This window comes from Pseudomonas sp. MDT2-39-1 (assembly GCF_054898085.1).
Genome location: NZ_CM142716.1, coordinates 4,220,515 through 4,278,185, shown reverse-complemented (window position 1 = coordinate 4,278,185; position 57,671 = coordinate 4,220,515). Strand labels below are relative to the sequence as shown.

The 57,671-nt window shown below is 57.9% G+C and carries 44 protein-coding genes and 2 pseudogenes (2 of these 46 only partly in view); 24 read left to right on the top strand and 22 right to left on the bottom strand.

Going from position 1 to position 57,671, the window contains the following annotated elements:
* From gatA to ACYZTM_RS19930, 5 genes are all read left to right on the top strand, one after another.
* On the top strand, window positions 1–1,123 hold the 3' portion of the coding sequence (gene gatA / locus ACYZTM_RS19950) for an Asp-tRNA(Asn)/Glu-tRNA(Gln) amidotransferase subunit GatA (RefSeq protein WP_131061226.1). 329 nt of this gene lie to the left of the window's left edge; 1,123 of the gene's 1,452 nt are visible here — the last part of the coding sequence; its start codon lies beyond the left edge, outside the window; the stop codon is at window positions 1,121–1,123.
* A gap of 149 nt (window positions 1,124–1,272) precedes the next feature.
* Window positions 1,273–2,718, top strand: a complete 1,446-nt coding sequence (gene gatB, locus ACYZTM_RS19945) for an Asp-tRNA(Asn)/Glu-tRNA(Gln) amidotransferase subunit GatB (protein WP_131061227.1) — start codon at window positions 1,273–1,275, stop codon at window positions 2,716–2,718.
* 149 nt (window positions 2,719–2,867) lie between these two features.
* Complete coding sequence (locus ACYZTM_RS19940) at window positions 2,868–3,242, top strand: septal ring lytic transglycosylase RlpA family protein (protein ID WP_131061228.1); 375 nt, start codon at window positions 2,868–2,870, stop codon at window positions 3,240–3,242.
* A 50-nt stretch (window positions 3,243–3,292) separates the two neighbouring features.
* Window positions 3,293–4,351 carry a calcium/sodium antiporter gene (locus ACYZTM_RS19935; RefSeq protein WP_131061229.1) on the top strand — a complete coding sequence of 353 codons (1,059 nt, stop codon included), beginning with the start codon at window positions 3,293–3,295 and terminating at the stop codon, window positions 4,349–4,351.
* Window positions 4,348–4,728: a carboxymuconolactone decarboxylase family protein gene (locus ACYZTM_RS19930; protein WP_095129461.1), complete on the top strand. Its 381-nt coding sequence runs from the start codon at window positions 4,348–4,350 to the stop codon at window positions 4,726–4,728. Before ACYZTM_RS19935 ends, ACYZTM_RS19930 begins: the two co-directional genes overlap by 4 nt.
* A 134-nt stretch (window positions 4,729–4,862) precedes the next feature.
* On the opposite strand, the gene ACYZTM_RS19925 is transcribed toward ACYZTM_RS19930, so the two are convergent.
* Complete coding sequence (locus tag ACYZTM_RS19925) at window positions 4,863–5,804, bottom strand: AEC family transporter (RefSeq protein ID WP_461984229.1); 942 nt, start codon at window positions 5,802–5,804, stop codon at window positions 4,863–4,865.
* A 246-nt stretch (window positions 5,805–6,050) separates the two neighbouring features.
* Between ACYZTM_RS19925 and ACYZTM_RS19920 the strand changes: the two genes are divergently transcribed.
* A complete protein-coding gene (locus tag ACYZTM_RS19920) occupies window positions 6,051–6,569 on the top strand; it encodes a hypothetical protein (protein WP_461984226.1) in 519 nt (172 codons plus the stop codon).
* A 219-nt stretch (window positions 6,570–6,788) separates the two neighbouring features.
* Here the strand turns inward: ACYZTM_RS19920 and garD are convergent, their stop codons facing one another.
* From garD to kdgD, 4 genes are all read right to left on the bottom strand, one after another.
* Complete coding sequence (gene garD / locus ACYZTM_RS19915; RefSeq protein WP_461984224.1) at window positions 6,789–8,342, bottom strand: galactarate dehydratase; 1,554 nt, start codon at window positions 8,340–8,342, stop codon at window positions 6,789–6,791.
* Window positions 8,343–8,353: 11 nt separating this feature from the next.
* Window positions 8,354–9,826, bottom strand: coding sequence for an MFS transporter (locus ACYZTM_RS19910; protein ID WP_461984222.1), 1,473 nt, complete (start codon window positions 9,824–9,826; stop codon window positions 8,354–8,356).
* 52 nt (window positions 9,827–9,878) lie between these two features.
* Window positions 9,879–11,324: an aldehyde dehydrogenase family protein gene (locus tag ACYZTM_RS19905; RefSeq protein ID WP_461984220.1), complete on the bottom strand. Its 1,446-nt coding sequence runs from the start codon at window positions 11,322–11,324 to the stop codon at window positions 9,879–9,881.
* A 61-nt stretch (window positions 11,325–11,385) separates the two neighbouring features.
* Window positions 11,386–12,297 carry a 5-dehydro-4-deoxyglucarate dehydratase gene (gene kdgD, locus ACYZTM_RS19900; protein WP_461984218.1) on the bottom strand — a complete coding sequence of 304 codons (912 nt, stop codon included), beginning with the start codon at window positions 12,295–12,297 and terminating at the stop codon, window positions 11,386–11,388.
* Between the two features lie 235 nt (window positions 12,298–12,532).
* Between kdgD and ACYZTM_RS19895 the strand changes: the two genes are divergently transcribed.
* Both ACYZTM_RS19895 and ACYZTM_RS19890 read left to right on the top strand, forming a co-directional pair.
* Complete coding sequence (locus tag ACYZTM_RS19895) at window positions 12,533–13,828, top strand: phospholipase (protein ID WP_461984216.1); 1,296 nt, start codon at window positions 12,533–12,535, stop codon at window positions 13,826–13,828.
* A 14-nt stretch (window positions 13,829–13,842) separates the two neighbouring features.
* A complete protein-coding gene (locus tag ACYZTM_RS19890) occupies window positions 13,843–14,034 on the top strand; it encodes a hypothetical protein (RefSeq protein WP_131063125.1) in 192 nt (63 codons plus the stop codon).
* A gap of 26 nt (window positions 14,035–14,060) precedes the next feature.
* Here the strand turns inward: ACYZTM_RS19890 and ACYZTM_RS19885 are convergent, their stop codons facing one another.
* Window positions 14,061–14,330 (bottom strand): hypothetical protein, encoded by a 270-nt coding sequence (locus ACYZTM_RS19885; protein ID WP_461984214.1) that lies wholly within the window; start codon window positions 14,328–14,330, stop codon window positions 14,061–14,063.
* Here ACYZTM_RS19885 and ACYZTM_RS19880 point away from each other — a divergent pair.
* Window positions 14,329–14,676 (top strand): hypothetical protein, encoded by a 348-nt coding sequence (locus ACYZTM_RS19880; protein ID WP_461984212.1) that lies wholly within the window; start codon window positions 14,329–14,331, stop codon window positions 14,674–14,676. The genes ACYZTM_RS19885 and ACYZTM_RS19880 overlap by 2 nt on opposite strands.
* A 7-nt stretch (window positions 14,677–14,683) precedes the next feature.
* Here ACYZTM_RS19880 and ACYZTM_RS19875 read toward each other — a convergent pair whose 3' ends face one another.
* The 4 genes from ACYZTM_RS19875 to ACYZTM_RS19860 all read right to left on the bottom strand — a co-directional run bounded on the left by ACYZTM_RS19875 (window position 14,684) and on the right by ACYZTM_RS19860 (window position 19,251).
* Window positions 14,684–15,430: a FadR/GntR family transcriptional regulator gene (locus tag ACYZTM_RS19875; protein ID WP_461979473.1), complete on the bottom strand. Its 747-nt coding sequence runs from the start codon at window positions 15,428–15,430 to the stop codon at window positions 14,684–14,686.
* Window positions 15,431–15,611: 181 nt separating this feature from the next.
* On the bottom strand, window positions 15,612–17,339 hold the full coding sequence (locus tag ACYZTM_RS19870) for an ABC transporter ATP-binding protein/permease (RefSeq protein ID WP_131063122.1): 1,728 nt from the start codon (window positions 17,337–17,339) through the stop codon (window positions 15,612–15,614).
* A 96-nt stretch (window positions 17,340–17,435) separates the two neighbouring features.
* Window positions 17,436–17,996 carry a response regulator transcription factor gene (locus tag ACYZTM_RS19865; protein ID WP_109627955.1) on the bottom strand — a complete coding sequence of 187 codons (561 nt, stop codon included), beginning with the start codon at window positions 17,994–17,996 and terminating at the stop codon, window positions 17,436–17,438.
* Complete coding sequence (locus tag ACYZTM_RS19860; protein WP_131063121.1) at window positions 17,989–19,251, bottom strand: ATP-binding protein; 1,263 nt, start codon at window positions 19,249–19,251, stop codon at window positions 17,989–17,991. The genes ACYZTM_RS19865 and ACYZTM_RS19860 overlap by 8 nt, the downstream gene beginning before the upstream one ends.
* Window positions 19,252–19,594: 343 nt before the next feature.
* Between ACYZTM_RS19860 and ACYZTM_RS19855 the strand changes: the two genes are divergently transcribed.
* Window positions 19,595–20,311, top strand: coding sequence for an SIMPL domain-containing protein (locus tag ACYZTM_RS19855; protein WP_131063120.1), 717 nt, complete (start codon window positions 19,595–19,597; stop codon window positions 20,309–20,311).
* Window positions 20,312–21,468: 1,157 nt separating this feature from the next.
* Here the strand turns inward: ACYZTM_RS19855 and ACYZTM_RS19850 are convergent.
* A pseudogene (locus ACYZTM_RS19850) lies at window positions 21,469–21,836 on the bottom strand (DUF6124 family protein).
* A gap of 1,142 nt (window positions 21,837–22,978) precedes the next feature.
* Between ACYZTM_RS19850 and ACYZTM_RS19845 the strand changes: the two are divergent.
* The 7 genes and pseudogenes from ACYZTM_RS19845 to ACYZTM_RS19815 all read left to right on the top strand — a co-directional run bounded on the left by ACYZTM_RS19845 (window position 22,979) and on the right by ACYZTM_RS19815 (window position 31,829).
* Window positions 22,979–24,585: pseudogene (locus tag ACYZTM_RS19845) on the top strand (ABC transporter substrate-binding protein).
* Window positions 24,586–24,758: 173 nt separating this feature from the next.
* Complete coding sequence (locus tag ACYZTM_RS19840; RefSeq protein WP_461984209.1) at window positions 24,759–26,177, top strand: OprD family porin; 1,419 nt, start codon at window positions 24,759–24,761, stop codon at window positions 26,175–26,177.
* A 77-nt stretch (window positions 26,178–26,254) separates the two neighbouring features.
* Complete coding sequence (locus ACYZTM_RS19835) at window positions 26,255–27,850, top strand: ABC transporter substrate-binding protein (RefSeq protein ID WP_461984207.1); 1,596 nt, start codon at window positions 26,255–26,257, stop codon at window positions 27,848–27,850.
* Between the two features lie 72 nt (window positions 27,851–27,922).
* A complete protein-coding gene (locus ACYZTM_RS19830; protein ID WP_131063110.1) occupies window positions 27,923–28,933 on the top strand; it encodes an ABC transporter permease subunit in 1,011 nt (336 codons plus the stop codon).
* A gap of 7 nt (window positions 28,934–28,940) precedes the next feature.
* On the top strand, window positions 28,941–29,870 hold the full coding sequence (locus tag ACYZTM_RS19825) for an ABC transporter permease subunit (protein ID WP_371928440.1): 930 nt from the start codon (window positions 28,941–28,943) through the stop codon (window positions 29,868–29,870).
* Between the two features lie 10 nt (window positions 29,871–29,880).
* A complete protein-coding gene (locus tag ACYZTM_RS19820; protein ID WP_461984205.1) occupies window positions 29,881–30,849 on the top strand; it encodes an ABC transporter ATP-binding protein in 969 nt (322 codons plus the stop codon).
* Window positions 30,849–31,829, top strand: a complete 981-nt coding sequence (locus tag ACYZTM_RS19815; RefSeq protein WP_131063108.1) for a peptide ABC transporter ATP-binding protein — start codon at window positions 30,849–30,851, stop codon at window positions 31,827–31,829. The genes ACYZTM_RS19820 and ACYZTM_RS19815 overlap by 1 nt, the downstream gene beginning before the upstream one ends.
* A 191-nt stretch (window positions 31,830–32,020) precedes the next feature.
* Here ACYZTM_RS19815 and ACYZTM_RS19810 read toward each other — a convergent pair whose 3' ends face one another.
* From ACYZTM_RS19810 to ACYZTM_RS19785, 6 genes are all read right to left on the bottom strand, one after another.
* Window positions 32,021–32,272 (bottom strand): hypothetical protein, encoded by a 252-nt coding sequence (locus tag ACYZTM_RS19810; protein ID WP_131063107.1) that lies wholly within the window; start codon window positions 32,270–32,272, stop codon window positions 32,021–32,023.
* A gap of 156 nt (window positions 32,273–32,428) precedes the next feature.
* Window positions 32,429–33,664, bottom strand: coding sequence for an MFS transporter (locus tag ACYZTM_RS19805; RefSeq protein ID WP_131063106.1), 1,236 nt, complete (start codon window positions 33,662–33,664; stop codon window positions 32,429–32,431).
* A gap of 382 nt (window positions 33,665–34,046) precedes the next feature.
* Window positions 34,047–35,282 (bottom strand): MFS transporter, encoded by a 1,236-nt coding sequence (locus ACYZTM_RS19800; RefSeq protein ID WP_131063105.1) that lies wholly within the window; start codon window positions 35,280–35,282, stop codon window positions 34,047–34,049.
* Window positions 35,275–36,327, bottom strand: coding sequence for a hypothetical protein (locus ACYZTM_RS19795; RefSeq protein ID WP_461984201.1), 1,053 nt, complete (start codon window positions 36,325–36,327; stop codon window positions 35,275–35,277). The genes ACYZTM_RS19800 and ACYZTM_RS19795 overlap by 8 nt, the downstream gene beginning before the upstream one ends.
* Window positions 36,324–37,709, bottom strand: a complete 1,386-nt coding sequence (locus ACYZTM_RS19790; protein ID WP_131063104.1) for a DUF6002 family protein — start codon at window positions 37,707–37,709, stop codon at window positions 36,324–36,326. Before ACYZTM_RS19790 ends, ACYZTM_RS19795 begins: the two co-directional genes overlap by 4 nt.
* A gap of 914 nt (window positions 37,710–38,623) precedes the next feature.
* Window positions 38,624–40,207, bottom strand: a complete 1,584-nt coding sequence (locus ACYZTM_RS19785; RefSeq protein ID WP_131062973.1) for a peptide chain release factor 3 — start codon at window positions 40,205–40,207, stop codon at window positions 38,624–38,626.
* Between the two features lie 477 nt (window positions 40,208–40,684).
* Between ACYZTM_RS19785 and ACYZTM_RS19780 the strand changes: the two genes are divergently transcribed.
* The 5 genes from ACYZTM_RS19780 (at window position 40,685) to ACYZTM_RS19760 (ending at window position 45,767) form a co-directional block, all read left to right on the top strand.
* Window positions 40,685–41,401: an ABC transporter permease gene (locus tag ACYZTM_RS19780; protein WP_054049992.1), complete on the top strand. Its 717-nt coding sequence runs from the start codon at window positions 40,685–40,687 to the stop codon at window positions 41,399–41,401.
* Between the two features lie 20 nt (window positions 41,402–41,421).
* Window positions 41,422–42,324, top strand: coding sequence for a glycine betaine ABC transporter substrate-binding protein (locus tag ACYZTM_RS19775; protein ID WP_461984199.1), 903 nt, complete (start codon window positions 41,422–41,424; stop codon window positions 42,322–42,324).
* Between the two features lie 15 nt (window positions 42,325–42,339).
* Complete coding sequence (locus ACYZTM_RS19770; RefSeq protein WP_131062971.1) at window positions 42,340–42,993, top strand: ABC transporter permease; 654 nt, start codon at window positions 42,340–42,342, stop codon at window positions 42,991–42,993.
* Window positions 42,990–44,147 carry an osmoprotectant ABC transporter ATP-binding protein OsmV gene (locus ACYZTM_RS19765; RefSeq protein WP_121733608.1) on the top strand — a complete coding sequence of 386 codons (1,158 nt, stop codon included), beginning with the start codon at window positions 42,990–42,992 and terminating at the stop codon, window positions 44,145–44,147. Before ACYZTM_RS19770 ends, ACYZTM_RS19765 begins: the two co-directional genes overlap by 4 nt.
* Window positions 44,148–44,603: 456 nt before the next feature.
* Window positions 44,604–45,767, top strand: coding sequence for a type III PLP-dependent enzyme (locus tag ACYZTM_RS19760; protein ID WP_131062969.1), 1,164 nt, complete (start codon window positions 44,604–44,606; stop codon window positions 45,765–45,767).
* A gap of 48 nt (window positions 45,768–45,815) precedes the next feature.
* On the opposite strand, the gene ACYZTM_RS19755 is transcribed toward ACYZTM_RS19760, so the two are convergent.
* The 4 genes from ACYZTM_RS19755 to ACYZTM_RS19740 all read right to left on the bottom strand — a co-directional run bounded on the left by ACYZTM_RS19755 (window position 45,816) and on the right by ACYZTM_RS19740 (window position 50,721).
* Entirely contained in the window at window positions 45,816–46,712 is an 897-nt protein-coding gene (locus ACYZTM_RS19755) for a hypothetical protein (protein WP_461984196.1), read from the bottom strand.
* Between the two features lie 78 nt (window positions 46,713–46,790).
* Complete coding sequence (locus ACYZTM_RS19750; protein ID WP_461984194.1) at window positions 46,791–49,055, bottom strand: alpha-xenorhabdolysin family binary toxin subunit A; 2,265 nt, start codon at window positions 49,053–49,055, stop codon at window positions 46,791–46,793.
* Window positions 49,056–49,291: 236 nt separating this feature from the next.
* Window positions 49,292–50,044 carry a tetratricopeptide repeat protein gene (locus ACYZTM_RS19745; RefSeq protein ID WP_461984192.1) on the bottom strand — a complete coding sequence of 251 codons (753 nt, stop codon included), beginning with the start codon at window positions 50,042–50,044 and terminating at the stop codon, window positions 49,292–49,294.
* Entirely contained in the window at window positions 50,041–50,721 is a 681-nt protein-coding gene (locus ACYZTM_RS19740) for a Fe2+-dependent dioxygenase (RefSeq protein ID WP_461984190.1), read from the bottom strand. The genes ACYZTM_RS19745 and ACYZTM_RS19740 overlap by 4 nt, the downstream gene beginning before the upstream one ends.
* 206 nt (window positions 50,722–50,927) lie before the next feature.
* Here ACYZTM_RS19740 and ACYZTM_RS19735 point away from each other — a divergent pair, with 206 nt between their 5' ends.
* Entirely contained in the window at window positions 50,928–53,252 is a 2,325-nt protein-coding gene (locus ACYZTM_RS19735; protein WP_461984188.1) for a TonB-dependent receptor, read from the top strand.
* A 256-nt stretch (window positions 53,253–53,508) separates the two neighbouring features.
* Complete coding sequence (locus ACYZTM_RS19730) at window positions 53,509–56,037, top strand: PepSY domain-containing protein (RefSeq protein WP_461984186.1); 2,529 nt, start codon at window positions 53,509–53,511, stop codon at window positions 56,035–56,037.
* Window positions 56,038–56,169: 132 nt separating this feature from the next.
* On the opposite strand, the gene ACYZTM_RS19725 is transcribed toward ACYZTM_RS19730, so the two are convergent.
* A protein-coding gene (locus ACYZTM_RS19725; protein WP_461984184.1) for an alkaline phosphatase D family protein crosses the window boundary here: on the bottom strand, window positions 56,170–57,671 show its 3' portion. Its footprint extends 40 nt past the window's final position; only the last 1,502 of its 1,542 coding nucleotides appear in the window; its start codon lies off the right edge, out of view; its stop codon occupies window positions 56,170–56,172.

Sequence of the window (57,671 nt, the reverse complement as noted above, 5' to 3'; positions counted from 1 at the left end):
CGCCGGGGCCGTGACCCTGGGCAAGACCAACATGGACGAATTCGCCATGGGTTCGGCCAACGAATCGAGCTACTACGGCCCGGTGAAAAACCCGTGGAACCTGGAACACGTACCGGGCGGTTCGTCCGGCGGTTCGGCGGCTGCGGTTGCCGCACGCCTGCTGCCTGCGGCCACCGGCACCGACACGGGCGGCTCGATCCGACAGCCCGCCGCACTGACCAACCTCACCGGCCTGAAACCGACGTACGGTCGCGTTTCGCGCTGGGGCATGATCGCCTACGCCTCCAGCCTCGATCAGGGCGGCCCTCTGGCCCGCACCGCCGAAGACTGCGCGATCCTGCTGCAAGGCATGGCCGGTTTCGACCCGCAGGATTCCACCAGCATCGACGAGCCCGTGCCTGATTACAGCGCCGGCCTCAACGGTTCGCTGCAAGGTCTGCGCATCGGCGTGCCGAAGGAATACTTCAGCGCCGGCCTGGACCCGCGCATCGCCGACCTGGTCATGGCCAGTGTCGAAGAGCTGAAAAAGCTTGGCGCCGTAATCAAGGAAATCAGCCTGCCGAACATGCAGCATGCGATTCCTGCGTACTACGTGATCGCCCCGGCGGAAGCCTCGTCCAATCTGTCGCGTTTCGACGGCGTGCGCTTCGGCCATCGCTGCGAAGATCCGAAGAATCTGGAAGACCTGTACAAGCGTTCCCGTGGCGAAGGTTTCGGCCCGGAAGTGCAGCGCCGGATCATGGTCGGTGCCTACGCGCTGTCGGCCGGTTACTACGATGCTTATTACCTGAAGGCGCAGAAGATTCGTCGCTTGATCAAGAACGACTTCATGGCGGCCTTCAATGAGGTCGACATCATCCTCGGCCCAACCACGCCGAACCCGGCCTGGAAGCTCGGCGCCAAGAACAGCGACCCGGTTGCTGCGTACCTGGAAGACGTCTACACCATCACCGCCAACCTCGCGGGCCTGCCGGGCTTGTCCATGCCAGCCGGTTTTGTCGATGGTCTGCCGGTCGGCGTGCAACTGCTCGCCCCGTATTTCCAGGAAGGCCGCCTGTTGAACGTTGCCCATCAGTATCAGTTACACACTGACTGGCACACCCGCACCCCACAGGGGTTTTGAAACTGCTGCGCTCGGTAATGCAGCGTTGAAAACTGGCTCGTAATGCTCATTGACTAAAGTCAACTCCGCTTACTCGCCAGTTTTCGCCTTGCCTTACCTTCGCTCGCGACGTTTCAAAATCCCCTGTTTAGGCTTCTGAGGAGAAACACATGCAATGGGAAGTCGTGATCGGGCTGGAGATTCACACCCAGCTCACCACCCGGTCGAAAATCTTTTCCGGTAGCTCCACCACTTTCGGTTCCGAGCCGAACACCCAGGCCAGCCTGGTTGACCTCGGCATGCCCGGCGTATTGCCGGTGCTGAACCAGGAAGCGGTGCGCATGGCGGTGATGTTCGGCCTGGCCATCGATGCCGAAATCGGCCAGCACAACGTGTTCGCCCGTAAGAACTATTTTTACCCGGACCTGCCGAAGGGCTACCAGATCAGCCAGATGGAATTGCCGATCGTCGGCAAGGGCCACCTGGACATCGCCATGGAAGACGGCACGATCAAACGTGTCGGCGTCACCCGTGCGCACCTGGAAGAAGACGCCGGCAAAAGCCTGCACGAAGAGTTCAACGGTGCCACCGGCATCGACCTGAACCGTGCCGGTACGCCGCTGCTGGAAATCGTTTCCGAGCCGGACATGCGCAGCGCCAAGGAAGCCGTGGCCTACGTCAAGACCATCCACGCGCTGGTGCGTTACCTCGGCATCTGCGACGGCAACATGGCCGAAGGCTCGCTGCGTTGCGACTGCAACGTGTCGATCCGTCCGAAGGGCCAGGCTGAATATGGCACCCGCTGCGAGATCAAGAACGTCAACTCGTTCCGCTTCATCGAGAAGGCGATCAACAGCGAAGTGCGCCGTCAGATCGAGCTGATCGAAGACGGCGGCAAGGTGATCCAGCAGACTCGCCTGTACGATCCGAACAAGGACGAAACCCGTCCGATGCGCAGCAAAGAGGAAGCCAACGACTACCGTTACTTCCCCGATCCGGACCTGCTGCCAGTGGTCATCGAGGACTCGTTCCTCGACGACGTGCGCGCCACCCTGCCGGAATTGCCACCGCAGAAACGCGAGCGCTTCCAGGCGCAATTCGGTCTGTCGGTGTATGACGCCAGCGTCCTGGCCACCAGCCGCGAGCAAGCCGATTACTTCGAGAAAGTCGTGAGCATCAGCGGCGACGCCAAGCTGGCGGCCAACTGGGTCATGGTTGAATTGGGCAGCCTGCTGAACAAGCAAGGCGTGGAAATCGACCAGTCGCCGGTCTCGGCCGAGCAACTGGGCGGCATGCTGCTGCGCATCAAGGACAACACCATCTCCGGCAAAATCGCCAAGGTCGTGTTCGAAGCGATGGCCAACGGCGAAGGTAGCGCGGACGAGATCATCGACAAGCGCGGCCTGAAGCAAGTGACCGACAGCGGCGCGATCTCCGCGGTGCTGGACGACATGCTGGCGGCCAACGCCGAGCAGGTCGAGCAATACCGTGCGGCAGACGAAGCCAAACGCGGCAAGATGTTCGGCTTCTTCGTCGGACAGGCCATGAAAGCCTCCAAAGGCAAGGCCAACCCGCAACAGGTCAACGAACTGCTGAAAAGCAAGCTCGAAGGCTGATGAGCGTTGAGCCAGATCCCAAGCCTGGCTCAAATCCCTGTGGGAGCGGGCTTGCTCGCGAAGGCGGTATTACAGCCAACAGTTAAGTTGAATGTGATGGCCTCTTCGCGAGCAAGCCCGCTCCCACATTCGTATGTGGGAACCTTTGAATGAAGCGTCTACTGGGTGCCTGCGCCCTGCTCTCTTTGCTGGCCGGTTGCGCCAGCACCGATGCCATCGATCCACACGGCTATGACAAGACCGGCGTTGCCTCGTATTACGGCGCCAAACACCAAGGTAAACGCACCGCCAGTGGCGAGGTTTTCAACAAGAATTCCCTGACCGCCGCCCACCGCCAGTTGCCGTTCGGCACGCGGGTGAAGGTCACCAATCTGAACAACGACAAGTCCTGCGTGGTCCGTATCAACGATCGCGGGCCGCACACCCGTGGACGCCTGATTGATCTTTCACACGAGGCCGCCGAACAACTGGGTATGCTCCGTAGCGGGACTGCGCGTGTTCGCGTGCAAGCCATCGACGATTAACAGACGGAGCCCCGACCATTTTCGGACTTGCCGATTTACCCCTGATCAGCGTGATTGAGTTGCTCGGCGGCCTGCTGTTGCTGATCGCCGGTGCCGAGCTGATGGTCCGTGGCGCCGTGCGCTTGGCTGCGCGCTTGCAAGTGCGGCCGCTGATCATCGGCCTGACCATCGTCGCCTTGGGCAGCAGCGCACCGCAAATGGCGGTCAGCCTGCAAGCCACCCTGGCGCAAAACGCCGACATCGCCGTCGGCAGCGTGATCGGCAGCAGCATCTTCAACATCCTCGTCACCCTCGGGCTCTCGGCGCTGATCATTCCGTTGCGGGTTTCCCGCCAACTGGTGCGCCTGGATATTCCGCTGATGATCGGCGCCAGCCTGCTGGTGTTTGTATTGGCGTGGAATGAAGAGCTGAACCGCGTGGACGGCATGATTCTGCTGGCCGCACTGGCGCTGTATCTGGGCTTGCTGCTGCGCCAGTCGCGGAACTCGACCCGTCCGCCCTCCCATGATGAAACACACCAGGTGCCGTGGTTCAGCAGCTTGCTGATGATCGTCGCCGGACTGGCGATGCTGGTCTACGCCGGCCACTTGTTGCTGGGCGCCGCCGTGGCGGTCGCGACCGATCTGGGGCTGTCGGAGCGGATCATCGGCCTGACCATCGTCGCCATCAGCACGTCCCTGCCGGAACTGGCCACTTCATTGATCGCCGCATTGCGCGGTCAACGGGACATTGCCGTGGGCAACGTGATCGGCAGCAACCTGTTCAACCTTTTGGGCGTGCTCGGCCTGACCGCGCTCGTCGCACCCTCGCCGCTGTCGGTCTCGCCCAATGCCCTGGATTTCGACTTGCCGGTGATGCTCGGTGTCGCGATGCTGTGCCTGCCGCTGTTCTACACCGGTTACCGGGTGACCCGCGCCGAAGGTCTGCTGTTTTTGGGACTGTATCTCGCTTACGGTCTGCACGTGGTGTCGTTCACTACCGGCATGCCACTGGCCGGCAAGCTTGAACACCTGATGCTGTTTTTCGTCCTGCCGGCGCTGGTGGCCTATCTGCTGTTCACATCACTGCGCGCCTGGCGTCGCCAACACCACAAGAGGGAAATGCCATGACCGACAATAAGAAGCCTGGCGTTGAAGTCCGCCGCCAAGTGATGGGCGATGCGTTCGTCGACCGCGCGCTGGGCAATGCCACCGAGTTCACCCAGCCGTTGCAGGACTTCGTCAATGAACACGCGTGGGGCGGTGTGTGGAATCGCGAAGGTCTGCCGCTGAAAACCCGCAGCCTGATCACCCTCGCCGCGCTGACCGCGTTGAAGTGCCCGCAGGAACTGAAAGGTCACGTGCGCGGTGCGCTGAACAACGGCTGCACCGTGGAAGAGATTCGTGAGGCGCTGCTGCATTGCGCGGTGTATGCCGGTGTGCCGGCGGCGATCGATGCGTTTCGCGCGGCGCAGGAAGTGATCGACACCTATCAGAAGCCTGAGTAAGAGGGTCTATCGCCTTCGCGGGCAAGCCTCGCTCCTACAAGTCCGAGTCGTAAATATTTCCCCCGCACGACACGGACCTGTAGGAGCGAGGCTTGCCCGCGAAGGCGATTTAAAGAACACAAAAAAATCTGACGTTAAATCCACCCACCCCACTGCAACAAAAAAATCCCGATGTTGGTGGTGACCGCCGCCATCAACGTGGTGATGACGATGATCGCCGCCGCCAGTTCATGATTGCCATCCGCCTGACGGGCCATGACAAAACTGGCCGCCGCCGTCGGGCTGCCGAAGTACAGAAACAGAATCCCCAACTCCGCCCCGCGAAAGCCCCATAGCCACGCCCCCAGCGTCGCCAGCACCGGCAGGCCGATCATCTTCACCAGGCTTGAACTCAGCGCCATCGAGCCGCTTTTGCGCATCGCTGCCAGCGACAACGTGCCACCGATGCAAATCAGCGCCAATGGCAACGTGGTTTGTGCCAGGTACTGACCGGATGTCTCCAGCCATCCCGGCAAGCCGATCTTGAAATAGGCAAACGGTGCCGCCACAAACACGCTGATGATCAGCGGGTTGACCATCACGCTTTTGCAGATGCTCCACGGATCGGACTTGATCACCGGGCTGTACACCGCCAGCACAATGGTCGAGAGCGTGTTGTAAAACAGGATCACCAACGCCGCGAGAATCGCCCCGAGGGAAATCCCGTAGTCGCCGTACATGCTCGCCGCCAATGCGAGGCCAATGACGCCGTTGTTGCCGCGAAATGCACCCTGGGTGTAGATCCCCCGGTCTTCGCGCGGGCACTTCCAGATCGCCCAGCCCCAGGCGATGGCGAAACCCACCAGGGTGGCGAGCGAGAAATAGATCAGCAGCGCCGGTTGCAGCGCGGCGTGCAGGTCGGCATGCAGGATGCCCAGAAACAGCAACGCCGGCATGGTGACGTTGAACACCAGGGCCGAGGCGGTGTGGATGAAGTTGTCGTTGATCCAGTTGATGCGTTTGAGCACCACACCCAGAAACAGCATGGCAAACACCGGCGCGGTGATGTTCAGGGTTTCGAGGAAGATAGCCAGCATGCCGGGGGTAACCTTGGGTGAGCGTCGTTAGGGGGCTAATGATAAGCGACTGGGGACGTTTGCGTGTAGAGAACGACTTCGCGGGCAAGGCCACGTCCTGCTCTGATTTTCTCTAAACACATTCGTTTAGCACAGGTCATCTGCTCATGACCGTTCGTCGCTACTGTCAGATCTGACAGTAGCCAACTCTCTGTCGCCAGTACTAAATAACTCCGCAACCTAAAACAATTCACAGGAGTTACAAACATGTCAGTTCAATCATCAGGCGATAAATTTTCAGACGCTTCAAAAACCGGCGCTGTCTTAGCTAATAACGAGGAGGACTTCGAAAAGGAAAGTTTCCAGTCCTTTAAAACAAATGAAACAGTGACATTTAATAGCAAACTAACCGTTACTATCGAAGCTCAACCGAGCGAACCCAGTTCGGGGATAGTTGCTACCAACGAGCCTGACTTCGACAGGAAATGTCTATTTCTGCCAAAGGGCTCCAGAATGTTGCTTTCATTTGAAGGACTGGCACAAGATGTAAATTTCCAGATCAAAACAACTAAAAGCGACGATCCTTATAGTGCCTATATAGTTGCACTTAAGGGAGAAACTGTCATATCTGCCACCCCTATCACATCCGACGACGAAGTGCAGAAATTCACAATATCGCAAGCTGACCATATATTTTTCCGCGGCTCTCACATGAAGGATTCAGTGACCGATATTGACCTTCACTTGGATAATATTGAGTGGTCTACATCCAGTAATAAGGTCTGACGCACCTGCAAGGAAGCCCAAAAACCACAGCACCAAAACTTGATCGACAAGGCATTTTCGGTGCCAAACGTAAGTTTTACAAAGCCGTCTTCCATTACTACAGACAACTAGTAATCACTGTAGCAATGGAAAACGGTATTGTTACGCATCACCTAACGATGAACTCTACTTGAGTGTTCGAATGCCGAACCGCTCCTATCACGGGTCAACCATACAATCTCAGGTAATTGGCGCCGGATTAAACAGGGTGATGTCGTTATGCAGTTTGTGCTGCTCCGCCCCCGTCTGTTTCTTGCCGCTGGCCACGTCCAGATAGTAGTGAAACAACTCCCACCCAAGGTCTTCAATCGAAGCCCGCCCGGTCGCAATCCGCCCGGCATCAATGTCGATCAGGTCCGGCCAGCGCTGCGCCAGCTCGGTCCGGGTCGACACCTTCACCACCGGCGCCATCGCCAACCCATAAGGCGTACCACGCCCGGTGGTGAACACATGCAGGTTCATCCCCGCTGCCAATTGCAACGTCCCGCAGACAAAATCACTGGCCGGGGTCGCACAGAAAATCAGCCCTTTGCGCTTGAAACGCTCGCCAGGGCCCAGTACCCCATTGATCGCGCTGCTGCCGGATTTGACGATTGAGCCCAGGGACTTCTCGACAATATTCGACAGACCGCCCTTCTTGTTCCCCGGCGTGGTGTTGGCGCTACGATCCGCTTCACCCTTGGCCAGGTAGCGGTCGTACCAGTCCATTTCCCGCACCAGTTCCTGAGCCACTTCCTCGGTTTCCGCACGGGACGTCAGCAGGTAAATGGCGTCGCGCACTTCGGTGACTTCGGAAAACATCACCGTCGCGCCCGCCCGCAGCAACAGATCCGAGGCATAACCCAGCGCCGGGTTGGCGGTTATGCCGGAAAACGCATCGCTGCCGCCGCACTGCATGCCGAGAATCAGCTCGGACGCCGGCACCGTTTCCCGGCGACGCTGATCGAGCTTCTTCAAACGGGTCTCGGCCAACGCCATGATCTGCTCGATCATCTCAGTGAAACCGTGACTGGAATCCTGCAAGCGGTACAGCCACGGATCGCTCAAATCCACCGAGCTGTCGTTCTCGTGCATCACCTGCCCGGCCTGCAATTTCTCGCAGCCGAGGCTGATCACCAACGCTTCGCCACCCAGATTCGGATTACGCGCCAGGTTGCGCACGGTACGGATCGGGATGTACGCGTCAGTCGCAGTAATCGCCACGCCACAGCCGTAACTGTGGGTCAGCGCGACCACGTCATCGACGTTCGGGTAATTGGGCAGCAACTCGTCCTTGATGCGCTGGACCGCATGATCGAGCACGCCAGTGACGCACTGAACCGTCGTGGTAATCCCCAGAATGTTGCGCGTGCCGACGGTGCCGTCGGCGTTGCGATAACCCTCGAACGTAAAGCCTTCCAGCGGTGCCTGCGCCGCCGGCACTTCGGTGGACAGCGGCAAGTTATCCAGCGGTGGCGCGGTGGGCATGCGCAGTTGATCTTCCTTGACCCAGCTGCCGCGCGGAATCGGCTGCAACGCGTAGCCAATGGTCTGGCCGTAACGAATCACCTGGCCGCCCTCGGGAATGTCTTCCAGGGTGACCTTGTGGCTCTGTGGCACGAAGTCCAGGGTCACCAGACCGTCCGCAAATTTGGTGCCGGCGGGCACGCCCTGGTCGTTGACCACGACCACTACGTTGTCCCGCGCGTGCAGGCGGATGTAGCGCGGCGAGTCGGAATGTTCAATCAACTGCATGACGCCGCTCCTCAAGAATGCGCTTGTGACAATTTGCTATTGGTTTCAGGCCCACTGACTGGCGGCTCTTTGAGGACCACACGTTTGATCGGACCGACGATCACCAGATAGCTGAACACCGCCACCAGTGCGTTGCAGCCGACAAACACCAGCGCCCATTTGAACGAACCGGTGGAGCTGATGATGTAACCGATCACGATTGGCGTGGTGATCGAAGCAATGTTGCCGAAGGTGTTGAATAAGCCACCGCTGAGACCGGCGATCTGTTTTGGCGAGGTGTCGGACACCACGGCCCAACCCAACGCACCCACGCCTTTGCCGAAGAAGGCCAGGGCCATGAAGCCAACGACCATCCATTCAACATCGACATAGTTGCACGCCACGATGCTGCTGGAGACCAGCAAACCAGCGATGATCGGCGCCTTGCGGGCGAAGGTCAGAGAATGCCCTTTGCGCAGCAGGTAATCGGAAATCACCCCGCCGAGCACACCACCGATGAAGCCGCAGATCGCCGGCAACGAGGCAATGAAACCGGCCTTGAGGATGGTCATGCCGCGTTCCTGCACCAGGTACACCGGGAACCAGGTCAGGAAGAAGTAGGTGATGCCGTTGATGCAGTATTGGCCAAGGTACACGCCGAGCATCATGCGGTTGGTCAGCAACTGGCGGATGTAGTCCCACTTCGGACCGTCGGCCTTGGCGCCTTTGCCTTTGTCCTGATCCATGTCGACCATGCCGCCGTTGTCGGCGATGTGTTTGAACTCGGCGTCATTGATCATCGGGTGCTGACGCGGGCTGTAGATCACCTTCAGCCAGATACCCGAGAAGACGATACCGATCACGCCCATGACGATGAACACGTGCTGCCAGCCGAAGCTATAAACGATCCAGCCCATCAGCGGTGCAAACAACACGGTGGCAAAGTATTGCGCCGAGTTGAAGATCGCCGAAGCCGTACCGCGCTCTGCCGTCGGGAACCAGGCCGCAACGATGCGCGCGTTACCGGGGAAGGATGGCACTTCGGCCAGGCCCACCAGAAAGCGCAGCATGAACAGCGCAACCACCGCCGTGGACATGCCGAACTCACCGACATAACCCTGCAGCACGGTGAACAGCGACCAGGTGAAGATGCTCAGCGCGTAGATTTTTTTCGAACCAAAACGGTCCAGCAGCCAGCCACCGGGAATTTGCCCGGCCACGTAGGCCCAACCGAATGCAGAGAAGATGTAACCGAGGGTGACCGCGTCGATGCCGAGGTCTTTTTGCAGGCTGGAGCCTGCGATGGCGATAGTGGCCCGGTCGGCGTAGTTGATCGTGGTCACCAGAAACAGCATGAGCAGGATCAAATAGCGGACGTGAGTCGGCTTCTGGGTCGATTGCATATAGATGTACTCCCACTGATTATTTTTATGCGGGTAATAACGGTGTTGTTTTTTGTGGGAGCTGGCCTGCCAGCGATACGGGCACATCGGTATGTCAGTCACACCGCGGTGATGCCATCGCTGGCAGGCCAGCTCCCACAGGTATTGCGGTGTATCAGGAACCGATGTAAGAGGTTTTCATCACGGTGTAGAACTCTTGTGCATAGCGACCTTGCTCACGTGATCCATAGGATGAACCTTTACGCCCACCGAATGGAACGTGGTAATCCACGCCCGCCGTCGGCAGGTTGACCATCACCATCCCGGCCTGGGAGTGGCGCTTGAAGTGGTTGGCGTACTTCAACGATGTGGTGGCGATGCCCGCGGACAGACCGAATTCGGTGTCGTTGGCCATGGCCAGCGCGGCCTCGTAATCCGCGACGCGAACGACGTTGGCGACCGGGCCGAAAATCTCTTCACGGCTGATGCGCATCGCGGCTTCGCTGTCGGCAAACAGGGTTGGCGCGAGGTAGTAGCCCTCGGTATCGCAGGTCACCAGACCGCCGCCGCTGACCAGACGTGCACCTTCGGACTGGCCGATGTCGATGTACTTCATGTCCTGTTCAAGCTGAGCCTGTGAAACCACCGGACCAATGTCGGTGCCGGTTTTCAGCGCGTGACCGACCTTGATCGACTTCATGCGCTCGGCCACGGCGTCAACGAACGTGTCGTGAATCCCGGCGGTGACGATGAAGCGGCTCGACGCCGTGCAACGCTGGCCGGTGGAGTAGAACGCGCTCTGTACCGACAACTCGACCGCTTGTTTCAGGTCGGCGTCGTCGAGAATGATCTGCGGGTTCTTGCCACCCATTTCCAGCTGAACCTTGGCCTGGCGCGACACGCAGCTGACCGCGATCTGACGACCGACACCGACGGAACCGGTGAAGCTGATGCCGTCGACTTTCGGGCTCTGCACCAGTGCATCGCCAACCACACGACCGCTGCCCATCACCAGGTTGAACACGCCGGCCGGGAAGCCTGCGCGGGAGATGATTTCGGCCAGCGCCCAGGCGCAACCCGGCACCAGATCAGCCGGTTTCAGCACGACGCAGTTGCCGTAGGCCAGAGCCGGGGCGATTTTCCACGCAGGGATCGCGATCGGGAAGTTCCACGGCGTGATCAAACCGACCACACCCAGCGCTTCGCGAGTCACTTCGACGTTCACACCCGGACGCACCGACGGCAAGTAGTCGCCGGACAAGCGCAGGCATTCACCGGCGAAAAACTTGAAGATGTTACCGGCGCGGGTCACTTCGCCGATGGCTTCGGGCAGGGTCTTGCCCTCTTCCCTGGCCAGCAAGGTGCCGAGTTCTTCGCGGCGGGCGAGGATTTCAGTGCCGACTTTATCCAGTGAATCGTGGCGAGCCTGAATGCCCGAAGTGGACCAGGCCGGGAACGCCGCGCGTGCGGCGTCGATGGCGGCGTGGACCTGGGCCAGATCAGCCTTGGCGTAATCGCCGATGGTATCGGTCAGTTCAGACGGGTTGATGTTGGCGCAGTAATCACTGCCCGCTACCCATTCGCCGTTGATGTAGTTATCAAAACGCTTTGTATCAGCCACTGGGAAAATCTCCTCACGCAAAAAGCCGCTGATTGCTCAGCGGCCTCGGTTTTGTCGGGTTTTACTGCGCACCTTGCTTGTCGATCAGCGCGGCCAGAGCTTCGTACTCTTCTGGCAGCAGATCGGTCAGCGGTGCACGCACAGGACCTGCGTCATAGCCGGCAATTTTTGCCCCGGCCTTGACGATGCTCACCGCGTAACCGGCTTTGCGGTTACGGATGTCCAGGTACGGCAGGAAGAAGTCGTCGATGATCTTGCCAACGGTGGCGTGATCTTCGCGGGCAATGGCGTGGTAGAAATCCATCGCGGTTTTCGGGATGAAGTTGAACACCGCCGAGGAGTAAACCGGCACACCCAAGGCCTTGTAGGCAGCGGCGTACACTTCAGCGGTCGGCAAACCGCCCAGATAGCTAAAGCGATCTGCGAGGCGGCGACGGATCGACACCATCAACTCGATATCACCCAGGCCATCCTTGTAGCCAATCAGGTTCGGGCAGCGCTCGGCCAAGCGCTCCAGCAACGGAGCGGTCAGGCGGCAGACGTTGCGGTTGTAGACCACCACGCCGATTTTCACCGATTTGCACACGGCTTCAACGTGGGCGGCAACGCCGTCCTGGCTGGCCTCGGTCAGGTAGTGCGGCAGCAGCAACAGGCCTTTGGCGCCCAGACGCTCGGCTTCCTGTGCATATTCGATGGCTTGACGAGTCGAACCGCCCACGCCGGCCAGAATCGGCACGCTGGTTTCGCAGGTGTCGACGGCAGTCTTGATGATTTCCGAGTATTCGCTGGCCGCCAGAGAGAAGAACTCACCGGTGCCGCCCGCAGCGAACAATGCCGTGGCGCCGTATGGGGCCAGCCATTCGAGACGCTTGATGTAGCCAGCGCGATGGAAATCGCCCTGGGCATTGAAATCGGTGACCGGGAAAGACAGCAGGCCGGAAGAGAGGATGGACTTCAGTTCTTGTGGATTCATTATTCGAAAATCCTGGGAAGCGACATTTGTGTGAGAAAAGCATTTAGCCTACGGCCGAGTTATAGGTCATCGTACAACTTCAATAATAACCGTCAACTGCATTTCATCGGTGTGCCCGGAATTTGTGTCGGAAAGGGATTTTCTTGACGTAGGAGATTTCTCGCCTAAGCTCCGAATAGCTGTATATATGTACAGTTATTTCGAATCGTACCGACGACATATCAAGGAGCTAGAAATGTCAGGTCTACACACTCAACCGCAGAAAAAACCCAAGCAGATCATCGCGAACCTGGATGATCTTTTTACCGAAAACGGAATCGCCATCACCGCCGACAGTTCGCTGATGCTGCAGATCGCCGAACATAAAGACGCACACTCTAACGCTCCGCCCGGCAAAGCCATGAAAGGCAAGCCGCAGCTGAAGTTCGAGGGCGGCGAGCACACCGCCATCGGTGACAGCACGCTGCTGCGTTTCATCAAGGACGCCCCCGCTGTCCCTGCCTCGCAAGTAGCGCTTCATTTACCCAATGGACTGGCGCTGACCTATGGCCAGATCGTCGCCCTGGGCGGCGATTTTTATGGCATTCCCCATCAACCGGTCAGCGAAGGCGCCACCGCTGGCGATCGCATTCAGCGGTTTATCAATGCCTTCAACTCGCTGGCCGTACTGCCTGCCTCCAATGCAGAGGCGAAGCTGATTCTCGGCGTCATGCAGAAGGAAATCGCCGCCGTTAAACAGGCGATCAAGGATGGAAAACAACCTCACGAGGCATATGACGCACTCGGAGATACGTTGTCCGAAGAGTGGAACAAAATCACCGGCGGCGGCAGTTTCGTCTCGGCGCTGTTTCCATTGGGACGCTATCTGAAACTGGCCGCCAACAATGCCGATCACTTCGCCGAGTGGGCGCTGCTGGCGTATATCGCCGGGCATGCCGCGGCGCTGCAACAAGCGGTAAAGGCTCACAGCAGCGGCGATGAAAAGCAGCTGGAACTGGCCTACGCGATGAACGCGTTTGCCGATCACTACCTGACCGATCTGTTTTCTGCCGGCCATTTGCGAGTGCCGCGTAAACAGCTCGCAGCGGTGGTAACGCCAAGTGATCTGGGCTCGTTGATTACCCGTTTCATGCACGACGAAGACAGCAAGTTCGGCCTCAATGTGCGCAACGGCAACGGCGATCAATGGCGCGCGTATGGCGACAAACGCTACTTCGACGCCATCGACAGCGCCAATCGCGTCCAGGTGAATCAGGCGGTTCAGGTGTCGGCGGATGAAGTGTTTGCGGCGTATCTCAGTGGCACAGTGCAGGCACCCGGCAACTTCGGCGCCTTGAAAAAGACGCCGGATCTGCAAGCCGTGCAGAATCTGGCGAACAACTTTTCACCGCTGTTCCGGGTAGAAGGCAGCAAAGTGCTGCGGCGCAAGGACGTCAACAACCTGAACGACACCGCCACTGTCGATGACTGGTGGGGCTGGAGCACTTACTTGCTGCTCAAGGACTACAAACCCACTGGCAACGTGGCCTGATAAGGAGATCGATGATGACTATCAAATTGAAGCTGGAATTGCCTTCGGGACAATCGCTGAAGGGTGCGCCGTTGGAATTGTTGTCCATGGGTGTGTCGATTGCTCGGGGGGTTGTGGATAAGCATGGAAGGGTGACGTTCGATGTTAAATCTGTGACGACTGAGTTGGCCGTGCGAGTGGATCGCTCGATTCTGAAGACTGGCTGAAGCCGATGGCCCCATCGCGAGCAGGCTCACTCCCACAAGGGATCTTCGGTGAACACATTATTTGTGGGCGCCATTGACCCAATGTGGGAGCGAGCCTGCTCGCGATGGCATTTCCCCTGAGGCAGCTGATTGATCAGATAGCCGCTGACCGTTTGTCGGAACTGTAATTTCTGACAGTAGCCCAGCGATTGCCAATGCAGCCTAAATGGTTCCGGAGTTAACAAACCGGCTCCGTCAGCGAAGCTTTCCACCTCGCGCCTTTCAAACGGTTTGATTGTTAAAAGGATTTTGATCATGACTGCGCAAGAGAAAACTATGCCTGCACCTGTCCTTAAAGAAGCCAACAATGATGTTCTTTACGTTGGCAAGCTGACAGGTCCCGCGCACGGCGAGGTTACGCCGCACGGAGATATGACTGTAGGCGATAAGGTCGAATTTACGGTACAGACCTCAACTGGAAACCACTGGAGTGGTACGAAACGGGTGGAGCCCGTCCCTTTGGTAATGGTGTTTGCGGTCCCGAAAGAGACCTTTGAAAAAGGTCTGGTGCCAGATGCCACTGCCAAGCTGCGATACAGAGTAACCAGCGCCTCGGGTAATCAGGCTGATTCCATTGATCTGGTTGTTCAACTAAAACCATAAACCACAATCAGCGCTGCGCCTCAGCCTCTTCATGAGCATGGCGCAGCCGCTCCCGACTGTTCGTCAAATGCAACCGCATCGCCGCCCGCGCCGCATCTGAATCCTGGCGCGCAATCGCGTCGTATATCTCTTCGTGCTCACGGCTCAGACGACTCATGTAGTGCTGCTGGTCGTCATGGGCCAGGCGCGCGGAGTTCAGACGTGTGCGCGGAATGATGCTGGTGCCCAGGTGGGTCATGATGTCGGTGAAGTAGCGGTTGCCGGTCGCCAAGGCGATTTGCAGGTGAAACTGGAAGTCGGACGCCACGGCATCGCTGGCATGCGAGACACTTTCATTCAAGGCGTCCAGCGCGGCGCGCATCAAGGCCAGCTGCTCGGCACTTCGGCGTTGTGCGGCGAGGCCGGCGGATTCAACTTCGAGGCTGATGCGCAGTTCCAGGATCGCCAGTACATCCCGCAAGGTGACCACGGTCGCCGGGTCGATACGGAAACCGCTCGGGCTCGGAGTGTCGAGCACGAAGGTGCCGATGCCGTGGCGGGTTTCCACCTGGCCAGCCGCCTGCAAACGGGAAATCGCTTCACGCACCACGGTGCGGCTGACGCCATGGGCATCCATGATTGCCGACTCGGTGGGCAATTTGTCGCCGCGCTTGAGGTGACCGTCGCGGATCTGCTCGGACAGCACCGTCACCAATTCCTGTGCGAGGCTGCGGCGCTTGCGAGGGAGGCGTGGTGCGTCGATCGGGTTTTCCATGGTGAACGTCTGTCTCGAAAATTGCGGCTGAAACCGCATCATAGCTCAACGCGGTTGTACGATCACCATCACCCCTTTTGTAGGAGCGAGGCTTGCCCGCGAAGAACGGTGACACGGCTCTCATGTGGAACCGAGTAACGGCCTTCGCGGGCAAGCCTCGCTCCTACAGGTTCGGAGGTGTTCAGGCGGTCACGGTCTGGTCCACCAGATGCCCATTTTCAATGCGCACATGCCGTGGATGGAAACGCTTCAGGCTGCTGCGATGCCCGACGCTGAGAATACTCAGCCCCGGAATCTCATCGATCAACGCCTGATACAGCGACGCTTCATCCTCTTCGTCCATCGCCGACGTCGCTTCATCCATATACAACCACTGCGGTGCATAGAGCAGCGCACGGGCGAATGCCAGCCGTTGCTGTTCACCCGGCGACAGCATGCGCTGCCAGTGATTGGCTTCGTCCAGACGCGCAACGAGGTGCGGCAAGCGGCAAGTCTCCAGCACATGCACATATCGTTCATGCGGATAGGTCTCGCCGGCCTGTGGATAACTCAACGCCTCGCGCAACGTGCCAATCGGCAGATACGGTTTTTGCGGCAGGAACAAGTAACGCGCCGTCGGCAGGCGAATGCTGCCGTGCCCCGCCGGCCACAAATGCCCCATCGCCCGCAGCAAGGTCGACTTGCCGCTGCCGGAACGCCCGCTGAGCATGACGCGCTCGCCCTCCTCCACGGTCATGTCGGCGTTGGTCAGCAAGTGGCGACCGTCCGCCAGATCGAGGCCCAGGTTGTGCACTTTCAATGCCGTACCCGAAGTCTGCACATCGATGGCCGGTGCACGCTCTTCGTTGTCGGTCATGGCCTGACGGAAACTCAGCAGACGATCGCAGGTGGCGCGCCATGCGGCCAAGTCCTGGTAGGCGCTGATGAACCAGCTGAAATTCTCTTGAACGTTGCCGAAGGCGGAGTTGATTTGCATCAGCTCACCCAGTTCGATCTTGCCGGCGAAGTAGCGCGGCGCGGCGACCATGAACGGGAAGATGATTGCGATCTGGCCATAACCGGAGGTGAAGAAGGTCAGGCGCTTGGACACTTTCATGATGTCCCAGAAGTTGTGCCAGACCAGCCCGAAACGGTTGCTCAAACGGCGGTTTTCATTCGGTTCGCCGTTGTACAGCGCAATGCTTTCGGCATTCTCGCGAATCCGTACCATGGAGAAACGCAGGTCGGCTTCGAAGCGTTGTTGATTGTTGTTGAGGCCAATCAAACGACGGCCGATCACATGCGTCAGCCAGCTGCCGACTGCTGCATAAACCAGCGCGCACCAGAACATGTAGCCAGGAATGGTGAAACCGAACACTTCGATGCTGCCCGACACGCCCCACAAAATGATCGAGAACGACACCAGGCTGACAACGTTGCGGATCAGGCCCAAGCCCAGACCCAGCGTATTGCTGGTAAAGCTGTTGAGGTCTTCGGAAATCCGCTGGTCCGGGTTATCGGTGTAACCGCCCTGCTCCAGCTGATAGTAGTTTTTGTTGCCTAACCATCGGGCGAAGTGTTGTTCGGTAAGCCAGGCCCGCCAGCGAATCGTCAGCATCTGGGTCAGGTAGAGCCGATACACCGCGCCGAGAATCGCCACCGCCGCAATCCCGCAGAAATACAGAATCAGCTGCCAGAAGGCCGCTTCGTCCTTCTTTTGCAGGGCATTGTAAAAATCCTTGTACCAACTGTTGATCCACACCGAAATCGCCACGCTGAACAGCGACAGCGCGATCACGGCGATCAGCAACGTCCAGGCCTTGCCCTTTTCTTCGCTGCGCCAATACGGCGTGGTCATCGCCCAGACTTTTCGAAAAAACTGCCCGCGCACAGTATCGTTGACCGCGGAATACTCAGCGTTCTGATTCATGGATAAGGCTCGATAAAGAAAAGAACACACACGAACCGATCATAGATGATCGGTTCGGGTTATCGCGAGGGCTGGCGATAATCGTTCAGCGTCCGTTCAGCGACGGACCGGGCGCTTCTGCAGTTTGCGCTGCAGCGTGCGGCGGTGCATGCCCAAGGCGCGGGCAGTGGCGGAGATGTTGCCTTCGTGTTCGGTGAGCACGCGCTGGATGTGTTCCCACTGCAGGCGGTCCACCGACATCGGGTTTTCCGGCACCAGAGTGTCGAGGTCGGCGTGCTCGGAGAGCAGCGCGGCCAGCACATCGTCGGCGTCCGCCGGTTTGCACAGGTAGTTGCAGGCGCCGCGCTTGATCGCCTCGACGGCGGTGGCAATGCTCGAATAGCCGGTGAGGATCACCACGCGCATTTCCGGGTCGAGTTCGAGCAGTTTGGGCAGCAACACCAGGCCCGAGTCGCCGTCCATTTTCAGGTCCAGCGCGGCGTAGTCCGGGATATCAGCCTGGGCAATGACCAGCCCTTCTTCGGCGGAACCGGCGGTGCTGACGCGAAAACCGCGGCGGGCCATGGCGCGGGCCATCACACGAGTAAAGGTTGCATCGTCGTCTACCAGCAGTAAATGCGGCAGTTCTTCGCCTTCAACTTGGATCTCGTCACTCATGTTCGTCTCCTCGGGCGACACGGGGCAGGCGCAGCTCGGTGAGCGTGCCGCCTTCCTCATGACTGTAGAGTTTCACTGAGCCGCCGGCGCGTGTCACGCTGGCCTTGCTCAAAAACAGGCCCAGGCCGAAACCTTTGCCCTTGGTGGTAAAAAACGGTTTGCCGATCTGTTCGGCAATGGCCAGCGGCACACCGGCGCCGTGGTCGCGAATGCTGATGGTCAGGTCCTCGGCATTCCAGTCCAGCGTCACCTGCAACCCTTCGGGGCAGGCATCGGCGGCGTTGTTCAGCAAATTCAGCAGCGCTTGCGTCAGGTCTGGCGGCGGCGCCATGCGCGGCACGGTGCCTTGGCCCAGGCGCTGGAAGCGGTAACTGGCTTCCGGACGCATCAAGTGCCAGCGATTGAGGGCTTCGTCGAGCCAGTCGGTGACGTCCTGCATCTCCACCGCCAAGCGGCGATTGGCCTCGGCGGCGCGCACCAGTTGCTGCAAGGTCTCTTTGCAGAGTTTGACCTGATCCTGCAGCACGCTCAAATCGTCCTGCAACAACGGGTCGTGGTGGTCCTGGCGCATTTCCTTGAGCAGCACGCTCATGGTTGCCAACGGCGTGCCCAACTCATGGGCCGCGCCCGCCGCCTGGGTCGCAACGGCCAGCAATTGCTGGTCGCGCAGGCCTTCTTCACGGCGGATGGCGCGCAATTCTTCCTGACGGCGCAGCTCTTCGGCCATGCGCGCGGCGAAGAACGTGATGACCGCTGCGGCGAGGGCGAAACTCAGCCACATGCCATAGATCTGCAGGTTTTCCCGGGCGATGGGAAAGGTTTCCAGCGGATAGAACTGCGCCAGCAACAACGTGTAAAGCGCCAGCGCGATGCCGGACAGAATCACCGAATAGCGCCACGGCAACGTCACGGCGGCGATGGTCAGCGGCACCAGGTAATACGAGACAAACGGGTTGGTCGAGCCGCCGGAGAAATACAGCAAGGCACTGTGGATAAACAGATCGCAGGCCAGTTGCAGGGCATATTCCAGCTCGGTCACCGGCCACGAGGTGCGCAGACGAACCGCCGTGAACGCGCACAGCAGCGTTGAACAACCCAGGGTCATTGCCAGTTGCACCCACGGCAACGGCAGCAGGTCGAACCAGTAGGCCAGCCCCACGGAACCGGCCTGAGCGGCGAGCACCAACGTGCGGATGAACGTGAGCCGCCAGAGATTCTGGCGAGTGGCGGAAGTGATTTGAACGGGGGCGAGCATGAGCTCTCCTGATGAGCGCTCCAGGCGGATCGCACGGAGTATAACCAAGCACGGGGGCTGGCAGGCAAAAGTGCGGCAAACCGCCACATGGCAGGAAGTTCTGCTGCGTCTATAAGGACGCCTTCGCGGGCAAGCCTCGCTCCTACGGGATGTGTCGGACGCAAATCCTTTGAACGACACATTCCTGTAGGAGCGAGGCTTGCCCGCGAATGGCCTCAACGCGGTCTCCTGCATTCCATCTGTATAGAAGTTGTAACTGTGCGAACCGGATCATTAAAGCTAGAGTCTGATGGTTTCACGCAGGCTCGGACCTTAACCCCTGCGCACCGCCCAAGGAGTTTTCATGCACAGTTTCCGCCGCAGCGCCGCCCTTCTTGCCCTCAGCGTTGGCACCGTCGCCAGCCTGCCGGCCCTGGCCGCCGACGAGCTTCATTACAACCAGATCTCCCTGCGCGCCGAAGTCAGCCAGGAAGTGGCTCGCGACCTGATGATCGTGACCCTCTACACCGAAGAACAAAACACCGACCCGGCCAAACTCGCCGCCGACGTCAGCACCACCATGAACAAAGCGCTGGCCCAGGCCAAAGAGGTCAAGGAAGTCACCCTGCGCCAGGGCAGCCGCAACAGCTACCCGATCTACGACACCAAGGGCCAGAAAATCACCGGCTGGCGCGAGCGCGCCGAACTGCGCCTGGAAAGCTCGGACTTTGCCGCGCTGTCGAAGTTGACAGGCGAACTGCTGACCGACCTGAAAATGGGCGGCATGGACTTCGCCATCGCCACACCAACCCGCAAAGCCAGCGAAGACGCGCTGCTTCAAGAAGCCGTGACCGCCTTCAAGGCCCGCGCCCAACTGGCGACCGACGCGTTGGGCGGCAAGGGCTACAAAATCGTTAACCTGAACTTGAACAGCAACGGTTATCCACAACCGTACATGCGCGGGCCGATGATGATGAAAGCCGCCGGCATGGACGGTGCGCCGGTGACGCCGGAAGTTGAGGCGGGCACGAGCCAGGTCAGCATGACGGCGGATGGCGCGATTGAAGTGTTGATGCCTTGATTCGATAACACGGACACAGCAACGGCGATCACTGAAGTGATCGCCGTTTTTTTTGCCCGTGGACTTAGTCGCGAAAAAAATCACTCGACTTGACACATAAAATGGTTAGTCAGGCGACCCTCCCCTAGGGGGATGTTTATGCGCCCAGACCACATTTTGGGCGTCCTCCAAGGTAAAACACAGCATCGTTATCTGTTTCCCATTTTTGTCGAACCCCTGAAACCTGTTTGTCGAAGAGCCAGGTTCATATTCACGAATCTCACAACCTTCATATTCAGTAATTTTTGGGTAACTCATGTTCATCTCCTTATGAAAATCCGTTGAAGAAGGTCATTACGCCGCCGACTCGGCTGAGCGCAGAAACCGTATGCCTCAGGAGTCATCATTAAATGGTTTAAACAGTATTTCTACTGTCAGAAATAACAGTTACAGGTCATTTTTCACGTACAACCTAGATCGATTTGCCATAACTCACTCACGGATCAAGACAGATATTGATGCGTTGAAGGATGTGAACCCAAATGATTTCGTGGTGTTTGACCCACAGCATTTGCGTGCAGGCTCACTCCCACATTTTGATCTGTGCCGTATACAAAATCCCTGTGTGCACACTCCCTGTGGGCGAGCCTGCTCGCGATGAAGGACGAAGGGGTAACTAATGGTTATAGCTATCCGCCGAAATCAAATCGTTAGCGTATTTCCATGCTTCATCTTCTACTCCATACCTAACCCCAATAGGTGTTCCACCTTTCACAACCTGCCACCATGAATCGTTATATAGTATTGGATAATTTCATAGTCGTGTTGTCGTACATAATCCTTTTTTTCATCGGTCATGGTTATTTCCTTATATAGATTGCACACGTTGTTGAAGCCGACCGCTTAGCCAGTAAAAGGCTGTTACGGGAGGCGATCATGCTCATTCAAGTTGCGGGATATTTCTACTGTCATACCTGACAGGTACAGGCAGTTTTATCACATTCATTTTTATCACCAGGAAGTTCGAACTATTGGGCTACTGGCAACCGAAAATCTTCGCTGATTGATCTGTCGCCATCGCGAGCAGGCTCGCTCACATTGGGTCCGGGGAAACACACCATTTATGTACACACCCGATCTCCCTGTGCGAGCCTGCTCGCGAAGAACGATGACGCGGTCTACGCCGGATCGACGTTATCCAACGCCCGATTCACCGCCAATTCCGCCAACATGATGATCTGCTGAATCGCCAACACCATATGGCGCTGCGGGCCAATCAGGTTCGCGGCGAAATCACTGGTCATGACACTTGCCGATGCTAACGACTCGCAAGCTTGAGCCAGGAGACTTTCGCTGTCCATGTCCGGGCGATCATGAACATGGTGCTGGGACGACGGGGCTTGGGGGCGTATTGGTCGGGTGGATCGAGGTAGTAATCGAGGGCGCGTTTTATGGCTTCGCGGTCCCTTAGGAGCGCTTCGGCCTGTGTGTCTTCGGCGCTGGGAGTGGTGGTGTTAACGGGTGGATCGGGGATTAACTTATCCATGGAAAAACTCCTACTTAAAAATGGGAGCCATCCATTGTCGTTTCCACACGACAAATAGGTGGCGGCTGCACGCAGGGTGGAAATACCGGTTAGTAGGACCCGGCCAGACCGAAGTCTGCCCACGCACAGCCGCCATGACGCAGTTTGCAGACGAATGAAGACGTCGGCAACGAATACGATGGTCGAGCTATGCGGCTACTAAGAGATCCGGGTTTCCACGCCCGGTCGCTGAAATTGCAGCGACGGCCAAAGGTTAGAAGGACTGCTTCCTACCCGGCAACCTGAAAAATGCGTGGGAAAGCGCCGTGTTTTTTACACATGGTTCAACACAAAAATGGAGCGCGGAGCGTACCGGGCGGCATCCCCACGCGGGAGCGTGGGAATGATCGATTACAGGCAGCAGTAAAAGATTGGTTGGCTGTCAGGCCGCCATCGCAGGCAAGCCAGCTCCCACAGGGGTTTGGTGTACATCGGCTAGAGACTGGTCGGCTATCAGGTCGCCTTCGCGGGCAAGCCTCGCTCCTACAGGGGAATGATGTGCACCTGAAAGTAAATGATCGGCTATCAGGCTCGCTCCCCACGCCTGACCACTGCACATCCGTCAGAAAATGCTCATTTATCAGGCGCTCAACATTTGAAAAAAGCGAAAAGCGCTACCGCAAGCAACAACGGGTTGCACCCCGGGTACTACCAACGCGCCGACGCAGCCCCCACCAAATTCCAAATCCAAAGCCCACCCACAGATGTCCACTGACAAACAGTAACGGAACAATCTGCTCCCACAGACACAACAACCCTCTAAACAACAAACACCTACCCACCGAACTGGAATTCGATCTCACTCACGCCCGCCCTCCCCTCAATGTTGGGTATAAATAAGTAACACCGCGCTCCAATCGAGTGCGCAAGACGTCCAAATCGCCCCGCACAGGTGCACCCCATGCACCGAAAAAACCCCGCGCAAACGGTCAAATGCACATGAATTTATACATATGCGACATTAAGGTACGTTCGTGCCACTGTTTAACGCCTGCAGTCGTTCAGGATCTTGCATTGGGTATGGCCCCTGCATAAGTATCCGCAGGCACGACTCACGAGGTCGTCCTCTAATTCCAAAAATGACAACAAATCATGAGGCCAACATGCTTAAACACGCGGTCATTCCGTTTTTAGTCGGCGCAGGCTTGTTAGCCTCCGCACCTTTCGCCCAAGCGGCGACTAACCTGGTGTTCTGCTCCGAAGGGAGCCCGGCCGGTTTTGATCCTGGTCAGTACACCACCGGAACCGACTTCGACGCCTCTGCAGAAACCATGTTCAACCGCCTGACCCAGTTCGAGCGCGGCGGCACCGCTGTGATTCCTGGTCTGGCGACCAAGTGGGACATCTCCGATGATGGCCTGACTTACACCTTTCACCTGCGTGAAGGCGTGAAGTTCCACACCACCCCGTACTTCAAGCCGACTCGTGAGTTCAACGCCGACGACGTGCTGTTCACCTTCAATCGCATGATTGACAAGAACGACCCGTTCCGCAAAGCGTACCCGACCGAATTCCCGTACTTCACAGACATGGGGATGGACACCAACATCACCAAGATCGATAAAGTCGACGACCACACCGTCAAGTTCACCCTCAAAGAAGTTGATGCCGCGTTCATCCAGAACATGGCCATGAGCTTCGCGTCGGTGCAGTCCGCTGAGTACGCTGCCCATCTGCTGAAAGAAGGCAAAGCCGCCGACATCAACCAGAAGCCGGTCGGCACTGGCCCGTTCGCGTTCAAGAGCTACCAGAAAGATTCCAACATCCGCTACACCGGTAACAAGCAGTACTGGGAGCCCGACGCCGGGTCAAGCTCGACAACCTGATCTTCTCGATCAACACCGACGCATCGGTGCGTGTACAGAAGCTCAAGGCCAATGAGTGCCAGATCACCCTGAGCCCGCGCCCCGCCGACGTACCAGCGCTGAAGAACGACCCGGCACTCAAGCTCATCGAGAAGCCCGGCTTCAACCTTGGCTACATCGCCTACAACGTCCGCCACAAACCATTCGACCAGAGGCTCGAAGTGCGTCAGGCGCTGGACATGGCGGTGAACAAGCAAGGCATTCTCAACGCCGTCTACCAGGGCGCCGGTCAACTGGCGGTCAACGCCATGCCGCCGACCCAGTGGTCTTACGACGACACCATCAAGGACACGGTCTACAACCCGGAAAAAGCCAAGGAATTGCTCAAGGCTGCCGGCGTGAAAGAAGGCACCGAAATCACCTTGTGGGCGATGCCCGTGCAGCGCCCTTACAACCCGAACGCCAAGTTGATGGCCGAGATGCTCCAGGCTGACTGGGCAAAAATCGGCCTCAAGGTGAAGATCGTCAGCTACGAATGGGGCGAGTACATCAAGCGCACCAAGAATGGCGAGCACGACGTCAGCCTGATTGGCTGGACCGGTGATAACGGGGACCCGGACAACTGGCTCGGCACGCTTTACAGCTGCGACGCCATTGGTGGTAACAACTACTCCATGTGGTGCGATCCGGCTTACGACAAATTCATCAAGCAGGCCAAGGTCGTCACTGACCGCGACCAGCGCACCGTGCTCTACAAACAGGCGCAGCACTACCTCAAGCAACAAGTGCCGATCACGCCTATCGCCCATTCGACGGTTAACCAGCCCTTGAGCGCCAAAATCGAGGGATTCAAGGTGAGTCCTTTCGGTCGCAACGTGTTCTCGGGCGTCAGCATAGAAAAATAACCGATTAGCCAAAAACGCTGGGGGCGGATTCCGCCCTCACGCAAGCGTATTGCCGTAATTCGCCAATCCGGCCTGAAGCAAACGTTTGCGATGCCTTGTATGAGTTCGAAATCAAATAGCCGGATCACCAAAAAAGACCGGCATTAAAAAAAGAAAGAAAGGAGCTTCACCCCATGAAACTGAGTAGCACCGCGTTATTGGCCCTGGCCATAAGCAGCGTAACCGCCTCGGCGTACGCAGAAACCCAAAGCCAGGCGTTCACCCCGGTTACCGTGAAAGAGAAAAGCGCCCAAAGCGAGGCCACTGGCTTTGTCGAAGGACAATCAGTCACCGGTTCCACGCGTAACTGGTATGCGAATGAGTCGTTCCGACGGGGGGCGGTGCTTCGTTACAGGGACAACGGCGTACTGAAAGAAACGGATCGTCGTATCAACTGGGTGCAAGGCACCATCATCAAGTACAACTCGGGCTTCACCGAAGGCACCGTAGGCTTCAGCACCGAAGTGGCAGCCTACAACGCCATCGCCCTGGACCGTGATCGCAAAGACCTTGCATCGGCCAATGGTGGCGTACCACTCAACGGCGTGCCCCGCCTTGGCAACAACCGTACCCTGACCAAAAATGGCGGTGACGCCCAGGGTCAGTGGAGCAAACTGGGCCTGGCCAACGTCAAGGCGCGTTTCTCCAACACCACGTTGACTGCCGGCCGTCAGAACTTCAGCAGCCCGATGGTCGATGTCATCGGCAACCGTCCGCTGCCTTCGAGCTTCCAGGGTGTTTCGATCCACAGTGAAGAGCTGGAGAACCTGGCGTTCGACCTGGGCACCTTCGATCGCAACTCACCGCGTACCGAGGAAAGCCAGCGTAAATTCCGTTCCGAATACGCCGACAACGTGGTGGAAACCGATCATGTCAATACCGCCGGTATCACTTACACCCCGTTTGCCAGCCTGACCACCAGCCTGTGGGGCACCCAGGCTGAAGACCTGTGGAACCAGTACTACTTCGGCGCCAGCCATGTGTTGGGCGACAGCTCGATCCTGAGCCTGACCACCGGCCTGAACTACTACAAAACCGTTGACGAAGGTAAAGCCAAGCTTGGGCAGATCGACAACGACACCTACTCCTTGTCGCTGGGCCTGACTCACCAGGCCCACAGCCTGACCTTCTCGTACCAGGAAGTGAACGGTAACGAGTACTTCGACTACCTGCACGAAACCAACGGCATCTACCTGGCCAACTCCCTGCTGTCGGACTTCAACGGCCCGAACGAGAAATCCTTCCAGATCGCCTACGGCCTGAACATGGCTGAATACGGCGTTCCAGGCCTGAAGTTCAACATTTATCAGGCTCGCGGTTGGGGCATCGACGGTACTCACTATGCCGGCGGCGGTTACAACGGCGTGCAATCGATGGACGGCGAAAACCACTATGAATACGGTATCGGTACGTCGTACGCCGTGCAGAGTGGCCCGCTCAAAGCCACCACTGTTCGCGCGACCTATACCGCTCACCGCGCCAGCGATAACCAGGCGGATGGCAGCCTCAACGAGTTCCGTCTCGTGACCACCATCCCGTTCAACATTCTGTAATACACCTGCCGACGGCTGATTCAGAGATGAATCGGCCGTTCGGCTTTTGTCCTTTAACCGATTGCAGAGGGTTCTTGATGAAAATGCTTCCCCTACGTGCGGCCATTGCAGCCGCGTTGCTGAGTGTCGCTGTTGGCGTCTCGGCCAAACCCCTGGTGGTCTGCACCGAAGCCAGCCCGGAAGGCTTCGATATGGTCCAGTACACGACTGCAGTCACAGCCGATGCGGTGGCCGAAACCATCTTCAATCGTCTGGCGGACTTCAAGCCCGGCACCACGGAAGTGATTCCGGCACTGGCCGACTCCTGGGACATCAGCGAAGACGGTCTGACCTACACGTTCCACCTGCGCAAAGGCGTCAAGTTTCACACCACCGAATACTTCAAGCCGACCCGCGACATGAACGCCGACGACGTGGTCTGGAGCTTCCAGCGCCAGCTGGACCCGAACCACCCATGGCACAAACTGTCGAGCGTGGGCTTCCCGTACTTTGAAAGCATGGGCTTCAAGGAACTGCTGAAAAGCGTCGAGAAAGTTGACGACAACACCGTCAAATTCACCCTGACCCGTCGCGAAGCGCCGTTCCTGGCAGACGTCGCCATGGCGTTCTCCTCGATCTATTCCGCCGAATATGCCGACCAGTTGCTCAAGGCCAACAAGGCCGGCGACCTGAACAACAAGCCGGTCGGCACCGGCCCGTTCGTGTTCCAGCGCTACAACAAAGACGCCCAGGTTCGCTTCAAGGCCAACCCGGACTACTTCCGTGGCAAGCCACCGGCTGATGCGCTGATCCTGGCGATTGCCACCGATAACAACGTGCGCCTGCAAAAGCTCAAGGCCAACGAGTGCCAGGTCGCGCTGTATCCGAAACCGGACGACATCCCGAGCATCAAGAAAGACACCAACCTGAAGGTTGATGAGATGAACGCGATGACCGTTTCCTACATCGCGATGAACACCTCGCACAAATACATGAGTGATGTGCGTGTGCGCAAGGCCATCGACATTGCGTTCGACAAGGCCGCATACGTGAACGCGCTGTTTGGCAAAGGCAACGCAACGGTCGCGGTCAATCCGTTCCCGGACACCCTGCTGGGCTACAACCACGACCTGAAAAACCCGCCACGTGATCTGGACAAGGCTCGCGCCCTGCTCAAGGAAGCGGGCGTGCCGGAGGGCACTGTTTTCACGCTGTTCACCCGTAACGGCGGCGGTCCGACCAACCCGAACCCGATGCTCGGCGCGCAGATGATGCAGGCTGACCTGGCCAAGGTCGGTATCACAGTCGACATTCGCGTCATGGAATGGGGCGAAATGCTCAAACGCGCCAAAAACGGCGAGCACGACATGGTCTCCGCCGGATGGGCGGGCGATAACGGCGATCCGGATAACTTCCTGACGCCTAATCTGAGTTGCGAAGCAGCCAAGAACGGCGAAAACTACGCGCGCTGGTGCAATCAGAAATTCCAGACGCTGATCGACGAAGCACGGGCTAAAGTGAACCCGAAGGAACGTGCAGCGCTCTACGAGCAAGCCCAGGAGGTTTTCAATCAGGACCAGCCATGGATCAACATGGCGCACACCCGTATGTTTACCGCAATGCGCAACAACGTAGAGGGCTATCACATTAGCCCCCTCACCACTAATAACTTCGCCACCACCCAGGTGAAGTAGATAAGAAACTACCGGCATTCCTGACCCAGGAATGCCGGGCACGCCTAACCGGCTGATGAGGTACACCACAAGATGTTTAGTTTTATTGCCCGCCGACTGGGGTTATTGATCCCCACGTTCTTCGGCATCACCTTGCTGACTTTCGCGTTGATTCGCATGATTCCAGGCGACCCCGTGGAAGTGATGATGGGCGAACGTCGGGTCGACCCCGAAATGCACGCTCAGGCAATGGAACGCCTTGGCCTGAACAAACCGCTGTATGCCCAGTACCTGGACTACATCGGCAAGTTGGCCCACGGCGACCTTGGCGAATCCCTGCGTACCCGTGAAAGCGTCTGGAGCGAATTCAGCTCTCTATTCCCCGCGACCCTGGAACTGTCCATGGCCGCGCTGTTGTTTGCCGGCATCCTGGGCCTTCTGGCCGGGGTGATTGCGGCACTCAAGCGAGGATCCCTGTTCGACCATGGGGTGATGGGCATCTCCCTGGCGGGATACTCGATGCCGATCTTCTGGTGGGGCCTGATCCTGATCATGTTCTTCTCGGTATCCCTGGGCTGGACTCCGGTGTCAGGGCGGATCGACCTGCTCTACGACATCGAGCCGCGGACCGGCTTCATGCTGATCGACACGCTGCTTGCCGATGACGTCGGTGCGTTCTTCGATGCCCTGCATCACCTGATCCTGCCGGCCATCGTGCTCGGCACCATCCCGCTGGCCGTAATTGCGCGGATGACCCGTTCTTCGATGCTCGAAGTACTGCGTGAAGACTACATCCGTACCGCCCGCGCCAAAGGCCTGTCGCCGTCGCGCGTGGTGTTTGTTCACGGTCTGCGCAACGCACTGATCCCGGTACTGACCGTGGTCGGCCTGCAAGTCGGCACATTGCTGGCGGGTGCGGTTCTGACCGAAACCATCTTCTCGTGGCCCGGCATCGGCAAATGGCTGATCGAAGCCATTGGCGCACGGGACTATCCCGTGGTGCAGAACGGCATCCTGTTAATCGCCTGCCTGGTGATTCTGGTGAACTTCGTGGTGGACATCCTCTACGGCTTCGCCAACCCACGCATCCGTCACCAGCGCTGAGATCATCATGACCATGACCACTCCAGCTTCAACTACAAATCAAGCGGTAACAGTCGATCAAAGCCTGCTGTACCCGTCTCCGTACAAAGAGTTCTGGCAAGCGTTTTCCAAGAACAAAGGCGCCGTTGCCGGCCTGATGTTCATGCTGCTGGTGATTTTCTGCGCAATCTTCGCGCCGTGGGTTGCACCGCATGACCCGAGCGAGCAATACCGTGACTTCCTGCTGACCCCGCCATCCTGGCTGGAAGGTGGGCAGATCCAGTTCCTGCTCGGCACCGATGAACTGGGTCGCGACCTGCTGTCACGGCTGATCAACGGTTCACGCCTGTCCCTGCTGATCGGCTTGTCGTCGGTGGTGATGTCGCTGATTCCGGGCATCCTTTTGGGTCTGTTCGCCGGGTTCTTCCCGCGCCTGCTCGGCCCGACCATCATGCGTCTGATGGACATCATGCTGGCCCTGCCGTCCCTGCTGCTGGCCGTGGCGATTGTCGCCATCCTCGGCCCTGGCCTGATCAACACCATTATTGCCATCGCCGTGGTTTCGTTGCCGTCCTATGTTCGTCTGACCCGCGCCGCGGTGATGGGCGAATTGAACCGCGACTACGTGACAGCCGCGCGTCTGGCCGGTGCCGGTCTGCCACGCCTGATGTTCGTCACCGTGCTGCCCAACTGCATGGCGCCGCTGATCGTTCAGGCCACCTTGAGCTTCTCTTCGGCGATTCTCGATGCCGCCGCACTGGGCTTCCTCGGCCTCGGCGTTCAACCGCCAACCCCTGAATGGGGCACCATGCTGGCTTCGGCTCGCGACTACATCGAACGCGCCTGGTGGGTCGTCAGTCTGCCTGGTTTGACCATTTTGCTCAGCGTGCTGGCAATCAACTTGATGGGCGACGGTCTGCGCGATGCGCTGGACCCGAAACTCAAGAACGCCGCCTGAGGAGATTCAAATGTCACTGTTAGAAATCAAGAATCTCAACGTTCGCTTCGGCGACAAGAACGCCGTTCCGGTGGTCGACGGTCTCGACATTACCGTGGACAAGGGCGAAGTCCTGGCCATCGTTGGCGAATCGGGTTCCGGCAAGTCCGTGACCATGATGGCGCTGATGGGCCTGATCGAACATCCGGGGATCGTCACTGCTGACGCGCTGAATTTCGACGGCAAGAACATGCTCAAGCTCAGCAACCGTCAGCGTCGGCAGATCGTCGGCAAAGACTTGGCCATGGTCTTCCAGGACCCGATGACCGCGCTGAACCCGAGCTATACCGTCGGTTTCCAGATCGAAGAAGTGCTGCGCCTGCACCTGAAAATGTCTGGCAAGCAAGCCCGAGCACGCGCCATCGAACTGCTGGAAAAAGTTGAAATCCCGGGCGCCGCCAGCCGTATGGACGCGTACCCGCATCAACTGTCCGGCGGTATGAGCCAGCGAGTCGCGATCGCCATGGCGATTGCCGGCGAACCGAAACTGCTGATCGCCGACGAACCGACCACCGCACTGGACGTGACGATTCAGGCGCAGATCATGGACCTGCTGCTGGCGTTGCAAAAAGAGCAGAACATGGGCCTGGTGCTGATCACTCACGACCTCGCGGTCGTGGCCGAAACCGCTCAGCGGGTGTGCGTGATGTACGCCGGCCAAGCGGTGGAAGTGGGTCAGGTACCTCAGCTGTTCGACATTCCGGCGCACCCGTACAGCGAAGCGCTGCTCAAGGCGATTCCGGAACACAGCCTGGGTGCCACGCGCCTGGCCACGCTGCCGGGCATCGTTCCCGGTCGTTATGACCGTCCGCAGGGTTGCCTGCTGTCGCCGCGTTGCCCGTATGTGCAGAATTCCTGCCGTCAGCAACGTCCAACCCTTGACCCGAAAAGCAACAGCCTCGCCCGCTGCTTCTACCCGCTGAATCAGGAGGTGGCGTAATGGCCGTCGTACTTACCGCCCGCGACCTGACCCGCCACTACGAAGTGTCCCGCGGCCTGTTCAAGGGCCATGCGACCGTACGCGCCCTGAACGGTGTGTCGTTCGAACTGGAAGCCGGCAAGACCCTCGCCGTTGTAGGTGAATCGGGCTGCGGCAAATCCACCCTGGCCCGCGCCCTGACGCTGATCGAAGAGCCGTCCTCCGGTTCCTTGAAAATCGCCGGGCAGGAAGTCACCGGTGCGAACAAGGCTGAACGCAAGCAACTGCGCAAAGACGTGCAGATGGTGTTCCAGAGCCCTTACGCGTCGTTGAACCCACGGCAGAAAGTCGGTGATCAACTGGCCGAGCCGCTGCTGATCAACACCAACCTGAGCGCCTCGGAACGTCGCGAGAAAGTCCAGGCGATGATGAAGCAGGTGGGCTTGCGTCCTGAGCATTACCAGCGTTATCCGCACATGTTCTCCGGCGGTCAGCGCCAGCGGATCGCCCTGGCGCGCGCGATGATGTTGCAGCCTAAAGTGCTGGTAGCGGACGAACCGACCTCGGCGCTGGACGTGTCGATTCAGGCGCAGGTGCTGAACCTGTTCATGGATTTGCAGCAAGAGTTCAACACCGCCTACGTGTTCATCTCCCACAACCTGGCGGTGGTGCAACACGTCGCCGATGACGTGATGGTGATGTACCTCGGCCGCCCGGTGGAAATGGGCCCGAAGAACGACATCTACGAGCGTCCTCTGCACCCGTACACCCAGGCGCTGCTGTCGGCCACCCCGACCATTCACCCGGACCCGAACAAGCCGAAAATCAAGATCGTCGGCGAGTTGCCAAACCCGTTGAACCCGCCGTCGGGCTGCGCTTTCCACAAGCGCTGCCCGTATGCGACCGAGCGTTGCAGCACTGAAGAGCCAGCCCTGCGCCTGCTCGACAGACGCCAGGTGGCTTGCCACTACGCCGAGCAATTCCTCGACGGCGCCGCGTAAAAATGTGGGAGCGAGCCTGCTCGCGATAGCGGTCTCTCAGTCGACATAAGATGTTGACTGAAATATCGCCTTCGCGAGCAGGTCGAATCGTCGCACCGTCGCTCCCACAGGGATTTGCGATCTGTTCAATAACCCCTTCTGCCCCGGCTGCGCATCAGTCGGGGCAGAAGGGGTTTTCTTTTGCCTGCGGTTTACGTCTGGCTGTCGTCGTCATCGTCGCTGTCGGGTTCCTCAGTGGTCGAATCGTCATCGTCCGCACTGCCGCCCTGCCCCTGATCACCCGGTTCGGACTCGGACTTGGCAAGCATCAGATCACCCTGCACCACCGTCCCGCTCGACGCCTGAGTATCATGATCCTCACATCCGGCCCACACCGCTGAACTGCCGAGGGACAACAACACCACCACCTTCAACAGCAATAAAACCCGTAAAAATCTGTTCATAGCCGATTCCATCCTTTTGCAGGTGAAACACAAGTGCCTGACTGGCGCTGTCTGAAATTTAGTTGCGCTCAGCCGGGTTCTCCAGATAGGACGCTAACGAATGGGCGGAAATGCCGTCGGCGGCCAGATCGGTTTCTGATAACACCCATAACCGAATCAGCTAAGCGAGGTGGCGCGCCGCGTTTGTGGATCAAGCCCTTTCGAGGCGCCCAAACGTGTGGCCTGATAAATCAGCGGGGTGGACAGCATGGCCAGCGCGGCGCTGACGAACCAGACAATGTGCCCACCGTAATGGCCATAGAGCTGACCGCCAAGTACCGGTGAAAGCAGCGCGCTCGCACTCCAGCACATGAAGAACAGGCCGAAGTACTGGCCGCTTTTTCCGGCTTGCGCGTGCTGCATGACGAGAACATTCAGCGGCGGCATAAACAGGGCTTCCCCCAGCGTCCAGACCACAGTCGACAGACAGGCGTAAAACAACCCGGAACCGAGCGGCAACATGCCGAGCCCAACCGCCAGCAACACACATCCCGCCACCAGTTGCCTGCGTGCGCCCCAGCGTTCACCCCAGTGCGACAGCGGTATTTGCAACACCACAATCAGCATCGCATTGAGGCCGAACTGCCAGCCGATGGCTTCAGTGCTCAACCGGTAGTAATCCCGCAAGTAATTGCCGAGCATGCTGTAGATCGAGTCGAACGCCATACCGAGCAGGATCACCGCGGCCAGCAACCAGAGGAACGGTCGATCTCGATAGGGGACGCCTGTGCCTGCGCCGACATCGGGCGTTTCCTCAGGAATAAGCGCCGGTCGGCGCCACGTCGTGCGGACAAACCAAAGCAATGCCAGCAGCGTCATGGCCGCGCTGACAAAAAACACCCAGCGAAAATCGGTCTGCGCCAGCACCCCGCCCGCCAAGCCGGCGGCAGCCATCCCGAGGTTTCTGGCGACACGGCTCAAGGCCTGCGCGCGAGGACGCTGCGCCACCTCGCAGTACTCCATGATCAACCGCTGATGCAGCGTACGAATCGACCCGTCGAGTGTCCCGCTGAGCAAAAGCAAACCTGCCAGCAGCGGCACCTGCGTGGCCAGCCCGAGCAAGACCAGCGTCCACACCGAGGCAAAAAACAGCGCCGCTGTCAGCCGCGCCGTGGACACATGATCGCTCAGCCATCCGCCCAGCATCGAGCCAATCAGCAGCCCGGCGCCGTAAGCGGACAGCAGCCAGCCGACGGTTTCAATCGCCAGCCCCAGTTCCTGACGCAGGTACAGCGCCATGAACAGCTTGACCATGCTGCTCAGGCGATTGATGAAAAGCAGCGCCGCCAGCACCCAGGCCATGGTGCAGAAATAGCCGTCCAGCCGCAGCAGGTGAGTCAGCCGACTCGTCATTCCATTGATCCTTGAAAAGGCAGCGATTTGCGAAGTGACTTTCGAACAGTAGACGGCTACGACTTAGTTGTCGCGAGTAGAAACGCCAACAATGCAAAACCAGAGTCAAGCTACCCCACAAAGGGAAAAGACCTACGGAAAAACCGTCGCGCAACAGTACATTCTTATAGGCAAGCATCAATGTTGACTGACACACAGCTTTCGCGAGCAGGCTCGCTCCCACAGGGGATATCTGAGCTGTTCAATAACCTCTTCTGCCTCGGCTGCGCATCAGCCGGGGAGAAGGGGTTTTCTTTTGCCTGCGGTTTACGTCTGCCTGTCGGCGTCATCATCGCCAGTGTCTGGCTCTGCAGACTTGTATCGAATAACCCCCAGAATCGAATCAGCTATGCGAAGTGACGCGCGACGTTTGTGAATCCAGCCCTTTCGAGGCGCCCAAACGTGTGGCCTGATAAATCAGCGGCGTGGACAACAAGGCCAGCGCGGCGCTGACGAACCAGACAATGTGCCCGCCGAAATGGCCGTAGAGCTGACCGCCAAGTACCGGTGAAAGCAGCACACTCGCGCTCCAGCACATGGAAAAAAGTCCAAAGTAATGCCCACTCCTTCCTGTGTGCGCACGCTGCATAACCAACACGCTCAGGGTCGGCATAAACAAAATTTCGCCTAGGGTCCAAACAACGGTCGACAGGCAGACATACAACACCCCTGAGCCGAAGGGCAACATCGCGAGCCCGCAGGCTAACAGCAGGCTGCCTGCCAGTAGTTGCCGACGCGCCCCCCATTGCTCACTCCAATGAGATAACGGAATCTGGAGCACCACCACCAGTACTGCATTGAGTGCAAATTGCCATCCGATGACTTCGATACCCAACCGATAGTAATCGAGCAGATAGTTGCCCAACATGCTGTAGACCGGTTCGAAGGCAAGGCCGAGCAAGACAGAAGCCGCCAACAACCAGAGGAACGGTTTATCTCGATAAGGTACGCATGCACCCGAAACCGAATCAGGAGTCTGATCCGGTATCAGAACTTCTCGATGAAATGTCGCCCGAACAAACCAGATCAAAGCCAACAGCGTCATGGCCGCACTGACAAAAAACACCCAGCGAAAATCAGTCTGCGCCAGGACGCCACCCACAACCCCGGCCACAGCCATGCCCAGGTTACTGGCAACACGACTCAATGACTGCGCGCGAAGCCGCTGCGCAACCAGGCAATACTCCATAATCAAGCGCTGATGAAGTGTACGTATCGCACCATCGAGTACTCCGCTGAAAAGCAACAACCCAGCCAGCAATGGCACCTCAACGACCAGCCCCAACAAGACCAATATCCATGCCGAGACAAAAAACAACGCGGCGGTGAGGCGCGCCGTGGAGAAATACTCACTGAGCAGTCCGCCTCCCATTGACCCTATCAGCAAGCCGGCTCCGTATCCGGATAACAACCAGCCTACGGTTTCAATCGGCAGCCCCAGTTCCTGACGCAGGTATAACGCCATGAATAGCTTGACCATGGCGCTCAACCGACTGATGAAGATCAACGCAGCAAGCACCCAGGCCATAGGACAGAAATATCCATCAAGCCGAGTCGGGTGGATGAGCCGACTAGCCATGCCATTGGTCCAGGTTATGGTTCACTTGGCTGGAAATGCCTTTTGAAGCGAAGGGAATGTCCGAGCGGATCTCGTGGTCTGCATCGAAGAAGTACTGTGCTTGCAGCCGGCCCTCTGCATCAAGGCCAACAAGAGGGTTATTGATCAGGAATTGCCTGGCTGAAGCACAAAGCTTGTGCGCTCGAATCAGTAACCTCCATTGACCGAATGCGTTGTCAGGAATAACGGCCTTAGCCCCAAAGCGTTTCTTGTACTGAAACGTTCCTTTGCTCAAAAATGGCTCGCAGCCCTGAAAGTCGACGCAATCGATGTTCGACTGATGGGATGCCCACTCCAGGATCGCGTGGTAAACAAAATTCTGTGCTCCATTAACCCGGTAAATTGATGCGCCATCCTTCACGCCGATCAACCGTGCGTTCAAGGTGCGTGTCGACTCATCAACTTGAGAAACACTTCCCGCCACCCAGTCATCCTTTAAACAAACCCGAAACAACACTCCCTGCTTGAACAATTCCAGATACGCCGATTGCTCGGGCACACTGCGGGCTAAGCGCCCGTAACGGGCGCTCATGGTCGGGACATGCATGGAACGATAAAAGGTAAAGAAGTCTTCATCCCTAAGCGACACATCGAAACCAAACCCTTGTCCGACCGATTGAACACGGCGGTTGTTTTCCCGATGGGACAATTCCCTCTGCACATGCTCCCAATCAGAGGACACATCGACTTTCTGGTGAAGCCTGCTGAGTCCGACAATATCGCCGGGGCGCTGGCATTGCCGGATGACCTCCAGTGGCGCCATCAACAGGCTCGTGTCGGGTTGATTCTGGTTTAGAAATTCCTCAAGTTGTTTCCATTCCAGAGTGCCTTCTTGCTCTACAGTCGAATGCTCGAAAAAACATTGATCCACAAAAGGGGCGATGTAGATCAGGCCTTCACTCACTCCAACATAAACTAGACGCGCCATTACTCCAGCTTTGGAGTAGCCCCTGTAAACGCGGAAATGGCAGGGTGTTTTCTGAATAATCGAAAGATCAGCGCTCATGAGTTACAACGACCACGCAGGATTTCCATCATCTCTTCAGCACTGTCAATGAATGACAGTCCTTCGATGGGCATGGCGTCATAATCACTCTGACAATAGGAGCCGGATGCATGAATGGTGCAGCCGTCCATACCCACCAGCAACTCTCGGTCAATTGCATTCAGGCATCCGGTGAGAGCCATCACCAATGACCACTCCTTCAGATCCCGGGGGTCCGCGGGCAATCTCACGGGTGTATTCGCTAGCAACTGGACACATTCGCTGTAGCGTTGCATGCACTCATAAAGCGACACGACGATTCCCGAGCCACCATTGGCCCTGACCAACCCGGTCATTTCCACGGCGGTAGGCGGAAGGTGCGTGTAAAAAGTGGGTTCAAGGATCTCATCGGGGTTCCAGGTCGCGGAAGGAAAATGCGCAGACTCCGATTGAACCCATAAGCCGTTGGATTCCTGTGTATAGACTGGCGTGGAAGTACCCTCGAAGTTGCCGTCGAGTAAATGCAAAACCATGTCACTGGTAGCCAGATGCTGAACCAGTAGAAATGAAGGGGTGGAAACGTGTTTATTGTGGTGTTTCAACACCTCTACACCTGAGCAGTATCCCAGAAGGCCATAGGCACTAGACACCGCATGCACATGGACAGTTTTTCGATCAGTGTCCCAGGCATCACCCTGTTCGAAGTCAAAAAAAGCTCGGACCTGGTCAGAATGCCGGTAATTCTCTAGCCGAAGGGAATGCCATAACTTCAACTCACCCAATGGACGGCGACTGAAAAGCTCCTTGAAGTGCTGCCCAACAACCTTCACTGCCTCCGGCGACTCGGCATCAAGGACGAATACAGGGTTCAAGACACGCAGCCGAGGGTCATCGTAAAGTTCGGTTCTACGCAACTTCCCGATCGTCTGCGCAGGCGTCAATGTGACAATGCGCAATTGTTCTGGATGAACCAGCTTGGCTTTCAATGCACGCAAGACTGCATCACGTAGTGCAATGGCCTTGTTGCCGGAAGAAGGGGAAAACAACAGGATGCTGTCGCCGGTGTCCTGAATATGGCGAATGGCACGAGCGACGATCAGCGTCGAAGCAAATGTCTTGGTCGTTTGAGTATTTGGGTTTTGCCTCAAATCGAACAACCGCAGTGGCATCCCACAGTAACGGCCTAACTCAAAAAACTGCGCAGTTGCGACGGAAAGAAAGGCCTGCATTCGAGCATCTAGTGCAGGCAATTTCATGGATGGCTCAAATGCGTCACCACCGCTACTGACTTCAAAATCAGCTGTACTGCTGACGATCAGGTCGTAGTACCGCTCGATAACAGAAACGGGAATTTGAGCTTCTTGTGTTGCCTGTAATGCGGTGTCGGTTTTCATCACATCCATTTGTCTCGCGCTCCTGCTCGTGGAAAGTCGCTGCTTGCGAAATGTCCTCTGAACGCTAGACGTCAACGATTGCGTTGTCGCGGGAAACAGTCCCGGTAATGAAAAAGCAGAGTCAAGCTACGAAATCAGGAAAAAAGACCTACAGGAAAGTATTACCCGGTCGTCGATTCGAACCCGTTTATTGGTATCGAGTAGGAGGCGGATTTACATCCGCCGTCCTCTCACACCACCGTACGTACGGTTCCGTATACGGCGGTTCCTGCCTACTGCCAAACAACGTCAGCGAGCTTGGTTCCGTTGATGTGTCGCCTGCGGTATCTAAGCGCCCAGACCGGCCCTCGGAGCTTCCGGCTCCTACCTCCCGATGGTCTCGACCCCCGCTACGCGGAGTTTCTGCTTTACGCTCCAACAGAGATCACACCCGACTATCCACTCATGGCAGGTTCAGCCCTTCATCGTTCCGGTTTCGAGCGACTACTACGGCCTCTGCTGACTTCTGTCGCCCATCCCGTCATCTCGCGACGCCGGTAGCACATGGCAGGCTAAACAGATCTCCCAGGGTAATTCGCGCGACCTTCCTGCTTATGCCTGTCGGATCTACGTCACAGCGTTGCGTGCAAGTATTGGGCTTTGGCAATTTTGGCTACCTTACCCCGCTGCACCGCCTAATCCGCTTCCTGTTCGTCAGGCCAGCATTTTGCCTCGGGCTTCCTTCAGATTCGCAGTCACCCGCGACACCCTTGCCTCTGGCTAACACTTCCCCTTGCCGGGTGTGTAGAGGACTTTCACCTCCAAGTCACCAGCGTGGCCACCACAGCCAAGCTGGTTGCGCTTCGCGCAACGCGCCATGCCTGGCGCACCAAAAAAAAGCCCACTGTGTTCACAGTGGGCTTTGGGGTGTTATCGCTCAGCGCTTAGTGATGCTCACGCGTCGCACGGAATTTCACGTCCGGCCAGCGCTCTTCCATCAGTGCCAGGTTGACCCGGGTCGGGGCCAGGTAGGTCAGGTGACCGCCGCCGTCAATCGCGAGGTTTTCCACCGCCTTGATCTGGAACTCTTCAAGCTTCTTCTTATCGCTGCAATCGATCCAGCGCGCGGAATAAACGGTGATCGGCTCATAGGAGCACTCGACCTTGTATTCCTCTTTCAAGCGACTGGCGACCACATCGAACTGCAGCACACCGACGGCACCCAGGATGATGTCGTTGCTGCGCGTGGGGAAGAACACCTGGGTCGCGCCTTCTTCCGCCAGTTGCTGCAGACCCTGACGCAGTTGCTTGGACTTGAGCGGATCACGCAGGCGCACGCGACGGAACAGTTCCGGGGCGAAGTGCGGGATGCCGGTGAAACCCAGGACTTCGCCTTCGGTGAAGGTGTCGCCGATCTGGATGGTACCGTGGTTGTGCAGGCCGATGATGTCGCCGGCAAACGCTTCTTCCAGTTGCTCACGCTCGGAGGAGAAGAACGTCAGGGCATCGCCGATCCGAACATCCTTGCCGGTGCGCACGTGGCGCATCTTCATGCCTTTTTCGTATTTGCCGGAGCAGATACGCATGAAGGCGATGCGGTCGCGGTGTTTCGGGTCCATGTTCGCCTGGATCTTGAACACGAAGCCGGCGAATTTCTCTTCGACCGGTTCAACGGTGCGCTCGTTGGCGACACGGGCCAGCGGTTTCGGCGCCCAGTTGACCACGGCGTCGAGCACGTGATCGACACCGAAGTTGCCCAGTGCAGTACCGAAGAACACCGGGGTCAGTTGGCCGTCGAGGAATTCCTGTTGATTGAATTCGTGGCAGGCGCCCTGCACCAATTCCAGCTGATCGACGAAGCGGTCGTACTCGTCACCCAAGTGCGCGCGGGCTTCATCAGAGTCGAGCTTCTCGATGATTTTCACATCGGTACGCTCGTGGCCGTGGCCAGCGGTGTACACGATGATGTAGTCGTCGGCGAGGTGATAAACGCCCTTGAAGTCGCGGTAGCAACCGATCGGCCAGGTGATCGGCGCAGCCTTGATCTTCAGGACCGCTTCGATTTCGTCGAGCAGTTCGATCGGGTCGCGGATGTCACGGTCGAGTTTGTTGATGAAGCTGACGATCGGCGTGTCACGCAGACGGCAGACGTCCATCAGCGCGATGGTCCGTGGCTCTACACCCTTGCCGCCGTCGAGGACCATCAATGCCGAGTCAACCGCCGTCAGGGTGCGGTAGGTATCTTCGGAGAAGTCTTCGTGGCCCGGGGTGTCCAGCAGGTTGATCATGTGATCGCGATACGGGAACTGCATGACCGACGTGGTAATGGAAATACCCCGTTGTTTTTCCATTTCCATCCAGTCGGAGGTGGCATGGCGGTCGGATTTACGGGATTTCACCGTGCCAGCAATCGCAATCGCCTTGCCCATCAGCAAGAGCTTCTCGGTGATGGTGGTTTTACCGGCATCGGGGTGGGAAATAATGGCGAAAGTGCGGCGTTTCGCGACTTCGGCGGCCTGTTTGGTCATGGGAAATCGCCTGGCAGGTGATTCAAAAAAGGGCGGCGAGTATAGCGCAAACCGTGACCTACAGACCACCGTTCACCCTGTAGCATCTGCCCCGTTGGGCTGCGAAGCGGCCCCTATTTTCCAGCCACACCGCGCCCAATGGATTACGACGGCTTCGCCGCCGAACGGGGATAAATCCCCTCGCCACAGCCTCGCAGGCTCGGCAGCTGCTACACGGGCATATCGAGATGCGTGGTAGCTAAATGCTGCTAAATATGGAACCTTTTAAAAGGTGGAGGCGTCCACTCCCCTGTTACAGCTCTCGTAGCAGGGTCTGAAAAACCTGCAAGTTAGCCTGACGAGGCTGCGCTTATGGCTCGATCTCATGCGGTTCCATCAGCATGGGGAGCTGCTTCTCGCGAACGTTGATAATCCCGGCAGCCAGGAATGGCATGCCCCACGGGACTGCGTCCGCCGACTGAAAAAAGGAGTCCGCCTGTGGCTATTCGCTATGGCAAGGGGCTGATAGGAGGTGCGGTTGTCGTCGCTCTCCTGGCCCTGCTGGTCCACTGGATTGGCATCAACACGATCGAACATTACCGCGACGATTTGTTGTTTTACCTGCAAGCTCACTTGATTCTCGTCCTTGTTTCCATGCTGGCCGCCCTCGTTGTGGGCATCCCCGCCGGCATCTTCCTCAGCCGCCCGACCATGGTGGGCCGCGCTGAACGCTTCATGCAGATCTTCAACATCGGCAACACCGTGCCGCCTCTTGCCGTACTGGCCATCGCCCTGGGGATCCTCGGCATCGGCAGCGGCCCCGCGATTTTCGCCCTGTTCCTCGCCTCGCTGTTGCCGATCGTGCGCAACACCTATGAAGGCCTGAAAAACGTCCAGGGATCGCTCAAGGAAGCGGCCGTCGGCATTGGTATGACGCCGACTCAAGTGCTGTGGCGGGTCGAACTGCCGAACGCTGTGCCGATCATCATCGGTGGCGTGCGCGTGGCCCTGGCGATCAACGTTGGTACCGCACCGCTGGCGTTCCTGATCGGCGCCAACAGCCTGGGCAGCCTGATTTTCCCAGGCATCGCCTTGAACAATCAGCCGCAACTGCTGCTCGGCGCGGCCTGCACCGCCCTGCTGGCCTTGCTGCTCGACGGTCTGGTGACACTCGCCAGCCGCCTCTGGCTCGAACGCGGCTTGCGCCCGTCTTAAGCCTCGGCAAAGGAATACTTATGAAAAAATTAAGCTTTTTAATAGGCTGCGTTCTGCTGTTCGCAGGAATCGCCCAAGCCGCTGAAAAACCCGTGATCCGCATCGGCGCCCGGGTCTTCACCGAACAAACCCTGCTGGCGGAAATCACTTCCCAGTACCTGCGCACCAAGGGTTACGACACTCAGGTGACCGGCGGTCTGGGCAGCAACCTGGCCCGCAGTGCCCACGAAAGTGGTCAGCTGGATTTGATGTGGGAATACACCGGCGTGTCGCTGGTGGCGTACAACCACATCACTGACAAGCTCGACAGCGTTCAGTCCTACGCCAAAGTGAAAGAACTCGACGCAAAAAAAGGCCTGATCTGGCTCACCCCGTCGAAGTTCAGCAACACCTACGCCCTGGCCCTGCCGGAAAAAACCGCGAAGGCGTATCCGCAGATCAACACCATCAGCGAGCTGAACACAGTGATGCAGGCTGAGGCGAAGACCCATCACCTGGTGGCGCTGGACACCGAGTTCGCCAACCGTTCCGACGGTCTGGACGGCATGGTGGACCTCTACGGCATGAACCTGACCCGCAAAAACATCCGCCAGATGGATGCAGGGCTGGTCTACACCGCCCTGCGCAATGGTCAGGTGTTTGCCGGTCTGGTCTACACCACTGACGGTCGTTTGAACGCCTTCAAGCTGAAACTGCTCGAAGACGACAAGCACTACTTCCCGGACTACACCGCCGCGCCAGTGGTGCGTCAGGTTTACCTCGACGCTCACCCGAAACTCGCCGAAGAACTCAAGCCGCTGGCTGAACTGTTCGACGACGCCACCATGCGCCAGCTCAATGCGCGGGTCGATGTCGATCACGAAAGCCCTTCATCCGTTGCCGCCGATTTCCTGCGCCAGCACCCATTGCCCCCTATTAATTAAACCGGAGGAAAAGACATGGAATTTCTGAACGCCTTTTCCCATCTCGACTGGCCGCTGGTCCTGCAACTGACCGGGCAGCACATCACCCTTGTCGGTATTGCCGTGACCTTGGCGATTCTGGTCGGCGTGCCGCTGGGCATCCTGATGACACGCTTCCCTACACTCGCCGGCCCGTTGCAAGCCAGCGCCACGGTGCTGCTGACCGTGCCGTCGATTGCGCTGTTCGGCCTGTTACTGCCGTTCTACTCCAAGTTCGGCCAGGGCTTGGGGCCGATGCCGGCGATTACCGCGGTGTTTCTGTACTCGCTGCTGCCAATCATGCGTAACACCTACCTCGCCCTGACCGGCGTCGAACCCGGCATTCGCGAAGCCGCGCGCGGCATCGGCATGACCTTCGGCCAGCGCCTGCGCATGGTCGAGTTGCCGATCGCCGTGCCCGTGATCCTCGCCGGCGTGCGCACCGCCGTGGTCATGAACATTGGTGTCATGACCATCGCCGCGACCATCGGCGCCGGTGGCCTCGGTGTACTCATTCTCGCTTCCATCAGCCGCAGCGACATGTCGATGCTGATCGTCGGCGCCGTGCTGGTCAGTCTCCTGGCCATCTTCGCCGACCTGCTTCTGCAATGGCTGCAACGCACGCTGACTCCAAAAGGATTACTCAAATGATCGAACTTCAAAACCTCAGCAAGACCTTCCAAAGCAACGGCAAAGATGTCAAAGCCGTGGACTCGGTAAGCCTGACCGTCAATGAAGGCGAGATCTGTGTGTTCCTCGGGCCATCGGGCTGCGGCAAAAGCACCACGCTGAAGATGATCAACCGCCTGATCAAGCCGACCTCGGGCAAGATCCTGATCAACGGCGAAGACACCACCGACCTCGACGCCGTGACCCTGCGCCGCAACATCGGTTATGTGATCCAGCAGATCGGTCTGTTCCCGAACATGACCATCGAGGAAAACATCACCATCGTTCCGCGCCTGCTGGGCTGGGACAAACAGAAATGCCACGACCGCGCCCGCGAGTTGATGAGCATGATCAAGCTTGAGCCCAAGCAGTACCTGAATCGCTACCCGCGCGAACTGTCGGGTGGCCAACAGCAGCGGATCGGCGTAATTCGTGCGTTGGCGGCGGATGCGCCGTTGTTGCTGATGGATGAACCGTTTGGCGCGGTCGACCCGATCAACCGCGAAATGATCCAGAACGAATTCTTCGAGATGCAGCGGGCGCTGAACAAGACCGTGATCATGGTCAGCCACGACATCGATGAAGCCATCAAGCTGGGCGACAAGATCGCAATCTTCCGCGCTGGCAAACTGCTGCAGATCGATCACCCGGACACTCTGCTCGCGCACCCGGCGGATGACTTTGTCAGCAACTTCGTCGGCCAGGACAGCACCCTCAAGCGTCTGTTGCTAGTGAAAGCCGAAGATGCAGCGGACAACGCACCGTCGGTGAGCCCGGAAACGCCCGTGGCTGAAGCCCTGGAGTTGATGGACGAACTGGACCGTCGTTATGTGGTGGTCACTGACGGTGAGAACAAGGCGCTCGGTTATGTACGACGCCGCGACCTGCACCGTCAGACCGGTACGTGCGCGCAATACCTGCGCGAGTTCAACGCGACAGCGGCGTTTGACGAGCATTTGCGCATCCTGCTGTCGCGCATGTACGAGTTCAACCGCTCGTGGTTGCCGGTGATGGATGCCGAGCGGGTGTTCCTGGGTGAAGTGACTCAGGAATCGATTGCCGAGTATTTGAGCTCTGGTAAGTCCCGTGGCGGCAAGACCAGCATTGTTTCGCCTGCCGAGACTGCTGTCGCATGATCTGACGCCTTCGCGAGCAAGCCCGCTCCCACATTTGATCGGCGTTATCTGAATGAACGCGGACCAATGTGGGAGCGGGCTTGCTCGCGAATGGGGCACCACAAATCCCCCTGAACTACCTCAAATTCCCCTCCAACGGGAACATCACACTGTCATGCAGGTCGGTTACACAGGTGACTGACGCGCACCGCACGACGGATGCGTGCAAAAACGCGACATTTTTTGTTGATCTCAAGCCCCTCACGCCCTAAAGTTCGCGCCGAACGTCCATGCTGGAAACGATCCATCCGGCTCAAGTACTGACGACGAGACAGCAAGGCCAAGGGAAGCACCGCCTCCCGTGGCCTTTTTGCTTTCGGCGACATGCCTTGGGAAGTAGGCGAACCAAAGTGGGGATACGGAGGACGTTCATTTGCACCCATTGATTAATCTAGTTTGCCAGTAGGAGTTCCCAGCATGTCGATCAACGTCGAAGACTATTTCGCGCGCGATACCTTCCAGAAAATGAAGGCGTTCGCCGACAAACAAGAAACCCCGTTCGTGGTGATCGACACCGCGATGATCAGCCAGGCCTACGATGACCTGCGCGCCGGTTTCGATTTCGCCAAGGTCTACTACGCGGTCAAGGCCAACCCGGCCGTCGAAGTCATCGACCTGCTCAAAGAGAAAGGCTCGAACTTCGACATCGCCTCGATCTACGAGCTCGACAAAGTGATGAACCAGGGCGTCGGCCCTGATCGCATCAGCTACGGCAACACCATCAAGAAATCCAAAGACATTCGCTACTTCTACGAGAAGGGCGTGCGTCTGTATGCCACCGACTCCGAAGCCGACCTGCGCAACATCGCCAAGGCTGCACCAGGTTCGAAAGTCTACGTGCGCATCCTCACCGAAGGCTCGACCACCGCTGACTGGCCTTTGTCGCGCAAATTCGGCTGCCAGACCGACATGGCCATGGACTTGCTGATCCTCGCCCGCGACCTGGGCCTGGTGCCGTACGGCCTCTCGTTCCACGTCGGCTCGCAACAGCGCGACATCAGCGTCTGGGACGCGGCGATCGCCAAGGTCAAAGTGATCTTCGAACGCCTGAAAGAAGAAGACGGCATTCACCTGAAGCTGATCAACATGGGTGGCGGCTTCCCGGCCAACTACATCACCCGCACCAACAGCCTGGAAACCTACGCTGAAGAAATCATCCGTTTCCTCAAGGAAGATTTCGGTGACGAACTGCCGGAAATCATCCTGGAACCAGGCCGTTCGCTGATCGCCAACGCCGGTATCCTGGTCAGCGAAGTGGTGCTGGTTGCACGTAAATCCCGTACCGCCGTCGAGCGATGGGTGTACACGGATGTGGGCAAGTTCTCCGGCCTGATCGAAACCATGGACGAAGCCATCAAGTTCCCGATCTGGACCGAGAAGAAAGGCGAGATGGAAGAAGTGGTCATCGCCGGCCCAACGTGCGACAGCGCCGACATCATGTATGAAAACTACAAGTACGGTTTGCCGCTCAACCTGGCCATTGGTGATCGTCTGTACTGGTTGTCGACCGGTGCGTACACCACCAGTTACAGCGCGGTTGAATTCAATGGCTTTCCGCCGCTGAAATCGTTTTACGTGTAACCGTTCTCGTAGAAATGAAACAGCCCATGACGTGTCATGGGCTTTTTTTTAAAATACTTTTGCCATCTGAACCAATTGTTCAGACATCGTTTTTAGTTCTTCGAGCGAACCCGTCACCAGCGGCAGCGAAGCCTTGGCACGCGCCATCGTCTGTTGGGGGTAAGAGGTTCGAAGCGTTTGCTTGGCCTCCTCCAGCATGTACACCCATCGGTAGCAAAAATCGCCCAGATTGTTTGCCGCCGTGCTGGCTTGCCGATGAAGGCTGAACAGCCGCACGATATGCGCTCTGGCGAACTCTAGCCGTTGGTCTTCCGAATACCCTTGGTTTGGGTCATAACCCATTCCCGGCAGACCGATTCGGCCCAAGGTGTAGTAAGCCTCGATCTTGGATATTGGACCATCGCAACTGCAAAGTGGCATTGTCAGCGATTCGATGAAACGGACAAATAAACCATGAAGCGATTCTGCAAGTATCGTTACCTGCGCTTTGAATTCTGCCACTGACTGATGGCAATGCTGCAGACGGGAATCAAGCTCGCGCATGACATCAATTACATCGGCACAGGGCGCATTTCCCCATCCGACGGATTTCACAACCGTGAATTGCTGCGGATCAATACGGGATATTGGCAATCGTCGATTCTGAGTGAGGGAAACAATGGTCTTGAATTCACTGATAAAACCGCATACTTCCTGTAATACCCGAGCAGAGGTATTGCCCATCACTGGCACTGTTACGCCAATTGCGCGCCAGCATTGTGCGTTGGTGATCCCGGCCTGAATTAATGCCTCAGCATTGGGGGGTCGCACTAGCGTGTGTCCGGCACGGGCTATGGAGTCGGAGAATCGATTGATTTCTCGTAGAGCATCGGGCAGCTCATTCAAAAAATTAACGTACTGTTTCAAGGTGGCAAAATTCTTTTCTGCCAATAAGTAGTCAAGCATCAGACATTCCTTTGTCTGACAAACCTCTGCTGCCAGCCCGCCCACGGCCGACTGGCAGCAAAACGTTTGTGGATGGGTTTATCGCTGTGGCAACGACACTGGCGCAAGGAAGCTCATAAACAGCGAAGCCTGCTCTTTGAACGCAGCACTGAGCGCATCGTCATTGGCAAATTGTTTTGCATCGATGGCGGTCAGGAATTTGTCAAAGTTTGAAACAGCGACGCTGTATTCTCCGACGTATTTTTCTCTCGAGGCTTCGATCGAGTGAATGGCCTGAAGGTAAATCACCTTCCCTGTCGACGCGTGAACAATGGAGTTCTCTCGGTCAATTTCGTTGAGCAGGGCTTCAATCTTTTGCTTCAGCTTGTCACTCTCACTGAGCATATCCAGAAAGCGAACAGCCTTGCCGGCGTCAATGAGGGTTTTTTTCAGTTGGTCGATCGCCATCATGACCAATTTGATTTCCGGCGGCGTCAGTCCCAGCTCGGTGATCTTGCCAAGTGTCAGCTCAATGTCCTTGCCCAGCTCTTCGATACCGCTCTTCTCGAGGGTGCTCACTGCATCAATGATGACCTGACGCTCCTCATGGAGCGCTGGCAACTTCGATTGCAGAGCCAGGATTTCGGCGTTTGCACGTTGCTCGTCAAGCTTGAAGTCGAGGATGTAAGCTTCTGTCAGGCGCCGGTCGAACCGATCCTGAATGTTGCCCAGGCATCGACGAACCTGCGCAGCCTTCTCGGTAATAGCACGCGTTGCGCTGTCTAGCAGATGCCTGCGCTCATCATCAATTTCCTCGATGACCTCGGGATCGGTTTCTTCCTGCCGATCCTTTTCGTTACGCGCGAGACGGCGCAAGGTGTTCTCAAATTCATTATTGCTTTCCAGAGCCGAACTTTGCAGCTGGCTCGCGCCCTGACCAACGTTGGTCACCAGACGATTGAAGCGATCGAACAAATCGGGCAGGTAACCGAGCTTGACCAACCAGACGTTCGCCTGGGTGCGATCGTCGCGCATTTGTTCATGGCTGGAGGCCAGCGCGGTCAGATTCAACGGTGGATAGGCCGAACCGAAGAGGCTGACAACATTCATCGCGCGTGGAGCCAACGAGTAGTTACGCTCATATTCATCATCAGCCTCTTTGAAGACCTGGATGAGTCGATCCGAATCGGTTTCGATCTGTTTCCATGGGCTAACCACTTCTTCGAACTCGGTCATGAAAATCCTCAGGCTCAATGCATCATTGATTTGATTGACGGCACCGACCGAGTTCTTGATGCACAGGTGCAAGACGCTCCAGACGTGCATCAGGTTTTGCGTAGCGACATCAGCATCAATTGCCACGATCATCAGGCTTTGCAAATCGTGTTTCACACGTGCCAGAGAGCCCAGCGTCTGGTTCTTGCTGGCCAGAACTTGAATATCCCGTTCCTGATCGGCATACAACTGGTTACGAGCCGCACGAATGTTTTCAGCCTCGACCCCCATATAGATGGCCATTGCCAAACCCACAATATTCATCCCCGCCGCGGCCTTGAGCGCTTCTTGTACGGCAGCCTTGTATTCGGTGTTTTTAATATCAATTTCTTTGGCACGGTCTTCAATGACTGCTTTCAACAGCTTGATATCATCTGCCATGGAACTGCTGTCAATTAACCCCACCCTTAACTTGATGCCAGGCAAGACATGCTCTCGAAGATCATAGCCAAACAAATCAAGATCGGTTTTTATGCCCGCTACGACTTTTAGATTGTTATCGATCTTTTCAAAAATCCGCGTCAGGAAGTAATCAAGCGTCTCGACAGTGTCGGCCTCGAGTTCAATGCCCGGGAACTTATCACCCAGTTCCAGCTCAAGTTCTTTCAGTTGAGCAAGGGTCTTGATATTGCGCTCTTGCAGTAAACCGGATGCCTTGACTTCGTTGTACACCTCTTTCATCGAGGCGCCGTAAGTCAGCATACTGCCGGCAAAGTCCTTGAGCCCGCGTCCCGTCATCATGATGCGTTCACGCAATGGCGACCAACGCCGGGCGTGGTTGCGGGTGTTCTGGAATGTGGTCAGAAAATCAACAGGATTCAAGCCGGCGCCACCGTCCTGACCTGCGCCGAATCGCAGATAATCTTCGACGTCTTTCAGTGTGTATGGGAGCGCGAGACCTGCGGCTTCGTATTTGCGCAGATCAATGATTTGTTTTTTTGTGAGCAACAACCCTGTGTCTCGGACACCTACATCAGAATTTGACGTCGAGGCATCTGTTAATAACTTCGGCGCTGCGGCAGCAAAATCAATAACTTGTTCTGGCGTTGCATTTTTCAGGGCTTCGCCCCACAAACTTGTACTGGACATAATTATTCCTTTAATTAGTCAAATTGGATTATAGCGATCATCAGGATCGCACAGTCAAACAAGAGGTCGCTCACACTGCGGACACAGAATAAACACAAAGCCGATCTTTATTAAAGCCAGGACCGAGCAAGAGATGTATTCAAACAATACAACTAACGAAATATCACTCGAACATCAACTTTGCTCTCATCCGCCAACACGCACGCCTAATAGTTGCGAGTGAAGAATTCGGTTATTTAATGACTTAGCGTTTTTGCTCGCAAGGCAAACTCCGTGCCCATCGATTGCACTTCAGCGTGAGGCACTTTCAACAAGGTCTGGGCACTGAGGTACAGAAAGGCTGAGTGGCCTCCGAGCATTGCCTGACGGAACCAGACAAGCGCTTCCTGAAATTGCGAGCGCTCGACCAAAACACTGGCATAGCTGAATTGACCGCGAAAATCCCCGCTTTCCGCCGAACGCCGATACCACTCAAACGCTGCAGAAAGGTCAACGCAGCAATCCCGCCCTTCTTCCAGATATCGCCCAAGCAGGTTCATCGACTTCGCGTGGCCCAATTCGGCGGCCTGTTTATACAAACTCAGTGCTTGCCGCTGGTTCTCAGCAACGCCGCGCCCAGTCGCCAGCAAATTGGCGTAGTTGTACATCGCCCAATCCAGCCCGGCGTCTGCCGCAACTCGATAGTGCCCCGCGGCAATCGATGCATCGGCAACGCAACCCCAGCCATGCTCATGACAACGACCGAGCATGTTGCGCGCCATCAAATGCCCATGCCGGGCAGCGATCTCGAACCAGCGCACCGCCAGCGGCTGGTCCTGCTCGATGCCCTGCCCGTCCAGCAGAATCTGCCCGAGCAAGGCTTGAGCGTCGAGCACGCCTTCACGGGCGGCAATCAGAATCGCCTGGGCTGCACGAGCGGGGCTTTCCTCCAGCATGGCCTTGAGTGAATCACCGTCGAGGACTTCCTCGCGGCGTAATTGATAACTCATACCTCGACCCAGCGGCGCAACAAGTTGTGGTACGTGCCGGTAAGGCGGATCAGCGACGGGTGATCAGGCATGTCCTGAGTCAGTTGCTGGATCGCCCCGTCCATCTCGAACAGCAAGGCACGCTGACTGTCTTCACGCACCAGGCTTTGGGTCCAGAAAAACGAGGCATAGCGGGTGCCGCGCGTGACGGCGTTGACCTTGTGCAGGCTGGTGCCGGGATACAAGACCATGTCACCGGCCGGCAACTTCACGCGCTGGGTGCCGAAGGTGTCCTGGATTTCCAGTTCGCCGCCGTCGTAGTCGTCCGGTTCGCTGAAAAACAGCGTCGCCGAGAGATCGGTGCGAACTCGCTCGATACCGCCCATGGACTGACGCACGGCGTTGTCGATGTGGAAATCGAAACTGCCGCCGGCCGTGTAACAGTTCAGCAACGGAGGGAAGACTTTGTGCGGTAACGCCGCAGACATGAACAGCGGATTTTTCCACAGCCGCTCAAGCATCGCCGCGCCCACTTCCTTGGCCAGCGGATGGCCTTCAGGCAGTTGCAGATTGTGCTTGGCCTTGGCCGACTGGTAGCCGGCGGTGATTTTTCCGTCGGCCCAATCCGCTTGCTCCAGAGCCTCGCGGATGCGCTGCACTTCTTCTTTCGCGAACACGCCGGGAATGTGCAGCAGCATGGGATGACACCTGAAGGCAAAGAAGCGGCAATGGTATTGATTCTTATTGAGCGTGTAAAACCCCCACGACGAATGAATCATCAAAAACCGTAAGGTTAAATTGTAAAGAATGTAAATTCTTCGCGAATAGTAACGTTTCGCAATTGATACAAATACGCGTCTACCCTATATTCCGCGGCCTCAAATCCTTGGGGAGGGGAATTCACATGTCACGCCAACAATTACAATTACCAGTCAGTTCACCGCGTTTACTCGCGTCTGCAATTGGCGTGGCGCTCACTGCCAGCTCTGCCGGCCACATGGTTTTCGCGGCTGAAAAGGCCGACGAAAAGGCACCGAGCAATGCGATTTCCCTGGGGGCTACCGCCATCACTGGCGAAGCCCAGGATGCGACTTCCTACAACGTCGAAAAAGCCTCCTCGCCCAAGTACACCGCGCCGCTGGTGGACACACCGCGTTCGATCACCGTCATCCCGCAGCAGGTGCTCAAGGATACCGGCGCCCTTAATATGCAGGACGCGCTGCGCACCGTTCCGGGCATCACCTTTGGTGCCGGTGAAGGTGGCAACCCACAAGGCGATCGTCCGTTCATTCGTGGTTTCGACGCTCAGGGCGATACGTATCTGGACGGCGTGCGCGACACCGGTTCGCAGAGCCGCGAGATCTTCGCCGTCGAATCGATCGAAGTCAGCAAAGGCCCGAACTCGGCCATTGGCGGCCGGGGCGCTGCGGGCGGCAGCATTAACCTGGTGAGCAAAAAGGCCCACTTGGGCGACTCGTTTGACGGTGGTTTTACCTGGGGTTCGGACCAGACCCAGCGTTACACCATGGACGGCAACTATCAGTTCACCGATACCGCCGCTGGCCGACTGAACCTGATGAGCAATGAAAGCAACGTCGCTGGCCGTGACAGCGTCGACTACGACCGCTGGGGCATCGCACCCTCGCTGGCGTTCGGCCTGGGCACCGACACCCGGGTCAACCTCGATTACTACCATCTGGAAAGCAACGACACACCAGACTCGGGCATTCCGTACACCATCCCTGTCGCAGGCTCGGCCGCCCGCACCAAATCGAACCCGGACAAGCCTTTCGCCGGAGGTGATCACAGCAACTTCTACGGTCTGGAAGATCGCGACTTCCGCAAGGGCCGCACCGACACGGCAACCTTCGCCATCGAGCACGACCTGAACGATGCGCTGACCGTCAAAAACACCCTGCGCCACGGCAACAGCATGCAGGATTACATCCTGACCCAGCCGGACGACAGCAAGGGCAACGTCAATAATGGCAGTGTCTGGCGTCGGGCCAACACCCGCGTCAGCAACACCGAGACCACCACGAACCAGACCGATCTGTTTGGTGACGTGTACATCGCCGGGTTCAAGAACAGCTTCGCCACCGGCATCGAGTTGAGCCGTGAGGAAAGTCAGAAGTCCTCGTACAACGTCAACGTCGACACCACCCCGGGAACAGCGGCTTCCACCACCAACTGCTCACCGGCATTGATCGGCGCGCCAAGTGGCTACAACTGCACCTCGCTGGCCAACCCGAACCCGAACGATCCGTGGAACGGTGCGATCTCGCGTAACTACGCTGGCACCGACACTCAGTCCGACACCTACGCGTTGTATGTGTTCGACACCCTGGAGTTGTCCGAACAATGGCTGGTGAACATGGGCCTGCGTTACGACCATTTCGACACCCAGTACAGAACCTACAACTCCTCCAGCGTGACCACGTCCAAAGGGGATGACGTCAGCGAGTTCGTGACCGGCCAGTTCGGCGTTGTTTACAAGCCGGCCGAAAACGGCAGCATCTACGCGTCCTACGCCACCTCCGCCACTCCGCCGGGCAACACCTTGGGCGAAGGCCAGGAAGGCAACCCGTTGGGCGGCACTCCGGATCGCAACGGCAACTTGCTGAGCAGCGACATGGAGCCGGAAACCACCAAGAACTACGAAATCGGCACCAAGTGGGATTTGCTCAACGATCGCCTGTCGCTGACCGCCGATATCTTCCGCACCGAGAAAGAAAACGCCCGCGTTCAAGTCAATACCACCGCCTATGAAAACGCCGGCAAAACCCGCGTTCAAGGGATCGAATTGTCGGCCACCGGCAAGATCACCGAAAAATGGCAGGTCTTCGCCGGTTACGCTTACATGGACAGCGAGCAAGTCGATGGTGGTGATCTGCCGGCCAACAAAGCCAACAACGGCAACGAGTTGCCAAACACCCCGAAAAACAGTGCCAGCCTGTGGACGACCTATCAGGTCACGCCGAAGCTGACCATCGGTGGCGGTGCGTTCTATGTCGACGACGTATTCGGCAGCGTGGCCAACACCACCATGGTGGATTCCTACGTTCGTTACGACGCAATGGCCGCCTACAAGCTGAGCAAAAACGTTGACCTGCAACTGAACGTGCAGAACCTGACCGACGAAACCTACTACGACAAAGCCTTCTCGACCCACTTCGCCAACCAGGCGGCGGGCCGTACGGCATTGCTGAGCACCAACTTCCACTTCTGATTGCCAGCCTCACCGCAATCCCCTGTGGGAGCGGGTGCTCGCGAAGGGGCCATCACATCCGATAAAGATGTCGACTGATACTCCGCATTCGCGAGCAAGCCCGCTCCCACATGGGATGTGGGTGAAGGCTGAAATCAGGGTCAGGCCCCGTTCATCCACATGAACGGGGCTTTTGTGCGTAAAAAAGAATGTTTCTCAGCAACCCACGGCATAATGCGCGCCGTGATGATTATTTCGAACGAACAAGGCGAGCGACGTGTTGAAGAAAACCCTGTTCCAGTTGCACTGGTTTTTCGGCATCAGCGCCGGGCTGGTCCTGGCCCTGATGGGCATCACCGGGGCGATGGTATCGTTTGAGGATGAAATCCTCAGCGTGCTCAACCCTTCCGTGCTGCAAGTCGAGAAGCAGGTTGCCGGCGTCCTGCCGCCCGCCGAACTGGTGGAAAAAATCGAGGGCGCCTCCGGCAAAAAAGTCGCGATGCTCTGGGTCGAGACCGACAGCGGTAACGCCGCGCGAGTGAGTTTCACGCCGCCACCGGGCGAACGCCGTGGCGAGATGCGCTACTTCGATCCGTACACCGCCGAGTTCATGGGGGAGGCCACCGGGCAGGATTTCTTCGGCCTGATGCTGCAACTGCACCGCTTCCTCGCCATGGGCGACACCGGTCGGCAGATTACCGGCGCCTGCACGCTGATCCTGGTGTTCTTCTGCCTGTCCGGCCTGTACCTGCGCTGGCCGCGCCAATGGAAAAACTGGCGCGCCTGGCTGACCCTCGACTGGAAGAAAAAGGGTCGCAGCTTCAACTGGGACCTGCACTCGGTGGCCGGCACCTGGTGCCTGGTGTTTTACCTCCTGTCAGCGCTGACCGGGTTGTCCTGGTCCTATGAGTGGTACAACAAGGGCCTGACCCAATTACTTTCCGACGCACCGCAAAACGAGCGCTTGCGCGGCGGTCGTGGCCCTGCACCGAGCGGCCCGGCGCCCACCGCCGACTACGCCGTCATGTGGAGCAGCATTTATAGCGCTGCAGGTCCGGCACTCAGTGCCTACAACATCCGCATGCCGCCAGTGGCCGGCAAACCGGCGACGGTTTTCTACCTGTTGAACTCCTCGCCCCATGACCGTGCGCTGAACCAGATCAGCCTCGATCCGGCCACCGGCATCGTCAAGCGGCATGACCGTTACAGCGACAAGAGCCTCAAGGCGCAACTGCTGACCAGCCTCTATGCGCTGCACGTGGGGAGTTACTTCGGCATCGTCGGGCGGATCATCCTGACCATTACCGCGCTGACCATGCCGCTGTTCTTCGTCACTGGCTGGATGTTGTATCTGGATCGTCGCCGCAAGAAAAAACAGATCAAGGACGCTCGCAAAGACTTCGCGCAAACGGGCAGCAATACACCCGCCTGGTTGATCGGCTTCGCCAGCCAAAGCGGGTTTGCCGAGCAACTGGCGTGGCAGACCGCCGGGCAATTGCAGGCGGCCGGCCTGTCGGTGAAGGTGCAGCCGCTGGCGAATGTCAGCGAACAGGATTTGCGTGAATCCAGCAACGCGCTGTTCGTGGTCAGCACCTTCGGCGATGGCGAGGCGCCGGACAGCGCCCGTGGTTTTGAACGCAAAGTACTCGGCCGGGCGTTGAGCCTGGAGAGCCTGAACTACGCGGTACTGGGGCTCGGTGATCGCCAGTATCAACACTTCTGCGGTTTCGCCCGACGCTTGCACACGTGGCTGGGCGAGCATGGCGGCAAGACCTTGTTCGCGCCGGTGGAAGTCGACAGCGGCGACCCTTACGCCTTGCGTCACTGGCAGCAGCAACTCGGCCTGCTGACCGGGCAGGCGCCGGTCGACACCTGGCAAGCCCCGAGCTACAACAACTGGACCCTGACCCGCCGCGAATTGATGAACCCGGACAGCAGCGGCTCCCCGGTGTACTTGCTGGGCCTCACCGCCCCGACGACCAGCAGTTGGCTGGCGGGTGATCTGGTGGAAGTCCTGCCCCGCAATTGCCCGTGGGCGATCGAGCATTTACTTGATGGCCTGGGTATTGAAGGCCGGGCGATGGTGACCTTCGATGGCCTGTCACAAGCGCTGGAGCAAGCCCTCGCCAGTCGCCAATTGCCCGAGAACAGAACTCACCTGGTCGGCCTGCACGCGCAGGCGTTGGTAGACGCCCTGGTGCCCTTGGTCATGCGCGAATACTCCATCGCCTCGATCGCCGCCGACGGCGTGCTGGAACTGATCGTGCGTCAGGAAATGCATGCCGACGGCAGCCTGGGCATAGGCTCCGGTTGGCTGACCGAACACGCGCCAGTAGGTGGCACCGTCAGCCTGCGGGTGCGGCGCAACAGTGGCTTCCATCTGCCGACCGAGCCAGTACCGATGATCCTGCTGGGCAACGGCACCGGGCTGGCCGGCCTGCGCAGTTTGCTCAAGGCACGAATTGCCGATGGGCAGCAACGGCATTGGCTGCTGTTCGGTGAGCGCAATCGGGAGTACGACTACCTGTGCCGCGACGAGCTTGAGGAATGGTTGATTTCAGGCGATCTGGAGCGACTGGACCTGGCGTTCTCGCGGGATCAGGCCGAGAAGATCTACGTACAGGATCGACTGCGTGAGTCGGCCGATCTACTGAAGCAATGGTTGGCCGACGGTGCCGTGATTTACATCTGCGGCAGCTTGCAGGGAATGGCTTCAGGCGTGGATCACGTGCTCAACGAAGTGCTCGGGATTGAAGAGGTTGACCGCCTGATCGAGCAGGGCCGCTACCGCCGCGACGTCTACTGATACATCACAATCCCTGTGGGAGCGGGCTTGCTCGCGAAAACGGCGTGTCATTCAACGATGATGTTGACTGATCCACCGCATTCGCGAGCAAGCCCGCTCCCACATTGATTTTTGGTCGTTCATGAAAAACGGTCAGACTGGCTGCAGCTTCTGCTCAAACACCGCCACCCCATCCAGATCCCGCAACAACACACTCATCTCCCCCGTCTGCCCATCAATATTCACCTCGCCAAAAAACTGAAACCCGGCAAACGGCGAGGTGTTCTGTGCCGGTGGGGCTTTCTCGAAAACCACCTCGGGCCCGAACGTCTTATCCAGCGGATTAGGCCCGTAGCTCCCCGCATTCAACGGCCCGGCCACAAACTCCCAGAACGGTTCGAAATCCTGAAACGCTGCCCGATCCGGGTGGTAATGATGCGCTGCGCAGTAATGCACATCCGCGGTCAGGAAAACGAAATTGCGCACTTGCTGCGCCCGTAGAAAGCCCAACAGTTCAGCGATTTCCAGTTCACGTCCCTGGGCCGGCCCGGGATCACCGTTGGCCACCGCTTCCCAGCGCGCCACACCCGGGCTGACTTCTCCGTCGGGGACGCCGAGGCCGATCGGCATGTCGGCGGCGATGACTTTCCATTGTGCACTGGAGGCTTTCAACGACGCCTTGAGCCAGTCGAGTTGCTCACGACCGAGAAAGGGTTTGGCGGCGCCGAGGTTGTCGTCATTGGCTTCGCGATAGCTGCGCATGTCCAGCACGAACACATCGAGCATCGGCCCATAGCCAAGCTGGCGATAAATTCGCCCGCCACCATCGGCGCTCTGTAAACGCATGGGCGCATATTCGAGCCAGGCTTGTCGGGCGCGGCCCACCAGGCTGTGGATATCTTTGCTCTTGTAGCGCTCGTCCAGCTGCTTGCCCGGCGACCAGTTATTCACCACTTCATGGTCGTCCCACTGCCAGATCTGCGGGACTTCGGCGTTGAAGCGACGGACGTTTTCGTCCATCAGGTTGTAGCGGTAGTTGCCGCGGTAATCGTCGAGGGTCTCGGCGACCTTGCTCTTGGCTTCGCTGGTGATATTGCGCCACACCCGGCCGCTTTCTGTGGTCAGTTGCGCCGGCACCGGGCCGTCGGCGTAGATGGTGTCGCCGCTGTGGATAAAGAAGTCGGGCAGGCGCAAACGCATGGCTTCGTAGATGCGCATGCCGCCAATGTCCGGGTTGATGCCGAAACCCTGGCCGACGGTGTCGCCGCTCCAGACGAAACGGAGGTCGCGCCGGGTTTGCGGCACGCTGCGCAAGTGGCCGAACCAGGGTTCGCTGGCGACGCCACTCTGGGCGTCTTCGAAATAAACGCGATAGAAAATCGCCTGATCAGCCGGCAGACCAGTGAGTTCTACCCGCGCGGTGAAATCGCTGCGCGCATCGGCCAATGGCGAGACGAATCGACGAGGGTTGCCGAACAGGCTGCGGGTGTCCCATTCCACCACCATCCGTGCCGGCCGGTCGCTGCGACTCCAGATCATCGCCCGGTCACCCAGCACATCGCCGGACTGCACGCCATCGGTGAGTAGTGGACGATCCTTGACCGAGGCGATGACCGCCGGTGCCAGGCCTGGAAGCAAAAGCCCGGCGCCGACGG

What these genes read in the sequence shown, in the direction of transcription:
- ACYZTM_RS19815 (WP_131063108.1), top strand. Translation starts at nt 30,849, where the DNA reads ATGGCCGTCGTACTTACCGCCCGCGACCTGACCCGCCACTACGAAGTG.
- ACYZTM_RS19920 (WP_461984226.1), top strand. Translation starts at nt 6,051, where the DNA reads ATGTCAGTTCAATCATCAGGCGATAAATTTTCAGACGCTTCAAAAACC.
- ACYZTM_RS19940 (WP_131061228.1), top strand. Translation starts at nt 2,868, where the DNA reads ATGAAGCGTCTACTGGGTGCCTGCGCCCTGCTCTCTTTGCTGGCCGGT.
- ACYZTM_RS19835 (WP_461984207.1), top strand. Translation starts at nt 26,255, where the DNA reads ATGAAAATGCTTCCCCTACGTGCGGCCATTGCAGCCGCGTTGCTGAGT.
- ACYZTM_RS19795 (WP_461984201.1), bottom strand. Translation starts at nt 36,327, where the DNA reads ATGAGCGCTGATCTTTCGATTATTCAGAAAACACCCTGCCATTTCCGC.
- ACYZTM_RS19765 (WP_121733608.1), top strand. Translation starts at nt 42,990, where the DNA reads ATGATCGAACTTCAAAACCTCAGCAAGACCTTCCAAAGCAACGGCAAA.
- ACYZTM_RS19760 (WP_131062969.1), top strand. Translation starts at nt 44,604, where the DNA reads ATGTCGATCAACGTCGAAGACTATTTCGCGCGCGATACCTTCCAGAAA.
- ACYZTM_RS19775 (WP_461984199.1), top strand. Translation starts at nt 41,422, where the DNA reads ATGAAAAAATTAAGCTTTTTAATAGGCTGCGTTCTGCTGTTCGCAGGA.
- ACYZTM_RS19820 (WP_461984205.1), top strand. Translation starts at nt 29,881, where the DNA reads ATGTCACTGTTAGAAATCAAGAATCTCAACGTTCGCTTCGGCGACAAG.
- ACYZTM_RS19785 (WP_131062973.1), bottom strand. Translation starts at nt 40,207, where the DNA reads ATGACCAAACAGGCCGCCGAAGTCGCGAAACGCCGCACTTTCGCCATT.
- gatB (WP_131061227.1), top strand. Translation starts at nt 1,273, where the DNA reads ATGCAATGGGAAGTCGTGATCGGGCTGGAGATTCACACCCAGCTCACC.
- ACYZTM_RS19885 (WP_461984214.1), bottom strand. Translation starts at nt 14,330, where the DNA reads ATGATCAAAATCCTTTTAACAATCAAACCGTTTGAAAGGCGCGAGGTG.
- ACYZTM_RS19805 (WP_131063106.1), bottom strand. Translation starts at nt 33,664, where the DNA reads ATGACGAGTCGGCTGACTCACCTGCTGCGGCTGGACGGCTATTTCTGC.
- ACYZTM_RS19880 (WP_461984212.1), top strand. Translation starts at nt 14,329, where the DNA reads ATGACTGCGCAAGAGAAAACTATGCCTGCACCTGTCCTTAAAGAAGCC.
- ACYZTM_RS19825 (WP_371928440.1), top strand. Translation starts at nt 28,941, where the DNA reads ATGACCATGACCACTCCAGCTTCAACTACAAATCAAGCGGTAACAGTC.
- garD (WP_461984224.1), bottom strand. Translation starts at nt 8,342, where the DNA reads ATGCAGTTGATTGAACATTCCGACTCGCCGCGCTACATCCGCCTGCAC.
- ACYZTM_RS19895 (WP_461984216.1), top strand. Translation starts at nt 12,533, where the DNA reads ATGTCAGGTCTACACACTCAACCGCAGAAAAAACCCAAGCAGATCATC.
- ACYZTM_RS19755 (WP_461984196.1), bottom strand. Translation starts at nt 46,712, where the DNA reads ATGCTTGACTACTTATTGGCAGAAAAGAATTTTGCCACCTTGAAACAG.
- ACYZTM_RS19790 (WP_131063104.1), bottom strand. Translation starts at nt 37,709, where the DNA reads ATGGATGTGATGAAAACCGACACCGCATTACAGGCAACACAAGAAGCT.
- ACYZTM_RS19865 (WP_109627955.1), bottom strand. Translation starts at nt 17,996, where the DNA reads ATGAGTGACGAGATCCAAGTTGAAGGCGAAGAACTGCCGCATTTACTG.
- ACYZTM_RS19860 (WP_131063121.1), bottom strand. Translation starts at nt 19,251, where the DNA reads ATGCTCGCCCCCGTTCAAATCACTTCCGCCACTCGCCAGAATCTCTGG.
- ACYZTM_RS19855 (WP_131063120.1), top strand. Translation starts at nt 19,595, where the DNA reads ATGCACAGTTTCCGCCGCAGCGCCGCCCTTCTTGCCCTCAGCGTTGGC.
- ACYZTM_RS19830 (WP_131063110.1), top strand. Translation starts at nt 27,923, where the DNA reads ATGTTTAGTTTTATTGCCCGCCGACTGGGGTTATTGATCCCCACGTTC.
- ACYZTM_RS19840 (WP_461984209.1), top strand. Translation starts at nt 24,759, where the DNA reads ATGAAACTGAGTAGCACCGCGTTATTGGCCCTGGCCATAAGCAGCGTA.
- ACYZTM_RS19745 (WP_461984192.1), bottom strand. Translation starts at nt 50,044, where the DNA reads ATGAGTTATCAATTACGCCGCGAGGAAGTCCTCGACGGTGATTCACTC.
- ACYZTM_RS19750 (WP_461984194.1), bottom strand. Translation starts at nt 49,055, where the DNA reads ATGTCCAGTACAAGTTTGTGGGGCGAAGCCCTGAAAAATGCAACGCCA.
- ACYZTM_RS19925 (WP_461984229.1), bottom strand. Translation starts at nt 5,804, where the DNA reads ATGCTGGCTATCTTCCTCGAAACCCTGAACATCACCGCGCCGGTGTTT.
- ACYZTM_RS19735 (WP_461984188.1), top strand. Translation starts at nt 50,928, where the DNA reads ATGTCACGCCAACAATTACAATTACCAGTCAGTTCACCGCGTTTACTC.
- ACYZTM_RS19740 (WP_461984190.1), bottom strand. Translation starts at nt 50,721, where the DNA reads ATGCTGCTGCACATTCCCGGCGTGTTCGCGAAAGAAGAAGTGCAGCGC.
- ACYZTM_RS19875 (WP_461979473.1), bottom strand. Translation starts at nt 15,430, where the DNA reads ATGGAAAACCCGATCGACGCACCACGCCTCCCTCGCAAGCGCCGCAGC.
- ACYZTM_RS19890 (WP_131063125.1), top strand. Translation starts at nt 13,843, where the DNA reads ATGACTATCAAATTGAAGCTGGAATTGCCTTCGGGACAATCGCTGAAG.
- ACYZTM_RS19810 (WP_131063107.1), bottom strand. Translation starts at nt 32,272, where the DNA reads ATGAACAGATTTTTACGGGTTTTATTGCTGTTGAAGGTGGTGGTGTTG.
- ACYZTM_RS19930 (WP_095129461.1), top strand. Translation starts at nt 4,348, where the DNA reads ATGACCGACAATAAGAAGCCTGGCGTTGAAGTCCGCCGCCAAGTGATG.
- ACYZTM_RS19770 (WP_131062971.1), top strand. Translation starts at nt 42,340, where the DNA reads ATGGAATTTCTGAACGCCTTTTCCCATCTCGACTGGCCGCTGGTCCTG.
- ACYZTM_RS19800 (WP_131063105.1), bottom strand. Translation starts at nt 35,282, where the DNA reads ATGGCTAGTCGGCTCATCCACCCGACTCGGCTTGATGGATATTTCTGT.
- kdgD (WP_461984218.1), bottom strand. Translation starts at nt 12,297, where the DNA reads ATGAATCCACAAGAACTGAAGTCCATCCTCTCTTCCGGCCTGCTGTCT.
- ACYZTM_RS19870 (WP_131063122.1), bottom strand. Translation starts at nt 17,339, where the DNA reads ATGAATCAGAACGCTGAGTATTCCGCGGTCAACGATACTGTGCGCGGG.